Source organism: Meridianimarinicoccus marinus, from assembly GCF_040689105.1.
In the GTDB taxonomy this organism is placed as follows: Bacteria; Pseudomonadota; Alphaproteobacteria; order Rhodobacterales; family Rhodobacteraceae; genus Meridianimarinicoccus; species Meridianimarinicoccus marinus.
This window is the reverse complement of record NZ_JBFBVU010000020.1, coordinates 1-55,835: the sequence shown is the minus strand read 5'-3', so window position 1 is coordinate 55,835 and position 55,835 is coordinate 1. Positions and strand designations below refer to the sequence as shown.

Genomic DNA, 55,835 nt, shown 5'->3' with positions numbered 1-55,835 from the left:
ATCTCGCCCAAGTCGGTCACCATCGAGGCCCAGACCGACGACTGGATTTCCTATGATCTGCCACAAGAGCTTGTGGGCAAGATCTGGAAAGGCCGGTTTCGCGGGCAGAAGCAGCTGTGGTTCCTGATGCGGTTTCAGGGCGCCGATTCCGACATCTGCATCGACACCGAGCATCCCGAGTTCAGCGATTGGCAGTGGATGCAGCCGGGCGACATCATCGACAACATCGTACCGTTCAAGCGCGCCACCTATGTGCAGGTGTTCAACGCCTTCCGCAACGCGCTTTAGCCTGCAGGATCCAGCGTCAGGCGCAGGGTCTCGCCGTTGCGGTCGCACGACGGCAAGTTGACTGTCAGCGCCACTGCGGGGCTGTTTGCGCGATGCAGGCGCAGGGACAGTTCCTTGCCGCAAGTGGTTTCGGTCACCGGCAGGTCAAGGTGCACCGGTTGGCCCGTCACGGGCAGCACCCGCGCCCGAGGCAGACCGCCGGGAAAGCCCATCGGCTGCGCCGCCGCATCGCCGGAGGACAGGCGCACGGCGTCGACGGGTTGCGCCCAATCCAATGCAATGAACGCCACGGCGGAGTCGCTTACGGGCACGTCGGCGGAAAACACACGGTCGGCACTTGTGAGGGACAGCCGCGAGATCCCCGCAAGATGCGGCAGGGTCAGGTCAAGCTGGCCGTCGATGCCGGTTTCTTCCACGAAACGGATCGGCCCATAGGACAGGGCCACGGCGGCATAGGGATCGCAGGGCAGACGAAGCGCAAGCGCAATTTGGCCCGGCGCTCCTTCTGAAAGATCCAGCGTCCCGGCGCAGTCCTCCGCCTGTGCCGCCACGGGTCCGGCCAGCAGGGCCAGAAACAGCGTCAGGCCCCGAAGGGCCTGACGTGAATGGGTTTTCCGCCGATCAGGCAAGACGCCCGTGGCAATGCTTGAACTTCTTGCCCGAGCCGCAGGGACACGGTTCGTTGCGGCCCGGATTGCCCCAGGTTGACGGATCGTTTTCGTTAAACCCTGCCGCCGCTTCGCCGGCAGGCTCGGCTTCGTCCGTATCGGGCGTCGGTGCCGGGGCAACGCGGCCCTGTGCGGCGGCCTGCTGCTGCGCCAGTTGCGCCATCATCGCCTGACGTTCTTCTTCGGTCAGAGGACGGATCTGGGCCAGCTTCTGGGTGACTTCCTCGCGCAACCCGTTCAACAGCCCTTCGAACAACTGGAAGCTTTCGTTCTTGTACTCGTTCAGCGGGTCACGCTGTGCATAGCCCCGGAAACCGACAACCGACCGCAGATGCTCCAGCTTCAGCAGGTGGTCGCGCCACTTGCCGTCGATGGTCTGCAGCAGCAGCTGCTTTTCGATGTTGCGCATGTTCTCGGGGCCGAAATCCACCGCCTTCTTGGCCATGAATTCGTCCCCGGCCTTGTACAGCCGTTCGCGGATCTCATCGGCGTCGACGCCCTCTTCCTCGGTCCAGGCGATGACCGGAAGATCCTGCCCTAGCTTGTCCAGAACCTCGGCATAGAGTCCCTGTCCGTCCCACTGGTCAGCATAGGTCTTGGGCGGGATGTAGGTCTCGACCAGATCATCCACCAACTGGTGGCGCATGTCCTGCGTGATGTCGTTGACGTCGACGGCTTCCATGATCTCGCGGCGCTGGCCGAAAATGGCCTTCCGCTGATCGTTCATCACGTCGTCGAACTTCAGAAGCTGCTTGCGGATGTCAAAGTTGCGGCCCTCGACCTTCGCCTGCGCCCGTTCCAGAGACTTGTTCACCCACGGGTGCACGATCGCCTCGCCTTCCTCCATGCCCAGACGGCTGAGCATCTTGTCCAGACGCTCCGAGCCGAAGATCCGCATCAGGTCGTCTTCAAGGCTGAGATAGAAGGACGAGCGCCCTGGATCGCCCTGACGGCCCGACCGGCCGCGCAGTTGGTTGTCGATCCGGCGGCTTTCGTGGCGTTCGGTGGCCAGAACGTACAGGCCCCCGGCGTTCTTGACGTCCTCTTCATCGGCGGCATGGGCCGCTTCGATGCGGGCGCGGATCTCGTCGGGATGGGTGTCGGGGTCGGCGGCGATGGCCTCCAGCACCTTCATTTCGACGTTGCCGCCCAATTTGATGTCGGTGCCGCGACCGGCCATGTTGGTGGCGATGGTGACCGCGCCCAGCTTGCCGGCATCGCCCACGATCTGGGCCTCTTTCTCGTGTTGGCGTGCGTTCAGCACGTTGTGCGGGATCTTGGCCTTGGTCAGCAGCGACGACAGCTCTTCGGATTTCTCGATCGAGGTGGTGCCGACCAGAACCGGCTGGCCCTTTTCGTTGGCCTCGCGGATCGCCTTGACGATCGCCTCGTACTTTTCGCGCCCCGTGCGATAGACCTGATCGTCTTCGTCGATCCGGCTGATCGGACGGTTGGTGGGAATTTCGACCACGCCCAGCTTGTAGATTTCCATGAATTCGTCGGCTTCGGTGGCCGCGGTGCCGGTCATGCCGGCCAGCTTGTCGTACAGCCGGAAATAGTTCTGGAAGGTGACCGAGGCCAGCGTCACGTTCTCGGGCTGAATCGCGCAGCCTTCCTTGGCCTCGATGGCCTGATGCAGACCGTCCGACAGACGCCGCCCGGCCATCATCCGGCCAGTGAATTCGTCGATCAGAACGATCTGACTGTCGCGGACGATATAATCCTTGTCCTTGTGGAACAGCGTGTGCGCCTTCAGCGCCTGGTTCACATGGTGCACCAGCGTTGTGGATTCCGGATCGTACAGCGTCTGGTCGGGCGGCAGCAGCCCCAGCGAGGCCATGCGCTGTTCGAGGAAATCGTTGCCCTCTTCCGAGAAGGTGACGTTCTTGGTCTTTTCGTCCAGCGTGTAATGCGCGTCCGTAAGCTCGGGGATCAGCGCGTCCACGGCCTTGTACAGATCCGACCGGTCCTGCGCCGGACCCGAGATGATCAGCGGCGTCCGCGCCTCGTCGATCAGGATGCTGTCTACCTCGTCGACAATGGCGAAGTTGTGCTCGCGCTGGCTCATCTGTGCCAGCTCGGCCTTCATGTTGTCGCGCAGGTAGTCGAAGCCCAGCTCGTTGTTGGTGGCATAGGTCACATCGGCGGCATAGGCGGCCTGCTTTTCGGCCTCGGGCTGCTGCGGGTAAACGACACCGCAAGTCATGCCAAGCGCCTCATAGACCTTGCCCATCCATTCGGCGTCGCGTCGGGCCAGATAGTCGTTCACGGTGACGATATGCACGCCCTTACCGCTGAGCGCGTTCAGATAGGCCGGGAAGGTGGCGACAAGGGTCTTGCCCTCGCCGGTCTTCATCTCGGCGATATTGCCACGATGCAGGAAGATCCCGCCCACAAGCTGCACGTCGAAGGCGCGCAGGCCAAGGGCGCGATGCGCGGCCTCGCGGCAGTTGGCGAAGGCTTCGGGCAGCAGCTTGTCCAGATCCTCGCCGGCGCGCGCCCGTTCCTGCAACTCGACGGTCTTGGCCTTGATGCCCGCGTCGTCCAGCGCCTCGTATTCCGGCGCCAGATCGTTGATCTTGGTCACGATCGGACGCACCGATTTCACCAATCGGTCGTTGGGCGTGCCAAAGACTTTCTTCGCGAGTGTTCCAATGCCCAGCACCATGAGTTCTCCGCTTCCCTCGCCCGTCCCGATCCGGCAGACACCCGGGTTGCTCCCCTTGGCGCCACATCCTACAACGACGGTCGGGCGACCCGCCTTGCTGATCATCTGCGATGTAAGGGGCGGTATACCCAGTGTCAACGCGGCCCAAGCGGCCCGAACCTAAGGATGACCCATGCTGTTGAAAACCGCTCGCTGGCTTGCCCCCCTCGCCGTCGTCGCAAGCCTGCAAGGCGCCCATGCCCAGGACGCCGTGACCGCCGAAACGGTCCTGGCCACCGTGGATGGAAAAGACATCACCGCCGGGCACCTTTTACTGATGCGCGCGCAGCTGCCGCAGCAATACCAGAACCTGCCGCCCGAGGCCCTGTACGACGGGCTTCTGCAACAGGCGATCAGCCAGGTTCTGCTGGGTAACAAAGCCGGCGAACTGGGCCCGGTCGCCAAGCTGGCCCTTGAGAACGAGGAACGCGCCCTGCTGGCCAACAGCGCCATGCGCGAACTGGTCGCCGCCGCCGTGACCCCCGAGGCCATCCAGGCTGCCTATGACGAGACCTATCTCGGGCAGGACGCCGGCAATGAATACAGCGCCGCGCACATCCTTGTGGAATCCGAGGAAGAAGCCCGGGCCCTGATCGCACAGCTCAACGATGGCGCCGATTTCGCCGCGCTGGCCGCCGAGCATTCCACCGGACCCTCGGGCCCCAACGGCGGCGATCTGGGCTGGTTTGCCGAAGGCGCCATGGTCAAGCCGTTCGAAGACGCGGTGCTGGCGCTGGAAGCCGGGCAGGTCTCGGCTCCGGTAGAAACCCAGTTCGGCTGGCATGTGATCCGCCTGAACGGCGTGCGCGCCATCGAAGCGCCGACCCTTGAAGAAGTGCAGGGCGACATCGCCAACGAGATCCAGCGCACCGTCATCGACGCCGAGATCGAGGCCCTGCGCGAAGCCGCAACGGTGGACAGCAAGGCCGTGACCGACATCGACGCGGGCTTCCTGAACAATCCTGCCCTGCTGGACGAGTAACATGTCGCACCCGTCGTCTGAGGAGCAGCGCCTCCGCGCGGAAGTAACGCGCCTGCGGGCGCAGGTGGCCGCACTTGAGGCGGCCGCAAAGCCGGGGTTGCCAGCGGTCTCGCCGCTGGCGCCCAAGGGCGGGTTTCCAGACCTGCCCCCGGTTGCCGGGGTGCGACTGGCCGCAGCGGCCGCGGGCGTGCGCTACAAGGGGCGCGACGACGTGATGCTGGCCTATCTGGCGCCCGGCACCGCCATGGCCGGGGTGACCACGCGGTCGGCCACGCGGTCGGCCTGTGTGCTGGATTGCGAAGACAAGTTGCACCTGACCGGGCACGACGCAGAGGGTGCGGCCATTGTCGTGAACGCGGGCAACGCCAACGCTTTCACCGGCGACAACGGGCGCAAATCCGTGGCCGCCATCACCGAAGCCGTGGGCGCGACGCTGGGCGTGCCTGCGGAACGGGTGTTTTCCTCCTCGACCGGGGTAATCGGCGAACCGCTGCCCCACGATCGCATCACCGCCGCTTTGACGCAGATGAAAGACGGCCTGCAACCGCGCAACTTCCGCGCTGCCGCCGAGGCCATCCGCACCACCGACACCTTTGCCAAGGGCGCCGGGGTGACGCTGGATCTGGGCGGAGAGCAGGTCTCGATTGCCGGGATCGCCAAGGGCTCGGGCATGATCGCGCCCGACATGGCGACCATGCTGGTCTATATCTTCACCGATGCCCGCATTGCCCAGGCCGACCTGCAAATCCTGTTGCGGGATTTGACCGACCGCAGCTTCAACTGCATCACGGTGGACAGCGACACCTCGACCTCGGACACGCTTCTGCTGGCGGCCACGGGCCAACGCGGGCCGGTGCTGACACCCGGCACCGAAGCCCATGACAGCTTCCGCGAGGGGCTGCTGAAGGTCATGACCGACCTGGCGCAACAGGTCGTGCGCGACGGCGAAGGCGCCACCAAGTTCATCGAGATCCGCGTCACCGGGGCGGCCAGCGACAGCGAGGCCGCCATCGTCGGGCGCTCCATCGCCAATTCTCCGCTGGTCAAGACCGCGGTGGCGGGCGAGGACCCCAACTGGGGCCGCGTGGTCATGGCCGTGGGCAAGGCCGGGGTCACCGCTGACCGCGACCGCCTGTCGATCCGGTTCGGCGATGTTCTTGTGGCCGAGAAGGGCTGGGTCGCATCCAGCTATCGCGAGGCAGACGGCGCCGCCTACATGAAGAACCCGGAACTCGTGATCGGCGTCGATCTGGGGCTGGGCGACGGGCAGGCCACGGTCTGGACCTGCGACCTGACCCACGCCTACATCCAGATCAACGCGGACTACCGGTCGTGAAAACGGTTCTGGTTTCGGCGGTGGTTCTGGTGGATCCCGACGGCCGGGTGCTGCTGGCGCAGCGCCCGGAAGGCAAATCCATGGCCGGCCTGTGGGAATTTCCCGGCGGCAAGGTCGAAGCCGGCGAAACCCCCGAAGCAGCCCTGATCCGTGAGTTGCACGAAGAGCTGGGGATCGACACTTGGTCCAGCTGTCTTGCGCCCCTGACATTCGCGTCACACGGGTACGACAGCTTCCATTTGCTGATGCCGGTCTTCATCTGCAGGAAATGGGAAGGGGTGCCGCATTCGAAGGAAGGCCAGGCGCTGAAATGGGTGCGCCCGACGCAGTTGCGCGATTTCCCAATGCCCGCTGCGGATGTGCCCTTGATCCCGATCATTCGTGATTGGCTGTGAGGTCGGCAAGAACTCGCCAGAGCCCCCCTTGCGTTAACAATAGTTAACACCCCGTTTGCATTAACTTTGTTCACCAGTTGCTTGCAATTTGGGCTCACATTTCACATTTGTGATGCTTTTGTTAGTGATTTATGAATTTTTCTTAACTATATCTAGCATATCAGGCACTGCTTTGGGGATAAAACAATGCTGAAAACGATCATGATAGGAACGTGTGTTTCAGTTCAGGGTACGTTTGTTCAGGCACTTTCCAACGGCAAGATCGCAGTTCAGGTCGGGCAGAAAGTATTCGAAGGAACGCCAGTCAGGTCTCTAGCGGCTTAATCGTGTTTCCCAACTCCTGCCGCGGGATCTGACAAGACGTAGGCCGCGAACCGAAGGGTTCGCGGCCTTTCTTTACACCAAGTAAAAGGGCGGCCGAAGACACCCTTTTGCAATCTTGATCAGTCGAGCGTTCTTTCGACTTCTTCGCGTTCGAAGATCTCGATGACATCCTGCGCCCGCACATCTTCGTAATTCTCGAAGGCCATGCCGCATTCCTGACCTGATTGCACTTCGGCAACCTCGTCCTTGAAACGCTTGAGCGTCTTGAGCGTGCCTTCGTGAATGACCACGTTGTCGCGCAGCAGCCGGACACCGGCCGAGCGGCGTGCCACCCCTTCGGTGACCAGACAGCCCGCAACCTTGCCGACACCCGACACCTTGAACACTTCCTTGATTTCGGCGTAGCCGATGAAGCGTTCGCGGATCTCGGCCGACAGCAGGCCCGAGGCCGCCGCCTTCACATCGTCCACCAGGTCGTAGATCACCGAATAGTAGCGGATCTCGACGCCCTTCTGGTTTGCGGTGTTCCGCGCCGAGGCATTGGCCCGCACGTTGAAGCCGATCACCGGCGCACCGGAGGCTTCCGCCAGCCCGATGTCGCTTTCCGTGATGGCACCCACGCCCGAGTGCAGAACCCGCACGCGCACTTCGTCGTTGCCGATCTTTTCCATCGCCTGGACGATGGCCTCGGACGATCCCTGCACGTCAGCTTTCACCACGATCGGCAGCTCGACCACATCTTCGTCGGCCTTGGCCTTGGCGAGCATCTGCTCCAGCGTGGTGGCCGCACCCGCTGCGGCACGGCGATCTTTCGCCTGCTGTTCGCGGAACTCGGCGATTTCACGGGCCTGCGCCTCGGTGTCGACCACGTTCAGCACGTCCCCGGCTTCGGGGGTGCCGTTCAGGCCCAGAACCTCGACCGGAACCGACGGGCCGGCTTCTTCGACGCGGTCGCCCTTGTCGTTGATCAGCGCGCGGACCTTGCCATACTGTTCGCCCACGACGAAGATATCGCCCTGGCGCAGAGTGCCGTTCTGAACCAGAACGGTGGCCACCGGACCGCGACCCACGTCAAGCTGGGCTTCGATCACCGCACCGGAAGCGGCACGTTTCGGGTTGGCGTTCAGTTCCAGAACCTCGGCCTGCAGCGCGATGGCTTCCAGAAGCTGATCCAGACCCTTGCCAGTGATGGCCGAGACTTCCACGTCTTGCACATCGCCGGACAGACCTTCGACGATCACCTCGTGCTGCAGCAAATCGGTGCGCACCTTGTCGGGGTTCGCATCGTGCTTGTCGCACTTGTTGATCGCCACGATCATCGGCACCTTGGCCGCCTTGGCGTGGTTGATGGCTTCGACGGTCTGCGGCATCACCGCATCATCTGCCGCCACCACCAGCACCACGATGTCCGTCACCTGCGCGCCACGGGCCCGCATCGAGGTGAAGGCCGCGTGGCCGGGGGTGTCGAGGAAGGTCAGCAGATCGCCGCCATCGGTGCGCACCTGGTAGGCGCCGATATGCTGGGTGATGCCGCCGGCTTCGCCGGAGACCACCTTGGCGTTGCGGATCGCATCCAGCAGCGAGGTCTTGCCGTGATCGACGTGGCCCATCACGGTGATGACCGGCGGACGCGCTTCCAGATCTTCGGAACTGTCCTCGATCGAGTGGATCACGTCTTCCACGTCGGCATCCGACACGCGCTGCACGCGGTGACCGAATTCCTCGATGATGAGTTCGGCGGTATCGGCGTCAATCGACTGGTTCTGGGTGACCATCATGCCGTTCTGCATCAGCGCCTTGACCACATCGGCCACACGCTCGGCCATGCGGTTGGCCAGTTCCGAAACCACGATGGCTTCGGGCAGCTGCACGTCACGGATCACCTTTTCACGAGGCTCGTTGCCGCCCATGGCCTTCTGACGGGCGCGTTCCTGCTTGCGCTTCATCGACGCCAGCGAGCGGTGACGCCCGCCTTCGCCGTGCGACAACGCCTTGTTCAGGGTCAACTTGCCCGAGCGACGGCCATCGCCACCACGGTTCTTGCCACGGTCGCGGTCCTGGTCACGCTCCTGCTTGCGCGGGGTCGGAACACCGGATTTGGTCGGCGCGGGCCGTGCCGAGGCAGCATCGGGTTCCCCCGCAGGGTCCTGGCGTGCACCGCCGGCCGGTGCGGCCTTGGCCTTGGCCTCGGCCTGCTTGCGGGCAGCATCTTCCGCCGCCTTGCGCTTACGCTCTTCTTCCTCGGCCGCGACCTTCGCCGCGGCACGTTCTTCGCGTTCGCGTTCTTCTTGTTCCTTGGCCTCGATCTCGGCCCGGCGACGGGCCCGATCATCGGCGCGCTGTTTTTCTTCGTCGGCGCGCTTCTTGGCGTCTGCGCCTTCGCGGGCCTTAGCTGCCTGAAGCGCCTTCAGCCGGCGTTCCATCTCTGCATCAGAGATGCCGGCCGGGCGCCGCGAGGGGTCGCCACCAGCTGCGGAACCGGACTTGCCGGAACCGGGCTTCGGCACGACCACGCGTTTGCGCTTGGTCTCCACCACGACATTCTTGGTGCGGCCGTGGCTGAAGCTCTGCTTCACCTGCCCCGACCGGGGGCCGCCGCGCACGCCGAGTGTTTTCTTGCCGTCACTATCGCTCATGTGGTCGTCGTATCCTTCCAGGCGGGGCGGTCCCCGCCGTGTTTCCTGCGCATTCCCTGCAGTCGTGCGGCTTCCTCTACAACACGTGTCGTGAGTCCACCAGCGGCAAGCGCACCGTGTATTACACTTTCACGACCGAAGGCCAGCCCCAATTCGGCTGCAGTCAGCACCTCGATCAATCCGTTCGACCCCTCCGGGGGCCGCAGTTTGGCCTTTCCGCGGGGCGAACCATCGCTTGCCTGAAGCAACGCAATGGCCTGCCCTGAAACCAGAAAAGCCTTCGTCTTCTCGTAACCGGCCACCGCCAGCCCGGCCTTTCGGGCCAGCGACAGGGTGCCGACAACACGCTGTGTCAGCCCTGCCTCGACCTGTTCGACCAGATCCTGCGGCACGCTCACAGACTGCCGCGCGGCGCGGGCGAAGGCCTTTTTCTTGACGGCCTTACCCAGAACCTCGCGATCTGCCGTGACCCAGATGCCGCGTCCGGGCAGTTTGCCCGCCAGATCGGGATAGATCCGGTCTTCCGGACCCAGCACGAAACGGATCAGACCGTCCTTGCCGCCCCGTTCGCCGGTGACGATGCAGCGCCGCTCGGGCTCGTCGCGCGTTTTACCGCCTCCGCCACGGGACATGCCAGATCCTCCGTTGTCGCGGCTCAGGCCTGGTCTTCCTCGGCCTCGGCCGCTTCAAGCTCCTCGTCGGTCTCCTCCTCGGTGAGCAGATCGTCGGGATCCACCCAGCCCAGTTGAATCCGCGCGGTCATCACCAGGTTCTGCGCTTCTTCAAGGCTGACATCAAAGGCTTCCAGCAGGCCGTCGTCCTTGACCCGCTGTCCGTCGACCGTGGTCCAGCCGCCGGCCAATTCCCAGTCCGCACAGGTGGCGAAGTCTTCCAGCGTCTTGATGCCATCGGCGGCCAGAGCGGCCAGCATCTGCGGAGTCAGCCCGTCGAAATCGACCAGCGAATCCTCGACCCCAAGTTCGCGCGCCTTGGCCAGCGCGGCTTGCGCCTGCGCCTCAAGATAGTCACGCGCCCGGGCCTGAAGTTCCTGAGCGGTGGAATCATCCACCCCGTCGATCACCAGAAGTTCGTCGAGCTCGACATAGGCCACTTCTTCCAGCGTGGAAAAGCCTTCCGAGACCAGGAGCTGGGCGAAGAACTCGTCCACGTCCAGCGCCTCCATGTACAGCTTGGTGCGCACCGCGAATTCCTGCTGGCGCCGCTCGCTTTCCTGGCTTTCGGTCATGATGTCGATGTCCAGACCGGTCAGCTGGCTGGCCAGACGCACGTTCTGACCGCGCCGACCGATGGCAAGGCTCAGCTGCTCGTCCGGCACCACGACCTCGATCCGCTCGGCCTCGTCATCCAGAACCACCTTCGACACTTCGGCGGGCTGCAATGCGTTCACCAGGAAGGTCGGCTGATCCTCGTTCCACGGGATGATGTCGATCTTCTCGCCCTGAAGCTCGTTGACCACGGCCTGCACGCGGCTGCCGCGCATGCCGACGCAGGCGCCGACCGGGTCGATCGAGTTGTCATAGGAAATCACGGCGATCTTGGCGCGCGATCCGGGATCCCGGGCCACGGCCTTGATCTCGATGATGCCATCGTAGATTTCCGGCACTTCCATCTTGAACAGCTCGGCCATGAACTCCGGCGCGATGCGGCTGAGGAAGATCTGCGGGCCGCGCGGCTCGCGGCGCACATCCTTGATGAAGACGCGGATGCGGTCGTTCGGGCGATAGCTTTCGCGGCCGATCTTCTCGTTGCGGCGCAGCACGGCTTCGCCGCGGCCGATATCGACGATGATGTTGCCGTATTCCTCGCGCTTGACCAGACCATTGATGATGGTGCCGGCGCGATCCTTGAATTCTTCGTACTGGCGATCCCGCTCGGCTTCGCGCACCTTCTGCAGAATCACCTGCTTGGCGGATTGCGCGGCGATCCGGCCCAGTTCCACCGGCGGCACCTCTTCGACCAGTTCGTCGCCGACCTGAGGATCTTCCTTGTATTGTTTGGCCTGTTCGACGGTCAACTCGGCCTGATAATTCTCAAGCTCTTCGTCTTCCACAACCGTGCGCACACGGGTGAAGGTCGCCACGCCGGTCTTGCGGTCAATGGACACGCGAATGTCCATTTCCGCGCCGTAGCGCGATTTGGCGGCACGGGCGAGGGATTCCTCCATCGCCTCGACCACCAGACCGGGGTCGATCATCTTCTCACGGGCAACCGCCTCGGCGGTTTGCAGAAGCTCAAGCTGGTTGGCGCTGGTAATCGCCATGTCCTAGTCCTCCTTCTGGGGGGCGGTTTGCGGGGCGTCCGTCTCGTCGGTGTCGCCCATGTCTTCTGTCTGGATCTCGTCGAACTGGCTTTCGTCGATGGCGCCCGAGGCCTTGCGGGCGCGCAGCATCTCGGCGATCAACTCGTCGGTCAGCACCAGTTTCGCGTCGCTCAGCCAATCGAACTCAAGCCCGATGGTCACCGGTTCGCCCTGATCGGCGATCTCGACCAGAACCTCGCCATCCTCGACCCCGGCCAGAAGGCCCTTGAAGCGGCGGCGGCCGTCGATCAACTCGGTGGTTTCCAGCTTGGCCTCATAGCCCGCCCAGGCCTCGAAATCCTTCAGGCGGGTCAGCGGGCGGTCGATACCGGGGCTTGAGACCTCCAGCGTATAGGCTTCCTCAAGCGGATCCTCGACATCCAGCACCGCGGAAACGGCCGTGGAAATGCGGGCGCAATCGTCCACCTCGATCCCGCCGTCCGGCTTGTCAGCCATGATCTGCAGGGTGTTGGTCTTGCCCCCCATGAGGCGCACGCGCACGAGTTCATAGCCCATGTCCTCGATCACCGGGGTGATGATCGCGGCCATGCGCTGGTCGATGGCGGCCTTGGCGATGAGATCGGTCATCAAAGTCTGTCTGCCTGAGTTCGATAGAAACAAAAAAACGGGCGCGCGGCCCGTCGATCTTTCCCGGTGGAACATTGGGACAGGTCCCGACGCGCCGCTGTTGAGGGGCATATACGCAGCCAGGGACGACTTCGCAAGGGAAATCCCCCAGTACGATTGCAGCCCGCCGTGCTAGGCTGTTTCCATCAACGGATCGGAGGCGACCATGGCAACCATCACCGGCATCGGCGGCGTGTTTTTCCGCGCCCGCGACCCCCAGGCGCTGGCCGCTTGGTATGACACCCATTTCGGCATCAACCCGGTGCCGCAGGGGCCTGACGACACGGTCTGGATGCAGGCTGCCGGCCCCACGGTTTTCGCGCCCTTTCCCGAAGACACCGAGTATTTCGGGCGCATGGACCAGCAGTTCATGATGAATTTCCGGGTGCCGGATCTGGACGCGGCCATCGCCGATCTGCGCGCCGCGGGGATCGATGTCACGCTCTGGCCGCAAACCCCCGAGATGGAGGCGGTGGGCCGGTTTGCCCATCTGACCGACCCGGAAGACAACCGGATCGAGCTGTGGCAGCCTGCCGGCTGAGCCTCAGTCGCCGCTTTTCCAGCCCCTGTCCCGGTGTGAGCCGTCGCAATAGGGCTTGGCCCCGGACTGGCCGCACCGGCACAGCACATACTTGCGATCCGACATGCCGGCGCCCTGCGGCGGTTGCGGTGCCGTCACCCCCTGCACCCAGTAAGGGCCGTTGCGCTGCACCGTGATTTCGGCCCGATCGGCGAACAGATCCGGCCCCTTGTCCTGCCCCTCGGCCAGTTTCAGCGCCCCGGACGGGCAGGCGGCCACCACCGCCTCGACCTCGGCGCGGGTGCCGTTGTCGGGCTGCACCCAGGGCTTCTGGGAGGGGTTGAAGATGTTCTGGGCGATGCGCCCGCATTCGGCGGCATGGCTGCACAGGCGCGGATTGAAGGTGACGGTCACCTCCTGCCCGGCATAGGAAAACACCCGGTCCGGGCCTTCGGGCTTGCCGCCGCGATCCCGGAACCCGGCGTCCTTGTGCGAGCCGTCGCAGAACGGCTTGTTCTTGCTGTGGCCGCAGCGGCACAGGGCCATCACCGGCTTCACCGCGATCTCGGCCCCGTCCGGCCCGACCATTTTCGAGATGCCCCGCGCCATCAGCGGCCCGTTCTCGCGTTCCTCGATCTTCGGTCCGTCCTCGGCCATGGTGCGTGCCTCCCTAAAGCCCAAGGGCGCGGCGGTGGCGCGGCAGTCGGTTCATGATCTGCACCAAAGCAGCGCTGATCCCCGGCTCCGACAGCGCGTGACCCGCCTGCCCGATCATCTTCAACTCCGCCCGCGGCCAGGCCTGCGACAATTTCCAGGCCGAGGCCGGCGGACAGATCATGTCATAGCGCCCCTGCACGATGGTTCCAGGCGTGTCCGCCAGTAGCGGCATGCGGTCGAGGATATGGTTGGGGCCTTCCAGAAAGCCGCCATGCACGAAATAATGGTTTTCCAGCCGGGCAAAGGCACGGGCATATTCCGCCGGGCTTTCGCCGGTGATGCCGTTGCTCTGGATCGAGGCCAGCGCGTTCTCCCACGATGCCCAGGCCCGGGCAAACCGGGTCTCGACGATGCGGTCGCCGGAAAACAGCCGGCGGTGATAGGCGGCGATCAGGTCGTCGCGCTCGTCCTGTGGCACCAGTTGCACGAACCGCTGCCACAGGTCGGGCCAGAACAGCCCCGCGCCGCCGCCATAGAACCACTCCAGTTCCGGCTTGGTCATCAGGAACACGCCGCGCAGTACCAGATAGGCGGTGTGGCGGGCGTGCGACTGGGCATAGAGCAACGACAGCGTCGCCCCCCAACTGCCGCCGAAGACCACCCAGCGCGGGATCTCCAGCGTCTTGCGGATCACCTCCATGTCGGCCACCAGGTGCCAGGTGGTGTTGGCCTCGACACTGGCATGCGGGGTGGACCGCCCACAGCCGCGCTGGTCGAACAGCACGATGCGATACACTTCGGGGTCGAAATAGCGGCGCATTGCCGGGCTGCAGCCGCCGCCGGGACCGCCATGCACAACGACGACGGGCATCCCCTCGGGGTTGCCGCATTGCTCCACATAGAGGCTGTGGCCATCGCCCACATCCATCATCCGCTGGTCGAACGGGTCCACCGGCGGATAAAGAAATTGTGTCGCCTTCTTCTGACCTGCGAATTGCTCCATGACCGGACTATATAACGCGCCAGAGGCCCCGACCATATGGGCTGCGCAAGAAAAGGACCGTCCCCGTGACCGACCCCATCAGCACCGTCGACCCCGCCGAGATCGCCAAATTCGAAGCCATGGCCGCCGAATGGTGGGATCCGGACGGCAAGTTCAAACCGCTGCACATGCTCAACCCCTGCCGGCTGGACTACATCACCCGCCAGATCGCGGTGGAATTCGACCGCGACCTGTCCGACGCCGCGCCTTTCGCGGGGCTTCGGATCCTCGACATCGGCTGCGGCGGCGGGCTTCTGTCCGAGCCCATGGCGCGGCTCGGCGCCACCGTGGTCGGCGCCGACGCGGCCGAGCGCAACATCCCGGTGGCGCGCCTGCACGCACAGCAATCGGGGCTCGAGATCGACTATCGCCACTGCACCGCCGAATCGCTGGCCGCTGCGGGCGAGCAATTCGACGTGGTCCTGAACATGGAAGTGGTCGAACATGTGGCCAGCCCGCCGGACTACATGGCCGCCTGCGCCGCGCTGCTGAAACCCGGCGGTCTGATGGTCGCCTCGACCCTGAACCGCAATCCCAAAAGCTATGTGATGGGCATCATCGGTGCCGAATACGTCATGCGCTGGCTGCCGAAGGGCACCCACGACTGGAAGAAATTCCTCACCCCGGACGAGTTGTTCGACCTGATCCGCAACGCGGGCCTTGATCCGGTCGACCGCAAGGGCTTTGTCTTCAACCCGTTGGGATGGAGCTGGTCGATCTCGGACAAGGACCTGTCGGTCAACTACGTCACCGCCAGCCGCAAACCGGGCTGAACAAGGGCGGCCCAACTAAGCGCCGCCCATTCGCGCCTGAAACGCTCCCCGTCATTCGGGAAAACGCGCCGCTGGCGCCTTTTCGCCTCCGCCGCACCATTTCCGAGACGGCGCTCGCTTTTTCCTGTCACAAATACTCCCGCCGGAGGCTTGAAATCGCGGTCCCGTCAGGGACCGGAGAACGCCCGGTCATGGCGCAACGCCGGGACCTTTGCCCGCGCCGTGTCCACCTCAGCCAGGTCCAGATCGGCAAAGGTCAGCCCCGGAACGTCGCCGCCATCGCCCAGCACTCGGCCCCAGGGATCGATGGCCAGCGCATGGCCCCATGTTTCGCGCTGCACGCCCGCAACATGAGCGTGCCGCCCCACTTGTGCGGGGGCCAGCACATAGCTGCCGGTCTCGATGGCCCGCGCCCGCAGCAGGCTTTGCCAATGCGCCCGCCCGGTGGGCACAGCAAAGGCCGCGGGCACCGTCAGCACCTGCGCCCCGCCTTGCGCCAGCGCCCGGAACAGCGGCGAGAATCGCAGGTCATAGCAGATCGTCATGCCCACGGCGGCAAAAGGCGTCTGCGCCACCACCGCGCGATCCCCCGGCGCGAACCCATCGGATTCGCGGTAGGTCTCGGTCTCGGACAGCTGCACATCGAACATGTGGATCTTGTCATAGCGCGCGGCAATTGCCCCATCCGGCGCGATCAGGAAGCTGCGGTTGGCAAAGCGTCCGTCGGCGGCCTCGGGCCGTTTCAGCGCCAGCGAACCGATCAGCAGCCACACACCCGCATCCGCTGCCGTCTCGCGCAGCCCGGCCAGCACCGGATCCTCGGCCTCGGGGCGCAGCACCTCGGTCATGTGGCGGCGGCTGGCGGACATGCAGTTGGTGACCTCGGGGGTCAGCACGAAGCCCGCCCCCTCGGCCGCCGCCTGCCGCACGAAGCCGCGCGCCGTGGACAGGTTGTCCAGCGGCTGGTCGGAACTGGTCATCTGGACAAGGGCCGCGCGCATCGCCTCACCCCCTCAGCAGGCGATCGAGCTTGCCGGAGCTGTCCAGTGCATAGAGATCATCGCAGCCGCCCACATGGGTCTTGCCCACGAAAATCTGCGGCACCGTGTGGCGGCCATTGGCGCGCTGCATCATCTTCTGGCGCAGCCCAGGCGTGCGGGCGACGTCGTACTCGGTAAAACTCACGCCCTTGGCGGACAGCAGCCGCTTGGCGGCGTGACAGAAGCCGCAGGTGGGGCTGGTATAGATCTCGATCGTCTGCATGGTCGGGTCTCATCCTTTGTGGTGACCCTGATTTAGGCATCCCGGACCGCGCGCGCCAGTGCGATCACGCGAACATTGGCCGCACCCGCCTCCAGACAGACCCGCGCGCAGGCATCCAGCGTCGCGCCCGAGGTCATCACGTCATCCACCAGCAGCACCTCGGCGCCTGCGATCCGCGCCCGATGCCGGTCGGAAACGGCAAAAGCCCCGGTCATGGCGGCATATCTGTCGCCGACGCTCTTGCGATCCTGCGGCGCGGTGGCGCGCGGGCGGCGCAGCAGGTCGGGCAGCACCGGGCGTTCCAGCCGTGCGGCCAGGGCCGTGGCCAGCACCGCCGCCTGGTTGTAGCGCCGCCGGAACAACCGCCAGCGATGCGCCGGAACCGGCACGACCAGCGTGTCCGGGAGCAGAAGCGCCTGCGCCTTCACCGCCATCCAGCCCGCCAGCGCCGGCGCCAGATCCAGCCGGTCGCCATGTTTCAGCGCCAGCACCAGCCGCCGCGCGCCGTGGTCGTAGATCATCACGCTGCGGCCCTGCACCCAGGGCCGATCCAGCCCCCGGCAATCGTCGCAGGCGATTGAAAATCCCGGATCTTCCCCCGGCAGCGGCACCCCGCACAAGTCACAGCGCAGCCCGTGGCAGAACGGCGTGTCGCGCCAGCAGGGGCCGCACAACCCGCCTTCGGTCTGGACAAGCGCCCCGCAAAGCAGGCATTGCGGCGGGAAGACTGTCGCCAGCCCGGCCCGAACCACGGCGCGCAACCGCGCGCCGCCCTGCAAGGATCCCGAGGATGCCATCCGATCACCGCCCTCCGCTTACCGACCGTCCTGCCCTGCGCCGCCATCGCGCCCGCGCGCGGGCCCACAAGGCCCCGGCGCTGTTCCTGCACCAAGACGCGCTGGACGAGATTCAGGAGAGGCTCGCCGAGGTTAACAGGACGTTTACCCGGCCCGCGATCGTCACCGGCCAGCCCGATTTCTGGCGACGCGCCTTCCCCGACGCGAAGGTGGTCGAGGATACTGACACGCTGGATCTGGACCGCGGCGCCCATGACCTGGTGATCCACGCGCTGGCGCTGCACTGGGCCAATGATCCGGTGGGCCAGTTGATTCAGTCCCGCCGCGCCCTGTGCCCCGACGGGCTGTTCTTGGGCCTGACCTATGGCGGCCAGAGCCTGCAGGAGCTGCGTCAGTGCCTTGGCAGCGCCGAGGCGGAGCTGCGCGGCGGCCTGTCGCCCCGCGTGGCCCCCATGGGAGAGATCCGCGATCTGGGCGCGCTGCTGCAACGGGCAGGATTCGCGCTGCCGGTGGCCGACAGCTGGCGGCGCGACGTGCTCTATCCCTCGCCGCTGGGCCTGATGTGGGATCTTCGGGCCATGGGCGAAACCAACGCCCTGACCGGCCGTACGCGCAGCTTCACCCCCCGCGCGGTGATGCTGCGCGCGATCGAGCTTTACGCCCTGACCTTCGCCCGCCCCGACGGGCGCATCGCCGCCACCGCCGAAATCATTGCCCTGACCGGCTGGGCCCCCGCCGAAGACCAGCCCAAGCCCCTGCGCCCCGGCAGCGCCGCCGCGCGTCTGGCTGATGCGCTGAACACCGATGAAGTCAAATTGCCCGGCGACGGGTCGGATTGACGACCCCGGCGGTGCCTCTACCTGCCCATAGGCATCGCTTGAACACACGGGGACGCCACCTATGCTGGACGCAACAGCCACCGGGAAGCCAGAACACATGAAAGACCAGACCACCGACGGTTCCAATCCGCACCTGCCGGGCGATCATCCGCCGGTCCGCGCCCGCAAGCTGGGCGTCCTGCTGGCCAATCTGGGCACGCCCGATGGCACCGACTATTGGTCGATGCGCCGCTACCTGAACGAATTCCTCTCGGATCGCCGCGTCATTGATTACAGCCCGTGGTTCTGGCAGCCGCTGCTGCAACTGGTGATCCTGTCGAAACGGCCCCGCACCTCGGGCGAGGCCTACGAATCGATCTGGAACCACGAGGCCGGTGAAAGCCCGCTGATGACCATCACCAAGGCCCAGACCGCCAAAATCACCGACGCCCTGAAAGCCCGCTACGGCGACGCCGTGGAGGTCGATTTCTGCATGCGCTACGGCAATCCGTCCACGCCTTCAAAACTTCGTGAGATGGTGGCCAAGGGCTGCGACAAGATCCTGTTCTTCCCGCTGTACCCGCAATACGCGGGTGCCACGACAGCCACGGCCAACGACCAGTTCTTCCGCGCCCTGATGAAAGAGAAATGGCAGCCGGCGACGCGCACGGTGCCGCCCTATTTTGACGATCCGGCCTATATCGACGCGCTGGCCCAGTCGGTGGAACGCGCCTATGGGCAGATCGAGCAGCGCCCGGATGTGCTGGTGTGCTCCTACCACGGGCTGCCGCAGCGCTACCTGATGGAGGGCGATCCCTATCACTGCCAGTGCCAGAAAACGACGCGGCTGCTGAAGGAACGGCTGGGCTGGGACGATGACGCCATCACCACGACTTTCCAGTCGCGCTTCGGCCCCGAGGAATGGCTCAAGCCCTATACGGTGGAAGAGGTCGCGAGACTGGCGAAGACCGGCAAGAAGCGCATCGCGGTGATTGCCCCGGCGTTTTCGGCCGATTGCATCGAAACCCTTGAGGAAATCAACGAAGAGATCCGCGAAAGCTTTGAAGAGGCCGGCGGCGAATCCTTCACCTATGTTCCCTGCCTGAACGATGACGACGCCCATATCGACGCGCTGACCGGCGTGATCGCGCGCAATCTGCAAGGCTGGATCTGACCCGCGCGGCGCGTTTCCGCGCCCTGAAAATGTAAAGGGCGGCCCGTTGGGGCCGCCCTTTTGCATTCGTGTTCCTAAGGATTAGGAAGCAGCTGCGGCACCGATCAGGGCCAGCAGGACCACGGGGATAACCCATGCGCCGCCCGAACCCGACGTATCTTCTTCGATGATGACAGGCTCGACAACCGGCTCTTCCAGGCCGCCAGCGTAAGCTGCGGTGGATGCGGTAACTGCGAGTGCGGCGGCAAGTGCAAGTTTCTTCATGTTGACCTCCAGTAGTTGCCGCCCGCTGAAATGATTGAGGACTACGGACGACGGAAAACTGTACCTCGTGTGAATCCTATAGCCGTGGATTTCCGGCCAACGCAACAGAAGTTACGCACAATCAACGAGGTGATGCAATTCCGCCTCAGATAAGCAGAACCTGTGTTCCGACCTTCGCCAGCTCGAAAAGTTCGGCGATATCTTCGTTGTAAAGCCCGATGCAGCCGTTCGACGACTGCCGCCCGATCTTGCGCGTGTCATGGGTGCCGTGGATGCGATAATATTTCCAAGACAGGTACAGCGCATGGGTGCCAAGGGGGTTGTCGGGGCCCGGCGGCACGTAGTCGGGCCACTCCGGATTGCGCTTTTTCATCGATGGCGTCGGCGCCCAGCCGGGGCCTTCGACCTTCTGGGTCACGCTGGTGCGGCCGCGCCGCGTCAGTTCCTCGGACAGCGGCACCGACGTGGGATAGACCCGCACGATCGTCTCGTCATCGGACCAGTAGTGCAGGGTGCGCGACTTGGTATCGACCAGAATCGCGCCGTTTCTCAGGCTGTCGAAGTACGGCTGCCACGTGTGGGCGCGGAATCCGGACACGTTGCGCTTGACCGGGGCTTCCTCTTCGTCCAGCGGCAGGCCGCCGTCCTGGGCCCGCAGAATCGCCGGGGTGGCGACAAAGCCTGCTGTCATCATCAACAGCTGGCGCCGTTTCACGTCTCTATTGCTCGATTGTGACATTTGCTTCCAACTCTCAAGGGTTCTCTTGCGTCTTCTATAGTGTTGGGGCGAAACATCCTCAAATCAACTCGCCGTAAATCCGTCAGACTGTTTGTGTTGCTTCCGGATGCGCGGTAGGGATTCGGGACCTGACGGAGGATCAAGATGAAGCGCCGTGCCTTTCTGGTAATGCTGGCTTTGGCCGCCTGTGACACAGGCCCCAGCGTGAACAAGTCCGGGGTCTATGTGCTGCGCGCCGGCGACAAGGCCGAAGTTCAGTACCGGATGCTTGATTCGGTCAATGCGCTGCGCGCCGGCAAGGGGGCCCCGCCCCTGCGCCTGAATGCACAGCTGACCTCGGCCGCCGAGACCCATGCCAACGATATGTCGCGGCAGGGCCGGGCCTGGTCCTATGGATCCGATCGTTCGAACCCCTACAACCGGGTGGCGCGGTCGGGCTACAACGGTGCGCTGGTGGCCGAGATCTATTCCCAGTCCTACGAGACCGAGCTGGAAACCCTTGCCGCCTGGGTCGACGATGGCGCCTGGGGCGACGAGATCCTTGACCCCGCCGCCACCGACATGGGCTTTGGCTGGAAACAGGACAATTCCGGACTGATCTGGTGGTGCATCACGCTGGGCAGTGCCGGCGGCGGCGTGGCCCCAAGCGCCGGGTTCTGAACCGAAAATCGCGCCCCAAGGGGCGCGATATCCGGATCTTCTGGGGGTCAGGGCGACCCGCCCCACACGCGCCGCGTCACGGCGCGATGTAGATCGGCGTGCCGTCCTTCACCATCGCGTAGATCTCTTCGATCTCGCTGTCCTTCACTGCAATGCACCCGGCGGTCCAGTCGCCGCCGTTCGGCCCCTTGCTGTTGGCCCCATGGATGAAGATATCCCCGCCGGGATCCAGCCCGACCGATTTGGCCGCCTCGACATCGCGGCGGTTGGGATAGGAAATGCCCAACGACAGGTGATAGCTGCTGTTGGGATTGCGGCGGTTGATCAGGTAGAAGCCTTCCGGCGTCCGCCCGTCCCCGCGCATCTGCTTGTGGCCCTGCGGCGCGAACCCCAGCTTGATGTCGTAATCCGCCAGGATGTCCTTGCCGTTCAGCAGGTACAGCTTGCGATTCTCTTTCGAGATGAACAGCTGCGTCACCTCGGGCCCGTCATAGGATTTGAACTTAGAGGAACTGCACGCCGATGTGCTGAGCACACCGAAAAGCAGCAGTACGGTCAATAATATGCGCATGTGATAAGCCTGCTCGACTGTTGTTTTCTTACGCAGCACCAACATAGGGCGACGCGGGCCGCGAAGGAAGCCTCAACCGTCACGGCGGTGCATCTGGCCCAGATCGGCCTCGATCCGTTTCAGCCGTTCCAGCACCTCGTCGCGATAGGTTTCGGTCTGTTCGATTTCCTCGGCCGAGTGCGCCTCCTGCATCGAGTTCACGATCAGACCGACCAGAAGGTTCACCACGGCGAAGGTGGTGATCATGATGAACGGCACGAAGAACAGCCAGGCGTGGGGATAAACCTCCATCACCGGGCGCACGATGCCCATCGACCAGCTTTCCAGGGTCATGATCTGGAACAGCGAATAGGCCGACAGGCCGAGCGTGCCGAACCAGTCGGGAAAGGCCTGGGCGAACAGCTTGGTGGCCATGACGCTGGAAATATAGAAGATCATCCCCATCAGCAGAAACACCGAGCCCATCCCCGGCAGCGCGTTGACGAAGCCTTCCACCACCCTGCGCAGCGCCGGCGCCACCGAAATGACCCGCAACAATCGCAGGATTCGCAAGGCCCGCAGCACCGACAGCCCCTGCGCGGCGGGAATCAGGGCAACGCCCACGATGAGAAAGTCGAACAGGCTCCAGCCATCGCGGAAGAATCGCAGCCCGCGCGCATAGATCTTGGCGCCGATCTCGATCACGAAAATGGTCAGGCACAACCGGTCCAGTGTCACCACCAGACCGCCCGCATGGGCCATGATCGTGTCCGAGGTTTCCACCCCCAGAACGACGGCGTTGAACAGAATCACGCCGATGATGAAATTGCGCACGGCCGGGCGATCCAGCCATTGGCCCACGGTGTCCCGGGTCAAATCCACGTCAAAGCTCCAGTTCCAGTCCAGTGCAGGGGCAGCACGGCCTATATGGGCGCTGCCGGCTGGCCGCCAAGCCCCGACCTCAAATCAATCGCGTGAGAGTCGCGCCACCAGTTCCACATGCGGCGACCAGCGGAACTGGTCGACCACCTGTACCCAGTCCAGACCGAAGCCCGCCGCGATCAGGACCTCGGCATCGCGGGCAAAGCTGACCGGGTTGCAGGACACCGCCGCCACCACCGGCACGGTCGAGGCCGCCAGTTCCGCCACCTGCGCCTGCGCGCCTGCGCGCGGCGGATCGATGGCCACGGCATCGAATCGCTTCAGATCGGCGGCCATCAACGGACGGCGAAACAGGTCGCGCACCTCGCCCGACACCGCGTGCAGGTCTTGCCCGGCGCGCCAGCCCGCATCCAGCGCGGCGATCATCGCGCCGTCGCCCTCCACCGCATGCACTTGCGCCCGCCGCGCCAGGGGCAGGGCAAAGGTGCCACAGCCCGCAAACAGATCGGCAATCCGGCGCGCCGCGCCCACGGCTTGCGTCACCCCGGCGCGCAGGGCGGCCTCTCCCGCCACCGTGGCCTGCAGAAACGCGCCCGGTGGCAGGGTCACCGCGATCCCGTCAAAATCGACCTGCGGCGTTCTCAGGGTCACCACCGGCTCGCCGTTCCAGCTCAGCCGCGCCAGGCGCCCCGCATGGGCCAGCCCCACCATATCGGCGAACAGCGCCGGGTCCATGGGCTTGCCCCCGGTTGCGGCCACATCCAGCCCGCCTTCGGTTTCGGTGACGGTGAAGGCGATCTCGCCCTTGCGCGATCCGCCCGCCCGCGTCATCTCGATCAGGGTCTCGCTCACGGCCAGGATCGCGGGCGTCACCAGTTGGCATTCGGGCACCTCGATCACCGTATCGGACCGGCGCGCGTGAAATCCGACCAAAGCACCCTTCTTGGTCCGCCGTCCCGACAGCACCGCCCGGCGCCGCGACCGCGCGGGCGAGGTCACGATCGGCCGAAACTCAGCCGCGACCTTGCGCGCCGCCAGCGCCGCCCGCACCACGCCTTCTTTCCATTCGGCGACGAATCCATCCGCGCCATGCTGCAATCCGCAGCCGCCACAGGCCGGAAAATGCCGACACGGTGCCGCCACGCGCTCCGCCGACGGTGTCACGATGGCCGGCGCCTCCATGCGCCCGCCGGTCACCTCGCCCATGACCACCTCGCCCGGCAAGCTCAGGGGGACAAGGGTGCCATCTTCGGCGATCCCGTCGCCCAGATGCCCCAAACGGCTGATTGTCACTTCTGTCATGGCGCGTCTCTACCCCAGTGCGGCGATGCCGGAAACGGCCTTTTTCTTGGTAAAAGTACTCCCGCCGGAGGCAAGAATACTCTGCCGGCCCTTTCACTCCGCGGCGTCGGGAGGGCAGATGAACCCGCCCGACTGCCGCCGCCAATAGCGCGCATACAGGCCGTTCCTCGCCAACAGCACCTCATGCGGCCCGGTTTCCACGATCTGCCCGGCCTCCAGCACCACGATCCGGTCCATCTGCGCCAGCGTCGACAGCCGATGCGCGATGGCCAGAACGGTCTTGCCCTCCATGACCTGATCCAGCGCGTGCTGGATCGCCGCCTCGACCTCGCTGTCCAGCGCCGAGGTCGCCTCGTCCAGCACCAGGATCGGCGCATCCTTCAGGATGGCGCGGGCCAGGGCGATGCGCTGGCGCTGGCCGCCCGACAGTTTCACGCCGCGCTCGCCCAGATGGGCGTCATAGCCCCGCCGGCCATTGTGATCCTCCAGCCCGAGGATGAACTCATGCGCCTCGGCCCGGCGCGCCGCTGCGATCATTTCGCCCTCGCTGGCCGCGGGGCGGCCATAGAGGATGTTCTCGCGGGCCGAGCGGTTGAACAGCGCGGTTTCCTGCGTGACCATGGCGATCTGGCGGCGCAGGCTGGCCTGCGTCACCGCGCGTACGTCCTGCCCGCCGACCAGAACCCGGCCCTCCTCCACGTCGTGCAGGCGCAGCAGCAGGCTGACCAGCGTCGATTTTCCCGCTCCCGAGGCGCCGACGATCCCGACCTTTTCGCCCGGACGCAGGGCCAGATCGATGCCCGACACCCCTCCGCGCGCCCGACCATAGGCAAAGCTGACCCCGTCAAAGCGCAGATCGGCCGCCGAGGCAGGCAGATCGGGGGCTCCCGGCGCGTCGGTCAGCGTGTGCGGGGGCGACAGGGTGCGCATCCCGTCCTCGATCTCGCCCAGATTGGCGTAAATCCCCATCAGCGTGAAACTGACCCAGCCGGTCATCTGCGAAATGCGGATCGCGATGGTGCCCGCCGCCGCGATATCGCCGGGGGTGGCGCTGCCGCGCGACCAGAAGTACAGCACCCCGCCCACCAGCAGCACCGGCACCACCCCGGCAATGGCCATCAGCGACGAGCGGAACAACGTCGAGGCATAGCCGAAGGTCAGCGCCTTGGCCCGGTAGCCCGCAATTGCCGCCATCGCCTTGCCGTCTTCCAGCGGATCATTGGCGAACAGCTTCACTGTGCGCATGTTGGAAATCGTGTCCACCACCAGCCCCGAAGCCGCCGCCCGCGCCCCGGCCCGGCCCGCCGCCCGGCTGCGGATCTTCGGCAGCCACCACGAGATGAATTTCAGGTAGCCCGCGATCCACAGGGTCAGCAGCGCCGCAATCCGCCAGTCGATCGCGATCAGGACCACCGCCGCCGCCAGCAGCGAGGCCAGCGCAAACACCACCGTGTTCAGGCATTCCACGGTCACATCGGCCACGGCGCGGCTGCACTGCATCTCTTTCTGCGAGATCCGGCCAGCGAAATCATTGTCGAAAAAGGTCACCGCCTGCCCCAATGTCCATTTGTGCAGCCGGCTCAGCGCCAGGGTGCTGACATTGGGCGCGATCACCACCGTCTGCATCGCCGAGGAGATGCCTAGGATCAGCGGCCGCACCAGCAGAATCACCAGCGCCACGCCGACCAGCAGCGGCCAATGGGCGGCAAACAGCCCCTCTGCGCCATGATCCAGCGCGGTGTCGATGACCACGCCCAGAAGCACGGCGTTGAGAACCTCCAGCCCGCCCGCCAGCCCGGCGATGGCCGCCGCCAGGGCAAGATGCGGGGTGGTGCCGTGCAGGCACCAGCGCAGAAACGGCCACAGCTGACGCGGCGGCGGCCCCTCGGACGGGGCAAATGGATCGATCAGGGCGCCCAGCCGATGCAGCCCCATGCGCCGGGACAGGATGTCGATGGTCATCGTCATGACACAGCTTTCGCATCCGGGTCGGTTCCCAGAAACCCTCCCGATTGCCGCGCCCAGAACCCCGCGTACAACCCACCGCGCGCCAAAAGCGCCGCATGGCTGCCCTCTTCGGCAATGGTGCCGTCCTCCAGCACCAGAATGCGGTCCATCCGGGCGATGGTGGACAGGCGATGCGCAATGGCGATCACCGTCTTGCCCTCCATCATGCCGTACAGCGTGTCCTGAATGGCGGCCTCGACCTCGCTGTCGAGCGCGCTGGTGGCCTCGTCCAGCACGAGGATCGGTGCATCTTTCAGGATCACCCGGGCCAGCGCGATGCGCTGCCGCTGCCCGCCTGACAGTTTTACCCCGCGCTCGCCCACATGGGCCGCATAGCCGCGTCGGCCTTCCGGGTCCTGCAGACCAAGGATGAAGTCATGCGCCTCGGCCCGGCGTGCGGCGGCGATCATCTCGGCCTCGCTGGCGTCGGGACGGCCATACAGGATGTTGTCGCGCACCGAGCGGTGCAGCAGGCTGCTGTCCTGTTGCACCATGCCGATCTGCGCCCGCAGGCTGTCCTGTGTGACGCGGGCAATGTCCTGCCCGTCGATCTCGATGCGCCCGCCCTCGGGTTCGTAGAACCGCAGCAACAGCTTGACCAGCGTTGATTTCCCGGCGCCCGAGCGCCCCACCAGGCCGACCTTCTCGCCTGGTTTCAAGGTGAAGCTGACCTTGTTCAGCCCGCCGCTACCGCGTCCGTAGTGGTGGCTCAGGCTGTGCACCGCAATCTCGCCCGCGCGCAATTGAAGGGGCTGCGCGTCGGGGGCATCCAGCAGGGTGATCGGCTGGGCAATGGTATCCAACCCCTCGGCGACGATGCCCAGCGACCTGAAGAAGGTGCTGACCGCCCACATGATCCAGCCGGTCATCGCGTTCAGGCGCAGGGTCAGCGCCGTGGCTGCCGCCACCACACCGACGCTGGCGGTGCCCTGCATCCACAGCACGAAGGCCCAGCCGACCACCCCGACGATCAGCAGGCCGTTCAGCACCGTCAGCGCCACATCCATGATCGTGAACACCCGCATTTCGCGAATGAAGGTCCGCCGGGTTTCCTCGATGGCCTCCTTGGCATACTCCAACTCGCGGTCGTGATGGGCGAACAGCTTGACCGAATGGATATTGGCGTAGCTGTCCACCACCCGACCGGTGGTCATCGATCGCGCGTCTGAGGCCGCCTGCGACGCCGGGCCGACATGGATCACGGTCCAGCGCACCAGCGCCACATAGAACCCGAACCAGATCAGCAACGGCACCGCCAGCCGCAGGTCGGCCTCGGCCAGAAGCACCGCCGCCCCGATCAGATAGGCCAACGAGAAGGTCAGCGCGTCGAAGACCTGGAACACCGCCTCGCCCGCAGCCGGGGGGGCCTGCATGATGCGGTTGGCGATGCGGCCCGCGAAATCGTTCTCGAACCAGCCCACCGACTGGCGCAGCACCTGCCGATGCGCGCGCCAGCGAAAAAGCGTGCCATAGTTGGGCAGGATGCCGTTGTTCAGCAGCATCACGTCCAGCCCCTGCACCACCGGCCGCAGGAACACGATGAACAGGGCGATAGCGATCAATTCGAAGCGATGCGCCTGCCAGACCTCGCCCGGTGACCCGCCCGACAGCAGATCGACGATCCGACCCATGTAATAGATCAGCCCGACCTCGACCGCCGCCACAATGATGGACAGCACCGCCGCCACCACGAACACCCGCCGGAACGGTCGCGAGTAGTCGCGCAGAAACGGCCAGAGCCGACGCGGCGGGGCGTCGACCTCTGCATACTCCACATAGGGATCGACCAGATTTTCAAAGTACCGGAACACGGGGGGCAGGCCTGCCAATGGGAAAGACAATGCCTCAGATCTAGCCCGAAACCGGGTCTTGGGAAACCGGGGGCTGCGGGGGCATTGGCCGGAGACGTGCGAAAGGCCGCTCAGCCCGCCTCGGGCAATTGCAGCAGAGCGGATTTGTCCAGGGAGAATCCCGATGCAATCCAACGTGCCTCAAGCGCGGCCAGGGCCTCGCCCAGGGCCTTGCCCTGAAGCCGGGGCATCAGGTCGGCAGCGCTGATCGGGAAGCGGGCCGCAGCGCCCTGTGCCAGATCGGCCTCCAGCGTTGCGGGCAGGGGTTGTTCCAGGCTGGCGGCCAGCAGCAGGGCGATGTTGCGCGCGGCGTCGGGGCCATGACGATAGGCCAGTTCGGCCACCGGACGCGGATCGGCCAGCCTCTGTTGCAACAGGTCCAACCGGCGGACCTGAGTCCGGCTGAGCCGCAACCGGGCCGCCACATCCTGGCCCCCCAGCACCGCAAGGCGGCGCAGTGGATCGGCGGGCAAATCACCTTCCAGGTGGATCAGCACCGGCAGCGCGCGGGCCGTCGCGCCGGGCAGCACGCGGGACAGGATCCCCGCCTGTTCCATCGCCGCCACGGCGGGGCCGGGGTCGGGGGCAGCGAGAAGTTTCAGCATCTCCTGCCCCACCCGTTCCGCCGCCAGCCGGTCCAGCCCTTCGGCCCCGGCGGCGCAGGCGGCCAGAGCCTCGGCATCCATGCCACCCATTGGGTCGGCGTACCACGCATGAAACCGGAAGAACCGCAGGATACGCAGGTAGTCCTCGGCAATGCGCTGATCGGCGTCGCCGATGAAGCGCAGGCGTCTGACGCGCAGGTCGTCCAGCCCGCCCACGGGATCGATCACCTGACCATCAGGCGTGGCGTAGAGCGCGTTCATGGTGAAATCGCGCCGCGCCGCATCGTCTTCCAGCCGGTCCGAGAACCGCACCACCGCGTGACGGCCATCGGTTTCGATGTCATGGCGAAAGGTGGTGACCTCGAAGCCCTGCCCCGCGACGACCAGCGTGATGGTGCCGTGATCCTTGCCGGTCGGTACCGATTTCAACCCGGCGGCGGCAGCAGCAGCCTCGGTCTGTTCGGGTCGTGCATCGGTGGCCAGATCCAGATCACTGACCGGGCGGCCCAGCAGCGTATTGCGCACGCAGCCGCCGACAAAAAAGATCCTGTGTCCGGCCCCGGTCAGGGCCGCACAAACCGCGCGTGCCGCCGGGTCCACCAGCCAGTCCGCGTCAATCCGGGTCACGCGACCTGTGCCAGCCGATCCGCCAGCCCCCGCAGAATGCGCGCGGTGGCGCCCCAGACGTAATACGGCCCGTAGGGCACCGTGTAATAGTGACGGCGCGCGCCGCGCCAGCGGCGGCCCTCGACCCGGTAACGGGCAGGATCGGCCAGATGGTGCAGCGGCACGGTGAAGACTTCTTCCACCTCGCCCGGCTCGGGCCGGGGCGCGAAGGGCCGGGTGATCTGCGCTAGCACGGGTGTTATCCGGAAACTGGTGACGGTTTCGTGGCAGGGCAGACGGCCCAGGATGGACACATGGGAAGCGGGCAGGCCGATCTCTTCGCGCGCCTCGCGCAGGGCCGCAGCCTCGATCCCGCTGTCGGTGGCATCGACCTTGCCGCCGGGAAAGGCGATCTGGCCGGGATGATGCGCCAGATGCGAGGCCCGCTTGGTCAGATAGATCTGCGGCCCGGCGGCGGTGTCCAAAACGGCCACCAGCACCGCCGCATCGCGCAGCTTGCGGCCCGGCGGCAGCACCGTGTCCGGGTTCAGGTCGAAATCCGACGAGGCCCCGGTCTGCAGGGTCAGCGCCGCCCGAAGGCGGCGCCCGGTGTCACTGGCCGGCATGGCTGTCGCCATCCGGCGCGGCGGTGGCTTCGAATCCCACGGTCGCGGGGTCGAAGACGTAGTGCGCGCCGCAGAACTGGCAATCGGCGGTGACCGTGCCCTCCGGCGTGGTCATATGGCCGATGTCCTTGGCCGAATAGATCGACAGGCTTTGCCGCACCCGGTCGGCGCTGCAGGTACAGCCGAAGGCCACGGACTGGGCGTCGAAGACACGCGGCTGTTCCTCGTGGAAAAGGCGCACCAACAGTTCGGTGGGCTGCACCGACGGGCCGATCAGTTCCAGATCGTCCACCGTGTCCAGCAGCAGGTTGGCGCGCGACCAGTTCTCGCCGGCGTCGCCGTCCAGAAGATCCTCGGCCTGCATCAGCCCGGCATCGCCCGAGCCGCCTTCGCCCGGTGCCGGGGCCGCGCCCTTGGGCATCATCTGCAGCATCACGCCGCCCGCCCGCCAATGCGGCGTGCCGCCGGCTTCGGTCGATTCGCCGAAGGTCAGGGCAAAGCGGGTCGGCAATTGCTCGGACTGGGCGAAATAGGTCTCGGCGCAGCCCTTCAGCGAGGTGCCGGCAAGCGGCGTGATCCCCTGATAGGGCGTGGTGCCCTTGCCCTGATCGATCAGGATCGCGAAATAGCCCTTGCCGACCTGCGCGAAGGCGGTGTCATCGGTCAGCTTGTCGGCGTCATAGCTGGCATAGGCGCGGATCCGCGCCGGGGCGCCGTCCTCGGTCGGGGCGTAGTAATCGGTGGCGATCAGCCGCGCCGCGCCATTGCTGCGCACCTGCAGCGACAGCTTCCAGCGCAGCTTGATGGTCTGGCCGATCAGCGCGGTCAGCAGGGCCATCTCGGCCACAAGGGCCTCGATCTGCGGCGGGTAATCGTGCTGGGACAGGATGCCATCCAGCACCCCGTCAAGGCGCGCGACGCGGCCCCGCACATCGGTGCGGTCAAGTTGAAATGGCAGGACGGTATCGTCCCAGGCTATCTTCGATCCAATGGTCATGGGGTTTCCTTCGCCCGTTGAGGGGGGCATACCGCGTCCATATAAGCACGACAACCGAAGGTCCAAGGGATGCGCAGATACGGAGACCCGGTGGATGGCGCCCGCCGCCATGTGGCGCGGCCCGGCGTCTATGCCATTCTGGCGCGTGGCGACCAGGTTTTATTGACCCATCAGATGGCGCCGGTGCCCGAGTTCCAGCTTCCCGGCGGCGGCATCGACCCCGGTGAACAGCCCCTGTGCGCCCTGTATCGGGAAGTGTTCGAAGAAACCGGCTGGCACATCGGGCGGGCCAGGCGGTTTGATGCGCACCGGCGGTTCACCTTCATGCCCGAATACGACATCTGGGCCGAAAAGATCTGCCTGATCTACGTGGCCCGCCCGGCCCGTGCGGTGGCGCCGCCGCCCGAGGCCGGTCACAGCGCCGTCTGGCTGCCCATGGACATCGCTGCCGAACGGGTCGGCAGCCCCGGCGACCGCGCTGCCCTGCGCCGCTATGGTCGCAGGATCGGGCTTTAGCGTCCCGGTTCTGCTCCGCGAAATTCGAACATTGCCACCGACACGTCATCGGGAAACTCCGACACGCCCGAGAAGCTTTCCAGATCGGTCACCAACCCGTCCAGCAGTGCCGGTCCGGCCAGCGCCTTGCGTGCGGCCAGCATGTCCTGAAAGCCCGCGTCCTCCAACTGCCCGCCACTGCGGCCGGGGCATTCCGTGATCCCGTCCGAGGCCAGTAGCAGCCGGTCGCCGGGGCAAAGCTTGAGCCGCACCGGGGCATAGTCGGCCTCTTCGATCAGGCCGACCGGCAGACCGCCCTGGCCGTGCAGTTCCACCGCGCCGTCCACACGCTGCACCACCGGGTGCGGGTGGCCGGCCTGGCAGAAATCCACCATCCCGCTGTCGAGATCGACAATGGCATAGGCGATGGTGAAATAGAGATCCGTCGAGATCACCGTGGACATCAATTCGTTGAACCGCCGCACGACTTCATCCGGGGGAAGCACGCGGTAGAAATCCCCGGCGGTGTGCGACAGGGCGATGTTCTGGCGCGGGCTGGCGGTGTTCAGATGGCCGGCCAGCCGCGCGGTCATCAGGGCGGAGCTGATGCCATGCCCCGACACATCGATGGAATACAGTCCCACCTGGCTGGCGCTGGCGCGGAAGAACCCCACCAGATCGCCGCCCACATGGCCGCTGGAGCGCAGCAGCAACGACACCTGCCCGGTGCCGAAATCGCGAAACCGTTCGCGCACCAGCGCTTCCTGCAGTTTCTGGGCTTCCAGCAGATCTTCCTCGATCTTGCCATAAAGGCCCTGCAGCTCGGACAGGGTCTGACCGATCAGGCGATTCTTCTCGGACAATTCGTGCTGCATGGCGATGACCCGCATCCCGGCCTTCAGCCGCGCGCGCAATTCGTCGCCGTTTACCGGTTTGGTCAGGAAATCGTCGGCCCCGCGATCCAGTCCGTGGGCGATATCCGCCCGTTCGCTTTTCGAGGTCAGCAGGATAAAATAGGCGTAGCTCAGGTCCGGGTCGGATTTGACCCGGTGGCACAGTTCCGGCCCACACATGCCGGGCATCACCCAGTCGCTGAGGATCAGGCGGATTTCCTGGCTGCGGCAGACCTCAAGCGCGCGTTCGGCGCAATCGGCCTCAAGCACATCGAAGCCGAACCGCCGCAATTGCGCCGCCATCAGCATCCGTTGCGCCGGGCTGTCGTCCACGATCAGGATCCGCGGCCGCGCCCCGGCATCCGTACCTGCGCCCAGAAAGGGCGTTGTTTCATGTCTGGTCATCGGAACCCCCGAATGATCCTCCAGTGACAGCGCAGTGTTAACAAAATGTGAAACCGACAATTCTACGGGATTTATCAGTGGGTTGTTAAGGCGGCGGCGCTAGGCTCTAGGCCGGGTAAATGGTGTGGGAGTATGGCGCATGGATTGGGCGCGACTGGATGAGTTACGCGACGAAGTCGGCGCGGAGGCGCTGGACGAGATCGTCGAGATGTTCATGGCCGAAATCGAGGATCTGGCCACAAAGCTGCGCACGCAGCCGGATATGGCCACGCTGGGCGCAGATCTTCATTTCCTGCGCGGCGCTGCGCTGAACCTCGGGTTCACCCCGCTGGCCGAGGCTTGTCAGACGGGCGAATTGCTGGCCCGGCAGGGAAAAGCCGATCAGGTTGATCTGGTGGGCATCCTGGCCCGCCATGACCAATGCCTGCAGGCCCTGGCCGACCACCAGTCAGCGGCCTGAGGCCTAGATCAGGAATTCGGCTAGCGTCGTGTTGCGGGTGATGTCCTGATAGACGAAGCCATGCGCGTCGAGCCGGGCAAACAGATCGTCGAAATTGCCCGCGTCGGGGGTTTCGATGCCAATCAGGACCGACCCGAAGTTGCGCGCCGATTTCTTCAGGTATTCGAACCGGGCAATATCATCGTCCGGCCCCAGCAGGTTCAGGAAGTCTTTCAGCGCGCCGGGCCGCTGCGGCAGGCGCAGGATGAAATACTTCTTGATGCCCGAGAATTTCAGGGCCCGTTCCTTTACCTCCGGCAGACGTTCGAAATCGAAATTGCCACCCGAGGTGACGCAGACCACGGTCTTGCCGCGGATCTCGCTCGCGATGTCGGCCAGGCTGTCCACCGCCAAGGCGCCCGCCGGTTCCAGCACGACGCCTTCGACGTTCAGCATCTCGACCAGCGTGGTGCAGATGCGATCCTCGGGCGCGGTCAGCACATTTTCCGGCGGTATCGATTTCAACACCTCGAAGGTCAGCGCGCCGATCTGGGCCACCGCCGCGCCATCGACGAAATTGTCCACCTTGGCCAGCTTCACCGGCGCCCCGGCGGCCAATGCCGCGCTCAGGCTGGCCCCGCCCTGCGGCTCCACCAGACGCAGATCCACCGCCGGCGCCACCTCGGACAAATACCGCCGTGCGCCCGAGGCCAGGCCGCCGCCGCCCACCGGCAACACCATCAGATCGGGCGATTTCCCCAACTGGTCCAGGATCTCGACCGAGACCGAGGCCTGCCCCTCGATCACATCGGCATCGTCGAACGGTGCCAGGAAATGACCGCCGATCTCGCGGCAATAGGCCTTCGCCGAGGCCAGCGTGTCGTCGAAATAGTCGCCCGTCAGCCGCACCTTGATGGCGTCGCCGCCGAAGGCGCGGGTTTTCTGGATCTTCTGTTGCGGGGTTGTCACCGGCATGAAGATCGTACCCTGCACGCCGAAATGCTTGCAGGTGAAGGCCACGCCCTGCGCATGGTTGCCGGCGCTGGCGCAAACGAACTGATCCTGCTCAGGCGTCGCGGCACGTACCTTGCGCATGGCATTGAACGCGCCGCGGATCTTGTAGGAGCGTACCGGCGACAGGTCTTCGCGCTTCAGCCAGATATCCGCATCGTAGCGGTCCGACAGAAAGTCGTTGCGCAACAGAGGCGTGGGTGGAAACAGGGCCCGCATGCGGGCGGTGGCGGCCAGGGCGGCATCGGCGAAAGAGGTCATGGGCGCATCTGCCGCCAAGCACGCGGGCTTGGCAAGGGAATTGTCCCGCACCGGTGCAATGCGCGCCCGGTCACGCCCGACAGGACAGGGTGTTCAGCTTCTCAACCAGCGCGGCGCCGGTGTCGGGTTCCAGAAAACGGCTCCACCCCAGACGGGCCTGATAGCCGTCTTCGCCGCGGTTGATGTATTCCCACAGCAGGCTCTGGTCCGCGTCCAGGGCAAACAGGCGCCCGGCGTTCTGTTCCTCGATCATGATCTCGCCCGAGGCCCGGATATGCTGCAGCCCCTCGGTCGCGCTGCGCAACTCCATCTCCGCCAGCGTGTCGTCCCACGGCGAGGTGACCTTCCGGGTCTCGAAGTCATAGACCAGCACCTTGGAATGATCGGGAATCCACGGGATCGGATGCGCCAGGTAGGTGTTGTTGTTGAACACCGCGATCCGGTGATCGTCCAGCACATCGACGTCATGCTGGTGGCTCCAGGGGCCGGATTTGGACCAGACGATGCGATCCTCGGACGGGCGGTACAGCGCGATCATCGACGGGTTGCGCAGGCTCAGGAACAGGTCGCCCTTCTTCCAGTAGGCGCCATCGGCCTTCACGGGCTGAATGTCGTTGAGGTGGATGGGGTTGGCCAGATACTCGTCCCGGCCGAAAACGAACTGGTGCAGGCCCTGCTTGAGCAGAATGTCGGCCACCGAGCGCACCATCAGAACCTCCCCCTCGGGGCTGACGTGGGTGATGGCATCGTCCAGGAACTCCTCCTTGTTGACACGGTCGATTGTCGGCGGATCCAGCACCGACGCCACCCAGAGCGAGCCGTCGGTGTCCACTTCGGTGGAATGGTGGAACAGGTAGTCGTCGTTGATCCAGACGATGCGGTTGCAGGCATCGACACGGGACAGCGGTGTGCGCGACTTGATGACGATATCCCCGTTGGGCAGGATCGCCGGATGGCGCGGCAGGAAACGGCTCTGGTTCTTGTCGCGGGCCAGATCGACGCCGCCGCTTTCGAAATCCGTGGCCTGCCGGTTGATCTCGTCGATGGGGGGCAGCCAGGCGTGGCGCTGTTCCTGGGCGTTCAGGTCCCACAGTTCGATGACGCTGCGCCCCCGGTCCGGATCGTAGCGGCTGAACAGCAGGTACCCGGCCTGGGGACGGTTGCCCGGCGCGTAGGTGAAGGCGAACCCGGTCCGGCCATCGAATCGCTGGTTCGAGATTTTCAGATAGCGTTCGGCCGAACTCAGACGGTTGAGAAACTTCGGAATGTTGGAAACGGCGAAGATCGCATCGCCCACGGCCCCGGCCTTGCGTCCGCCCTGTGCCGTATGCACCGCGATGTTGGAAAAGGCGATCATGGCGATCAGCCCGAACACGACCAGCAGCCCAACGGCCCAAACAGGCACGCTGCGCGTTACGAATCGTTCAAAGCGGCTCATGCGGACCCCCGAAGGAGACGGAAGAATTTGCTGTTGCGGCATTGTCCTGTGACATGTCACTTTAGATTAACGCAACGATTGCCATTCGCATAGAATTCCATGAATGCCACACACCCGTCAGCAAAATTGCGCCGAATTCTTCTTGGGTCGGAAACACGTCCAGACGCGGGTCGGCACGACCCCGTCGCTGGGCGGAAGTTACTCGTGGCCCGGCAAGGGGCGCTTTCGGAGACGTCGACATGAACGCCAAATTCACCGGTCTGACCTGGGATCACCCCCGCGGCTATGAAGCCCTGGCCGAGGCTGCGCGGAAGGTGAACGCGGAGCATCCCGGCGCGCCCCTGCTGCATTGGAACAAGCAGCCGCTGGAAGGGTTCGAAAGCGCGCCGATCGCGCAACTGGCCTCCGAGAATGACCTTGTGGTGATGGATCACCCCCATATCGGCGAGGCCGTGGCCGAAGATTGCCTTGTGCCCATCGAAGATCTGTTCCCCGAAACAACCATCGCCGCCTGGGGCCGCCAAAGCATCGGCCCCTCGATGCGGTCCTACCTGTGGCAGGGCAAGCATTGGGCGCTGCCGCTGGATGTGGCGATGCAGACGATGATGCGGCGCGCCGATATGGTCGCCACCCCGCCCGATAGTTGGGAAGCGGTGCTGGACATGGCGCACAAGGTGCCGGTGGCGCAATCGCTGGCCGGGCCGCATGCCATCCTGACCCTGATGTCGATCTGTGGCGGCGCGGGGGTTGCGCCGCGCGGGGACGAGATCTGGCCGGAGGCGCCGGCGCTGCGCGGGCTGGAAATCATGCACCGACTTTATCGCCTGCGCCCGCCGGGCAGCGAAACGCTCAACCCGATCCAGATGTCCGAAGTCATGGCACGCGGGGACGAGATTGCGCTGGTGCCGCTGATCTTCAACTACATCACCTATGCCCGCGCCGGCGATGGCCGATACCCGCTGGCCTTTTCCGACAGTTTGCGGACGGCCTCCGGGCTGGGCGGCATGATCGGCGGCACCGGCATCGCCTTTACCAAACGCTGCCAGCCCGATCCCGAGCTTCTGGCGCATGTGCGCTGGCTGATGGATCCGCCCACCCAGACCCGGTTCCTGCCCGCGCACGGCGGCCAGCCTTCCGCCCGCGTGGCATGGCAGGATGACGCGGTGAACCGCGACTGGGGGAAATTCTACCGCGATACCGCCGCCACCGCCGAACACGCACTGCTGCGGCCAAGGTTCGACGGCTATGTGGACTTCCAGACACGCGGCGGCGCGCGGGTCCGTCAGGCATTGGAAACCGGCGAGGCGGAACACCAGACCCTCGCCGCCCTGCGCAGCCTGTGGCAAGAAATCCGATCCCGGTCGCGCGGCGATCTGGATGACACGCGGCCGCAGGCAAACGGGTGATGAGCCGCCGTGCGCGCGCCTGTTCCGGAGTCCCGCTGCCTATCGCTTGACCATTCGGCGGCACCTGGCGGCGCGCCCGGCGGTGGCTTCATGTGTCGGACTCTTGCACCGGTTCAGCCAGCGCCAGCCGATAGATCCGGCGCGCGGTTGCGCAGAAGATATCCTCCAACTCCGCCCGAGTACGCCCGCCCAGCACCCGCGCCAGACTGGCAAATTGCTGGTCCACCGGGCAGTTGACCCCTTCCACCGGCATGTTCGAGCCATAGAGCACCCGCGCGGACCCGAGACTGGTCAGCAGGTGATCAACGAACGGACGCAGAACCTGCGGGTCCCACGCCTTGTCCACGGTCCACAAGCCGGACAGCTTGACGGACACATTGGGACAGTCCGTCAGCCCGGCGATGCCTGCCGCCCAGGCGTCGGTATTGCCCGGCTGCGACGGCTCCAGTGTCGCGAAATGGTTGACGACGATCTGCAAGCGCGGATGGGCGGCGGCGAACTCCGTCAGTTCGGCCAGCTGTTCGGGCGCAACGACCATCTCAAGGCACAGGTCGTGCTCGGCCATATGCGCCGCCGCATCGCGAAACCCGGCATCCAACAGCACATGGGGGCGGTCGGCCACGCGCCAGCGCCCGGCCTTGTCCCATGCCACCGGCGTCCGCAACCCGCGCAGGGCAGCAAACGCCCGGTGCCGGTCGACGGACTGCCGCGCGTCGGGGGCGGACAGATCGATCTGTCCGACAATGGCCGTGGGCCAACCGGTGCGATCCGTCAGGTCTTGCAGCCAGCGGGTTTCCTCGACGGGATCCGCGCCGCAATTGGCCTGCACATGCACGCTGCCCGCCAGCGGCAGACCGGCGAAATCGGCAAGGTATTGCGGGGGCAGGTAGTCGCCCGCGATGCCCGCCTTGTCCCCGAACCGTGCCGCAGGCGCCGAGGCATCCAGCCAGCGATAGGGAAAGCGCCCGATCTGCCAAAAGTGGTGATGCCCGTCGATCAGCGCGATGCCGCGCAAGAGGTCCGAGACCCCTTGCGCAATGCTTGCTGCTTCAGCCCCAGTCACGGAGGTGCCGCTCAATAGGTGGCTCGCCCGCCGGACAGGTCGAACACCGCGCCGGTGGTAAAGCTGTTCTCTGGCGAGCACAGCCAGACGATCATTGCGGCCGCCTCGTTCAGTTCCAGGAACCGGCCACGCGGGATTTTCGACAGCATGTAGTCGATGTGTTCCTGCTTCATCTGGTCGAAGATGCGCGTGCGCGCCGCCGCCGGGGTGACACAGTTGACCGCGATGTCCAGATTGGCAAGCTCCTTGCCCAGCGATTTGGTCAGTCCGATGACCCCGGCTTTCGACGCGGAATAGGCCGAGGCATTGGGGTTGCCCTCTTTCCCGGCGACCGAGGCGATGTTGACGATTCGGCCATAGCCTTCGGCCACCATGGCCGGCACCACGGCGCGATTGACGTGGAACGCGCCGACAAGGTTGATCTCGCAGATCTTGCGGAACTCCTCGACCGGATAGTCGGCCAGGGGCGCGTTGGACCCGGCCACCCCGGCCGAATTCACCAGGATGGCAATCGGGCCGCCCTGCGCCTGCGTGGCCGCCATGGCCTGCTGGACGCTGTCCCAGTCCGAGATATCGACGGCACAGGCAAAGGCGCCGCCGCCGATTTCCTGCGCGGTCTTTTCCGCCAGGTCGGCGTCATTGTCCCAGATGGCGATGCGCGCGCCCGTGGCGGCAAGTTTCTCGGCGACGGCGCGGCCAATGCCCTGCGCGCCGCCGGTTACGATGGCAATCTGTTGCATGTCTGATGTTACTCCGTAGGGGCCGCCGGGGCGGTGTTGATGGATTGTCGGGAACCGCCGGAATGGGCCGATCCCAGAAGGGCGTGCAGAACTTCGACCGCGCGGGCGCCGACATCGCCGGGGCTTTCGTTTCGCCCTTTGCCCAAGGCGATATCGGCCAGCCGGTTGGCAGGGCCTTCGCAGCTGTAGGTCCAGGCACCGGGCGGTACCGCCGCAGTTTCGGTGACCCCGTCGGGCAGTTTCAGGGTCAGCCGCTGGGTTTCGATGTCCAGCAGGACCGAGCCTGTGCTGCCGTAGATCCGCAGATCAACCTCGAATCCATGGCCCTGGGGCACCCCGCAACTGCCCGAAAACACCCCGGTTGCACCGTTGGCAAAGCGCACGGTTGCCGCGTCGTGCAGATCGATGGTGGTCGGCGCATCATAGGTGATGGCCTGGATCTCGGCAGCGCGCAGATCGGTCAGCCAGAACAGGATGCCCAGCGCGTGCGACAGCTGACCATAGGCATAGCCGCCGCCCTGATCGGGGGACTCCCAGGTCGACCGGTCCGGCTGGATCGCCACATGCTGCCAGCGGCCCAGCGCCCCGCCCGAGAAGATCGACCGCGTGAACGACGCCATGTGACAGACCACATGTTCGATCTCGCCGATCTTGCCGACCATCTCGCGCATCTGGTCCAGGCCGGGTTTGTAGTTCCAGCCATAGGCGACCAGCAGTTCGCGGTCGGCGCGGCGCGCGGTTTCGACCAGATCCCAGGCCTCGGCGGGATCCAGACACATGGGCTTTTCGACAAGGACATGACAGCCCTTTTCCAGAAACGCCTTGGCCTGCGCGTAGTGCAGGTTGTGCGGCGAGGCGATCACGGCAATGTCGATGTCGCGGTCCAGAATCTCGCGCCAGTCTTCGGTGGCAAAAGCAAACCCGAATTCGTCTCGGATCAGGTCCAGTTCTTCCCGGCCCAGGCGGCAGACGCTGTCGAGGACCACCTCGGGCCGGGCGGCCAGAACCGGGATATGCATGCGATAGGCGAAATGCCCGGCGCCGATGATGGCAGCCTTCACCATGAGCGGCCTCCTGCGGACCGGAAACCCTGGGCCTGGTTCGAATTCTTCATGTGCTGCTCCTGATCTGTAACTGAAAACCGACGTCCTTGACGGTGCGATCGACCGGGGCGCCCTGCAGCCGCTGCAACGTCTGCGCCGCAGCGGCCTCGCCGATCTCGCGGCCGCGAATCTGCACCGTCGTCATGGGCACCGGCAGCAGGGCGGACAGGCTGAGATCCCCGAACCCGGCAATCGCCACGTCCTCGGGCACCCGGACACCGTTCGACAGGCACCACAGCATGGCGCCCTGCGCGGGAAGTTCCGCAAGGAAGAACACCGCGTCCGGCTTGCGGTCGCGGGCCAGCAGGCTGCGAATCAACGGGCCACCGCTTTCGATGGTGGCGGGGTTGTCGAATTCGACGATGGACTCAGGACCCACCTCGCGGCCCGCGGCCGTCATGGCATCAATGAATCCCTGCGTCCGGTCGGCCGCCTGGTCGTTGTTGACCGAACTGCCGCCCACCATCACGATGTCCCGGTAGCCCTTGTCGATAAGATAGCGGGTCATCTCCGCCGCCGCCGCGTGGTTGTTGAACCCCACGGCACTGTCGATCACGTTCTCGCGGGTATTCCATGCCTCGACCACTGGCCCGTCGTACCGGTCCAGCAGCCGCCGCGCGGCATCGGTATGGGAAAAACCTGTCAGGATGATCGCATCCGCCTGACGCGCGATGAAGGTGCGAATCGCCTCCTCCTCTTTCTCGGGCTGCCAGTTGCTGACCGCCAGCAGAACCCGCTGGCCCTGCGGCTCCAGAGCCTTGGACACGCCTTCCGCGAAATCGGCGAACAGCGAGCTTGCAAGGATCGGCACCACGACCCCGATCATGTCCGAGCGTTGCGAGACCAGAGAGCGCGCAGCAAGGTTGGGAATATAGCCCAATTCGTCGATGGTTTTCTGGATCTTGGCGCGGGTATCCGCGTGCACCGTCTCGGGCTGGCGCAGGGCGCGCGACACGGTGATCAGCGACAAACCAGACGCCTTGGACACGTCTTTCAACGTCACCTTCCTGCGAGTCTCTCCAGCCATCCGCGTTACCCCTTCACCCGTTCAGACACCCCTGAGGATGCTTCGGCCGCCCTTCCACCGAGGAAACGAAAACGGCCGTTTTTGTAATTGACACACGAATATCATTGCCATTAGGGTCCGTCAATATCGAATGATACTCGTATATCATCGAGATTCGGAGGCGACAGTCCTGTCGCTTCATCACCTGGGAGGATCTATCATGATCAATGCAATCAACCGTCGCCGCTTCCTTGGCACGACGGCCGTTGCCGGGGCCGTGACCCTTGCAACCGTCGGCGGCGCCTATGCGCAGTCGGGCGAACTTTCGGTCTGGAAATTCGGCGGCACGCCGAACGAGGTTGAACAGTGGGCCGGCCGGAACGACGCGTTTTCCGAAGCCAACCCCGACGTCGAGCTGAACTACTCCTACTTCAACGGCCAGATCCGTCGTCAGAAGATCCTTGCGGGCTTCCAGACCCGCCGCCTGGCGGATGTCATCGTGGCCTTCGGTCAGGACATTCCCGAATTCGTCGGCTTCGGCATGGTGCAGCCGCTGGACGACATCGCCGGTGACAAGATCGACGGCTGGAAAGAGCGCATTGTGCCCGAGGTGCTGGAATCCGGCATGGAAGACGGCAAGCTCTACGGCCTGCCGACCTATGTGGACATGGCAAGCTTCCTGGCCGTCAACCTGGACGCGCTGGAAGAAGCTGGTTTCGACCGCCCGCCCGCAACCTGGGACGAGTTGCGCGAATACGCCAAGGCGATGACCAAACCCGGACGCCCCGGTATTGCCTTCCCGGCAACCACCGCGCCCGTGGACATCAACATCTTCGAAGGCATCGCCTATGCCAACGGCGGCCGGATCTTCGACGATGAAACCGGCAAGGTCACCCTGAACGATCCCGGCATCGTGGATGCTCTGCAACTTTATGTCGACCTGATCGCCGATGGCTCGACCCCGGCGGCGACTTCGCTGACCGAGACCTTCTTCCGCGACACCGCGCAACTGTTCGGACAGGGCCGCTCGGCCATGTGGATCGGCCTGTCGTGGCTGAACACCCCCTGGGGCGTGAACGAAGATGTGCGCTGGACCGGCGTCCCCTTCCCCCGCCCGGATGAGGCCACCGGCTCCTTCCCGCCGGTGAACGCGATCATGGACCCGACCGCGATCCTGATGGTCTCCTCGCGCTCGGAAAACCCGGAGGCGGCCATTGAGTACCTCGATTTCTGGTCGCAGAACGAGCAGCTGGAAATCTGGGGCGGCCAGCCCGAGATCGCCCGCATCCCCGCCGGTGTCGCCGCCTGGGACAATGCCGAGCTTGAGGCCGTCTGGCCGAACTGGGTGAAAGCCTACAACGAAGGCACGCTCTTCGAAGGGGCCGCCCCGATGCCGCGGTTCATCGGCGTTTCCGCCATCGAATCGGCCCTTGGCACCGCCATCCAGGAAGCCGTGCTTGGCCAGAAGACGCCGCAAGAGGCGTTGGACGACGCGACCAAGGCCGCCCAGACCCAGATCGACCTGATCCGCGGATAATCTCTCGGCCGACAGAAGAAAGGGCCCGAAGACAATGCAGAATGATCGCCTCCTGGCGTATTTCATGATTTTGCCCGTGGTGATTGCCGTTCTGGCGTTCGTCATCGGGCCCACCTACAACGTGGCCACGCTCAGCCTGACAAAGATCGTCATGGGGCAGGAGCGCGGCTTTGGAACCTTCAGCAACTTCACGTCGCTGACCGCCGATCCGGTGTTCTGGCTGGTGATGAAGAACACCGCCATCTGGATCCTGGGTGGCACCTGCCTGTGCGTGCTGGTCGGCTTGGGTGTCGGCACCTTCCTTGCCGTGGACAGCAAGCTGACCGGCGCCCTGCGGGCGCTGATCCTGCTGCCCTGGGTGCTGCCGGACGTGGTCACCGCCATGGCCTGGAAATGGATGCTGCACGGTCAGGTCGGCATCATTGGCCAGACCCTGGAATCCACGGGGATGACTGAAGGCACGATATCCTTCCTGGGCGATCCCAACCTGGTCATGTGGGCGCTGGTCGTGGTGCTGATCTGGCGCAAGATGCCGCTGGTGGCGCTGATCCTGTGCGCCGCGATCCGCTCGGTTCCCGACGATCAGATCGAAGCCGCGCGCATGGATGGTGCCAGCCCGTTGGAGCGATTCCGCTTCGTCATCATCCCCAACATCGCGTTTTCGCTGACCGCCGTGACCGTCATCTCGATGATCTGGATCACCGCTGAATTCGCGCTGCCGTGGATCATGACCGGTGGTGGCCCGGCCAACGCCAGCCAGATCATGTCGACCTACATCTACCAACAGAGCTTCGAATTCTTCAACTGGGGCGTGGCCTCGGCCATGTCGGTCATCAACCTGGTGATGCTGGCCTCGATCGTCGCGCTGTATCTCTACATCAACCGCCGCTCGTGGGCCTCGGAGGGTTCGGAATGAACGAGTCTCCCCGCACATTCTACTGGATCGCGCTCAGTCTTGTGGGCGTCGTGATCGCCATCTACATCCTGTTCCCGATCTTCTGGCTGTTCCTGGCCTCGTTCAAGACGCAGGCCGAACTGGCGCAGCTTCCGATCTCCTTCTGGCCGCAAACCCCGACATTGGAGGCGTACACGGCGCTGTTCTCGCCGACGCACCAGAAGGGACAGCTGCTGGACTGGCCGCGCCTGATCGGCAACAGCTTCTTCGTCGCGATCACCTCGACGGTTCTTGTGGTCTTCTTCGGAACGCTGGCCGGCTATGCCTTTGCCAGGCTGAAGTTTCCGGGCCGCGACCTGATCCTGGGCGGGCTGCTCATCAGCCGTATGTTCCAGGGCGCCGCCCTGCTGCTGCCGACCTACCGGCTGATGAACATGATCGGTCTGCAGGACAGCCTGATCGGTCTGGTGCTGCTCTATTCCGCCTTCGGCCTGCCCTTCGCGACCTGGATCATCGCCTCCAGCCTACGGGAAATTCCGCGCGAACTGGAAGAAAGCGCCATGATGGACGGGGCGACCCGCATTCAAAGTATGGTCATGGTGGTGCTTCCGTTGGCGACCCCGGCGCTGATCACCGCCGCCATGTGGCACTTCGTGGGGGCGTGGTCCGAGTTCGCCTTTGCCTCGATCCTGCTGGAGTCCAACGACAACAAGACCGTCACCATCGGTCTGGCCAGCTTTGTCGAGCTGTTCACGCTTGAGTTCCAGTACGTCGGCGCGGCCGCAGCCATCGTGGCCCTTCCCATCATGCTCGTGTTCTTCTTCGGTCAGCGCTACTTCACGCGCGGACTGCTGGCCGGGGCCGTGAAAGGATGAAGATCCGGTCCATCACTGCCCGGGCCGTGGATTGCGGCTTCCAGAAGCAGACCCTGCAAACCACAAGGATCGCGTCGCCCATGTCGCGCTTCCCCCGGTTTGCCGAGTCTCGCGCAAGCTGGATGTGGCCCACCAAGAAAGTCTTTGTCCGGGTCGAGGGCGAAGACGGCCACATCGGCTGGGGCTGCACCAATGGCGGCGAGGTTGTCGAGATGATCGTCAACGCCCATCTGGCGCGGCTGCTGACCGGCGAGGATCTGGGCGATGTGGCGCTGCTGCAAGACCAGATGACAGCCTCGCTTTTGCCCAACGATCGCTCGGGCTTTGCCATGATGGCGGTGGCCGGTGTCGACATTGCCCTGTGGGATCTTCAGGCCAAGGCCAGCGGCCAGCCGCTGGTGGATCTTCTGGGCGGCAGCGCCCAGGACACCCTGCCAGTCTATATGACCACGCCGCGGCCCGAAGCCTTCACCGACGGGCCGTGGCACGGGCTGAAGGCGGCAGCACCTTACGGACCCGAGGCCGGGCAAGAGGGGCTGGAGGCCAATATCGCCCTGATGCGCCGCTTTGCCGAGGCCGCTGGCCCGGATGTGCCGATCATGATCGACGCCTTCCTGGCGTGGGATGCGGATTATACCCTGCGGTTTGCCGAAGCCGCCGCCGATCTGCCGCTGGCCTGGATCGAAGATCCGATCCCGCCGCAGAACATCGAAGACCTGCGACGGGTTCGGGACGAACTGGATCCCGACATCGCTCTGGCGCTTGGCAACTTCGCCTACTCGCGGGCCGATTGCGCCGACCTGTTGCGCAGCGGCGTGGTCGGGGTGTTGCAGCCGGATGTGGCCTGGGCGGGCGGCATCACCGAAACTCTGGCTGTTCTCGACATGGCCGCCGGTACCGATGTGCCGGTGATCCTGCACAACACCTGCGAACAGCCCTGGTCGCTGGCGATGGCCGCGGCCTGCCAGACCGGGGCGCAGGTGGAATGCGTTGACCGTGGCGAGACCTCGCCGCTGTACAGCCTGATGGGGCCGCGCCCCGATCTTGCGGGCGGCCATGTGGCCGTCCCCCGTGACCCGGAGGGCAACCGCCCTCCCCAGTTTGTGCTGCCTGCGTTCGACGCGGGTGCTGAAATTTCCAAGGGAGGATGATCCGATGGGATCAGTAGCGCTCAGAAACATCCGTAAATCCTATGGCGCGGTCGAAGTCCTGCACGGCATCGACCTCGACATCTCGGACGGCGAATTCACCGTGCTGGTCGGCCCTTCGGGCTGCGGCAAGTCCACGCTTCTGCGCTCCATCGCCGGGCTGGAAACCATCTCGGGCGGCGAGATCGTGCTGGACGGTACCGTCATCAACCGGCTGCAGCCCAAGGAACGCAACATCGCGATGGTGTTCCAGAACTACGCGCTGTACCCGCATATGGACGTGGCCAAGAACATGGCGTTCTCGCTGCGGCTGGCCAAGGAATCCAAGGAAGAGATCGCCCGCAAGGTCAACGCCGCCGCCGAGATTCTGGACCTCGTACCGCTGCTGGAACGCTTCCCGCGCCAGTTGTCGGGCGGCCAGCGTCAGCGCGTGGCCATGGGCCGCGCCATCGTTCGGGATCCGGAAGTGTTCCTGTTCGACGAACCGCTGTCGAACCTCGACGCCAAGCTGCGGGTGCAGATGCGCGCCGAGATCAAGGAACTGCACCAGCGCCTGAAGACCACGACGATCTATGTCACCCACGACCAGATCGAAGCCATGACCATGGCCGACAAGATCGTCGTCATGCGCGGCGGCCATGTGGAACAGATCGGCTCGCCGCTGGAGCTGTACGACAACCCGGCGAATGTCTTCGTGGCCGGGTTCATCGGCTCGCCCGCCATGAATTTCCTGCCCGCGAAAGCCTCGGCTGACGGGCTGCGCACCGCCTCCGGGGTGATCCTGGGGGCGCCCGGCACCCAGCTGAAGAACGGCCATGACATCATCGCGGGTTTCCGCCCCGAGGATCTGCGCCTGGCCGACACCGGCATTCCCGCCAAGATCGTTGTGATCGAGCCGACCGGCGCGGAAACCGAAATGGTGCTGCGCACGCCGGATGGCACCGTCACCCTGACCACCCGCGACCGTATTCCCCATGCGCCGGGCGACCAGGTGCATCTGTCCATCGTTCCCGGCAAGATGCATTGCTTCGACGCGGCCACCGAAGTGGCGCTTGGTCAGGTCGGCACCGCGTCATGAAGATCAGCGACGTCAAGGTCACGCGGTTCCGCACCCACGCGGACCGCTGGGACATCGGCCATGCCCGGCTGAAACCCGGCGCCGAGGTGATCCAGACCGTGACCACCATCGAGACCGACGCGGGGCTGGTGGGGCATTTCTTCGGCGGCGGCAAGCATGGCGATCAGGACGGCATGACACCGGACGAACAGCGCCTGATCGAGGGCCAGGTCCGCGACATGATCCTCGGGGCCGACCCGTTCGACCGCGAGCTGATCTGGAAATGGATGTGGGTGCGCAACATTCCCGAGGTGGCGCAAAGCGTCATTGACTGCGCGCTGTGGGATCTGGCGGGCAACCACGCCGGCCTGCCGGTCTACAAGCTGATGGGCGGGGCACGCGACAAGGTGCCCGCCTATGCCTCGACCTATCCCAACATCGGTCCGCCGCAGGTCTATGCCGAACACGCGCTGGCCTGCAAGGCCGAGGGCTACAAGGCCTACAAGATCCATCCGCATTATTTCTGGAACCCGGACACCGGCAAACCCACCAACGGCCGCCCCTCGAACATCCGCGCCGATATCGAGACCATCAACCTTGTGCGCGAGGCGGTCGGGCCGGACATGGTGTTGATGTACGATGTCTGGGGCACCTACCACACGCTGGAAGAGACCATCAAAGTCGGCCGCGAGTTGGAGAAGCTCGACTTCTACTGGTTCGAACACCCGATGCCCGAATACCGGGTCGAAAGCTATCGCCGGCTGTGCCGCGAACTGTCGATCCCGATCCTCGCCCCCGAAATCGCTGCGGGCGGCGTCTTCACTCGCGCCGAATGGATCCTTCAGGGCGCCTCGGACATGAGCCGGATGGACATTCGCCGGGGCGGCATCACCGGCTGCCGCAAGACCGCCGTGGTCTGCGAGGCCTTCGGTCAGCGCTGCGAGATTCACATGGCGGGCTGGGGCAACCTGCAGGTCATGGGCGCGACTTCGGAAGACACCAGCGAATGGTACGAGAAAGGGCTGCTGGCCCCCGGCGTCGACTATGACGCCCCGCACCCCTATTTGCGCCGCAACTGCGATCCGATGGATGCCGAAGGCTATGTGGCGATGCCGACCGGTCCCGGCCTTGGCTACGATGTGGTCTGGGACTATATCGACGACAACCGGGTGACGTCATGAGCCTGCATCGACGCGCTTGGACCATGCGCCTGAAGGACGGCGCGGAAGCGGCCTATGACAAGGCCCATGCTGCCGTCTGGCCCGAGCTTCTGGACCAGATGACCGCAAGCGGCATCCGACAGTTCCACCTGTTCCGCACCGGCACCACGATCTTCGCCTTTCAGGAACGGGACCGCCCGTTCCCGGCGCCCGGTGCGCCCGCCAGCGAAACCACCACCCGCTGGTGGCAGGAGATGTCCCACCTGATGGTGACCGATGCCGACGGCCGCCCGGCGCATTACCCCCTGAAGCCTGTATTTTCCCTGACCATGACGGAGAGCGCCGAATGACTGGCCTGACCGGAATCGTGCCGATCCTGCTGACCCCTTTCACCGCCAACGGCACCATCGACTATGGCAGCTTGCGGCTGGAGGTCGATGCCATGCTGGAGGCCGGTGTCCACGGCATCGGCATCGCCATCGGCAGCGAGATCTTCAAGCTGACCCTGCAGGAACGGCGCGCCATGCTGAGCGCGGTGGCCGATCAGGTCGAGGGCCAGATGCCGGTCATCATGAACGTCTCGGCCCCCGGCACCCATGTGGCGGTGCAATTGGCCACCGAGGCCGCCGAGGCCGGTGCCACGCGCCTGATGATCTGGCCGCCGGATTTCTTCCCCAGCGGCCCGGACGCGGTGATCGAACATCTGGACCAGATCGCGTCGGCCACCGGCCTGCCCATCGTCCTTCAGGATGTGCCGCAGGCACCGATTCCGCCGGCGCTGGCCCTGCGCATCGCCGATGCGGTGCCGCTGGTCGACACCATCAAGGTCGAAACCCAGCCCACCGTCGCGCAGGTGCAGGCCATGACGACCGCCGTCGGCGACAAGCTGGCGATCCTTGGGGGCGCGGGCGGCGGCACGCTGGTCGAGGAATTCCGCCGGGGCGCGCGGGGCACCATGCCCTTTGCCAGCCAGGCGCGCGAGTTCATGCAGGTCTGGAACGCCCTGTGCGCCGGAAACTTCGACACTGCCGCCACGCTGGTCGAAGCCGAGATCCTGCCGGTCAGCCGCCTGGGGTTCCAGTCCGGCGACCTGTTCTACCACATTCACAAGGCGCTGCTGGTCCAGCGCCGCATCTTCAAATCCGCCTATGTGCGCCCCCCCACCAGCCAGCCCGACGCCATCACGGCGAAGGAACTGGACCACATGGTACAGCGGGTCGCCGCCAACACTCAGAAACACAAGGAACTGACATGAAACTCATGCGCGTCGGCCCCAGGGGCCAGGAACGTCCCGCAGTACTGCATTCCGACGGCTCGATCCGCGACCTGTCGGGCGAGATCGACGACGTCGCGGGCGCGGCCCTTCTGCCCGAAACCCTGGACCGCCTGCGCGGTCTGTCGTTGGACAGCCTGCCGGTGATCGACGGGGGCAGCCGCATCGGCGCCTGCGTCGGCCATGTGGGCAAATTCATCTGCATCGGCCTGAACTATGCCGATCACGCCGCCGAAAGCGGCATGGAAGTGCCGAAAGAACCGGTGATCTTCATGAAGGCCACTTCGGCGATCATCGGTCCCAACGACACCGTCGTCCTGCCGCGCGGCGCCGAGAAGGGCGATTGGGAGGTTGAACTGGGTGTCGTCATCGGCAAGGAAGCCAGGGATGTGTCCGAAGCGGACGCGCTGGATCATGTGGCGGGCTACTGCATCGTCAACGACTTGTCTGAACGCGCGTTCCAGCTGGAACATGGCGGCCAGTGGGTCAAAGGCAAATCCGCCGACACCTTCGGCCCCATCGGCCCCTGGATGGTGACGCGGGACGAGATCGCCGATCCGGCGCAATTGTCCATGTGGCTGGAGCTGAACGGCGAACGGGTGCAGGACGGCTCGACCCGCACGATGGTTTTCGGCGTGGCCCATGTGGTGTCCTACCTGTCGCGCTACATGTCGCTGCAACCGGGCGACATCATTTCAACCGGCACCCCGCCGGGCGTGGGCTTCGGCATGACCCCGCCGCGCTACCTGAAGGACGGCGACGAGATGCGTCTGAGCATCGAAGGCCTGGGCGAGCAACACCAGCGCGTCACCGCAAGCTGATCCGCATGATGAGGCGTGAGGACAACGCCTCATCCCGACCACCGCGCGGCGCCCTCCCCGTCGCGCGGTGGCGTCCGTTTCCGCAGGGATCACCGCGCCACAGCGCGGTCTCAGGTTGACTTCGACCTATGACAGCGTGATCCCGGCACAGGCCGCCGTGTTGCCGATATGGGCCCGCATGGCGCGCTCGGCCCGCGCGCCGTCGCCCGCCTGCAAGGCCGACAGGATCTCGCGATGCTCCTGCATGGATTGCACCATGCGATCGCCGGCGGTGTTCGGAATCGGCTGACGCTGGCTTTCGGTCAACAGATCCTGAACCGAATAGTAAAGGCGGCGCAGCATCCGGTTCGGACTGGCCTCGGCAATCGCCCGGTGAAACCCCAGGTCGGCCTCCACATGCGCCACCAGATCGCCCTGCCGCCAGGCCCGTTCGAACTCTGCCGCCGCCTGCACCAACCGCTCCAACCGGGCCGCATCCATGTTTTGTGCCGCCGTCCGGCACAATTCGGATTCGATCAATACCCGCGACTGGAACACGTCGCGAATGGAATAGTCATCGTCATACCGCCAGACGGTCTGCGGCTCGGCCTCCGCATCGCGGTCGATGACATAGGTGCCCCGCGCCGGCAGCGTTCTGACCAGTCCCAGTGTTTCCAATGTCAGCAGAGCCTCGCGCAGGGACGGGCGCGAGACCTTCAGCGTTTCGGACAACACGCGCTGCGACGGGATCTTCTCGCCCTTTTTCAGCTCGCCGGTCCGAATCATTTCCTGCAGGCGTCGCGCAATCGTCTGCGTCACCGGTGCCTTTTCCATCATTTTCGCTGCTCGTCCTCCCGTTGCGACCCACGATAGCGGCGTCGTCCGGAAATGGACATGTCACCTGTTGCATCGCCAACCCAATCATGATTGCATACTGGTCAGACCGGTTTGTCCGGTCAATCCAGAAACGAACCAGGACAGGGAAACCTCATGACTGCATCGCCTCTCAAACTCGCCGCCCTCGGACTTGCCCTTTTCGGCAGCACGACCCTTGCCGCCTCCGCACAGGACAAGCTGACCGTCGGCGCGAACATCGGCAACGTGCCGTGGGAATTTCAGGACGAATCCGGCGATTTCGTCGGCTTCGAGATCGATCTGGTGAACGAGGTCGCCGCACGTCTGGGCGCCGAAGTCGAGATCGTGAACATCCCGTTCAACGGCCTGTTCTCGGCGGTACAGTCCGGCCGCATCGACATTGCCACCTCGTCGATCACCATCACCGACGAACGGCTCGAATCGGTTTCCTTTGCTCAGCCCTACTATGACAGCGACCAGTCGCTGACCGTCGCTACCGGCGGTCCTGCTTCGCTGGACGAGATGAAGGACAAGGCGGTTGGCGTCGACACCGGATCGACCGGCGACATGTGGGCCACGGGCAATGCCGATCAGGTCGGGTTTTCGGACATCCGCCGCTATGAAGGTCTGTCCCCGGCGATGCTCGACCTCGCCGCTGGCCGCATCGACGGTTACATCTCGGACATTCCGGCGCTGCTCTACTACGTGAAGGACAAGCCGAACCTTGAAGTGGTCCAGCGCATCGAGACCGGCGAGAAGTATTCGATGATGTTCGCCAAGGATTCCGAACTGGCGACCACGGTCAACGACATCCTCACCACCCTGAAGGAAGAGGGCGTTCTGGCCGGCCTGCACGAAAAGTGGTTCGGCGCGGTTCCCGAGGACACCACCTCGACCGTGAAGGTCCTGCCGATGCCGACGCTCAACTGAGCCGACAACGACCGGCCGGAGCCTCCCGCTCCGGCCCTTTCCGGCATCTGTGCCTGAAGGAACCCCATGAATATCTTCGACACTTTTCTGAACGTGGATGTGTTTCTGCGCACCTGGCCGCTGTTGATGAAGGGCCTTTGGGTCACGGCGCAACTGGGCGCGGCCAGCATCGTGGCCGGGCTGGTCCTGGGTCTGATCCTGGCGATGCTGCGGCTGTACGCGGTTGCCCCGGTCCGCTTCGTGACAAAGGTCTACATCGACGTCTTCCGGTCAATCCCGCTGCTGGTGCTGCTGATCATCGTCTATTACGCGCTGCCCTTCGTGGGCGTGCGCCTGTCGCCCTTCGCCTCGGCCATGAGCGCGCTGACGCTGGTCTCGGGTGCCTATACGGCCGAGATCTTCCGCGCCGGGATCGAGGCTATCCCGAAAGGCCAGTTCGAAGCCTCGGCCGCCCTGGGCCTGAACCACCGCCAGACCATGGTCGACGTGATCCTGCCGCAGGCCGTCAAGATCGTCATCCCGCCGCTGACCAACAATTCGATCAACGTGGTCAAGGACACCGCGCTGGCCTCGGTGGTGGCGATGCCCGATCTGCTGAAACAGGCCACACAGGCACAGGCGCTGGCCGCCAATCCGACGCCGCTGATCAGCGCCGCCGTCATCTACATTGCCTTTCTCTGGCCGCTGGTCGCGCTGGTGTCGCGCATGGAACGCCGGTTCGCCGCAAGGAGCCGCTGAATGTCCGGATTTGTCAGCATCAGAAATCTTCGCAAGTCCTATGGCACCTTCGAGGCGCTCAAGGGCATCGATCTTGAAATCGAAAAGGGCGAAGTCGTTTGCGTGGTCGGCCCCTCCGGGTCGGGCAAGTCGACGCTCATCCGCTGCATAAACCGGCTGGAAAGCTTCTCGGACGACAGCGAAATCCGGGTCGATGACATCCCCGTGCGACCGGGCCGCGCGCTGGCCAAGGTGCGCGCCGAGGTCGGCATGGTGTTCCAGTCGTTCAACCTGTTCCCGCATCTGACCGTGCGTGAAAACGTCATGCTCGCCCCCCGCCGGGTGCGCGGTACTTCGCGCGCCGATGCCGCGGCTCAGGCCGACCGCCTTCTGGCCCGTGTGGGCATCGCCGAACAGGCCGACAAATATGCCGCCCATCTGTCGGGTGGCCAGCAACAGCGCGTCGCCATCGCCCGCGCCCTGGCGATGGAGCCGCAGGTCATGCTGTTCGACGAGCCGACTTCGGCGCTGGACCCCGAAATGGTGGGCGAGGTTCTGGACGTGATGCGCAGCCTGGCGGGCACCGGCGTCACCATGGTCGTCGTCACCCACGAGATGGGCTTTGCCAGCCAGGTCGCCGACCGCGTGATCTTCATGGATGCCGGCGAGATCATCGAGACCGGCCCGCCCAGCCAGGTACTGAGCAACCCGCGCGAACCCCGTACCCGGAACTTCCTCAGCGCCGTGCTGAACCACTGACAAGGATACCCGAAATGACCGACACGCAACGACCGCTCGACATGGAGTTCGTGCACAGCCAGTTTCCGGGCCTGCGCGACGACTGGGTGTTCTTCGACAACGCCGGCGGGTCGCAAACGGTGCAGGGTGCGGTGGACCGGATCACCGAGTTCCTGTTCGAACGCAACGTGCAGATCGGCGGCAGCTACGCGGTCTCGCAGGCCGCGGCCGAGGCGCTGATGAAAGGTCGCGAGGCGGGTCAAACGCTGGTCAACGCCGCCCGCCCCGAAGAGATCGTCTTCGGCCCCTCGACCACAGCGCTTCTGCAAACGCTGGCCGCCGCCATGCGCAGCCAGTTCCAGCCCGGCGACGAGATCATCGTCACCATGGCCGACCACGAAAGCAACATCGGCCCCTGGGACCGGCTGCGCGAATTCGGCGTTGTGGTGAAGTTCTGGCCGCTGGACCGCGACAACTATCGCCTTCGGCTGGAGGATCTGGAACCGCTGATGACCGACCGCACCCGGCTGGTCTGCGTCACCCATGTATCCAACATCCTGGGCAAGGTGAACCCGGTGGCCGAGATCGCCGATTTCGTCCATGCCCGTGGCGCGAAGATCTGCGTCGATGCGGTGGCCTATGCCCCGCACCGGCTGATCGATGTGCGCGCCTGGGACGTGGATTACTATGTCTTCAGCCTCTACAAGGCCTATGGCCCGCACATGGCGCTGATGTACGGCAAATACGACCTGCTGCGCGAGCTTGACGGGCTGTACCACTATTTCTACGGCAAGGACAAAGTCCCCGGAAAGCTGGAGCCGGGAAATCCGAACTACGAACTGGCCTACAGCACCTACGGGATCGTCGACTACCTTGCCGCGCTTGGCGCCCGCCACGGCGGCACCGGCGACCGCCGCAGCAGGATCAAGGCCGCCTATGCCGCCATCACCCGGCAGGAAGACCTGCTGACCGAGCGCCTGCTCGGCTGGCTCAACGCCCGCAACGACGTCCATGTGATCGGCGAGACGGCCAACGAGGACAGCACCCGTGTGCCCACCATATCCTTCAAGTTTGCGGGCGCGGATTCCGGCGCCGTGGCGCGCGCGATGGATGACTACGGCATCGCCATTCGCTTTGGCGATTTCCACTCGCGTCGGCTGGTCGAGGATCTGGGCGAGGACGGCAACAACGGCGTGCTGCGGGTGTCCATGGTGCATTACAACACCGTGGAGCAGGTGGACCGGTTGACCGCGGCCCTGTCCGAAATCGTCGCCGGAGTCGCCGCATGAGTGCCTCCTGCGACCTGGCCATTCGCGGCGGCACCATCGTGACCGCCGCAGACCGCTTCCGCGCCGACATCGGCGTGCGCGACGGGCGGATCGTGGAAATCTCGGAACGCGTCGAAGGCGCGGCCGAGGAGGTCGACGCCACCGGGCTGCTGGTGCTGCCTGGCGGGATCGACGCGCATGTGCATCTGGCCCAGCCGACATCGGACGGCACGGTGATGGCCGACGATTTCGAAACCGGCACCCGGTCGGCGGCGGCGGGCGGCAACACCACGGTTCTGCCCTTCGCGATGCAGATCAAGGGCACCTCGCTGCGCGACTGCGTCACCGCCTATCACCGGAAGGCCGAGGGCAAATGCTATACCGACGTGTCCTTCCACCTGATTGTGTCCGATCCGACGCCGCAGGTGCTGGGACAGGAACTGCCTGCGCTGGTGCGCGATGGCTATACCTCGTTCAAGGTCTTCATGACCTATGACGACCTGGTGCTCAGCGATGCCGAACTGCTGGAGGTTTTCGACGTGGCCCGGCGCGAGAAGGCACTGGTGATGGTGCACGCTGAAGGGCATGACGCCATCAAGTACATGACCCGCAAGCTGGAAGAGGACGGCCGCACCGCCCCCTACTATCATGCCGAAGCCCACGCCGAGATTGCCGAGCGCGAAGCCACGCACCGCGCCATCAGCCACGCGCAACTGACCGATGTGCCCATCGTGATCGTGCATGTCTCGGGCCGCGATCCGATGGAGCAGATCCAATGGGCCCGCAAGCGCGGCCTGAAGGTGCATGCGGAAACCTGCCCCCAGTATATCGCCCTGACCAAGGACGACCTGAAAGGTCTGAACATGGATTTCGAGGGCGCGAAATACGTGTGTTCCCCGCCCCCGCGCGACACCGACAGCCAGGCGGCGATCTGGGAAGGACTGCGCGACGGCACCTTCGAGCTGTTCTCTTCGGACCATTGCCCGTTCTACTTCCAGGGCGCGGAGGGTACCGGAAAGGACAACCCGCGGGCGCGGACCTCGTTCAAATGGGTGCCGAACGGCATTCCCGGCGTCGAAACCCGGCTGCCGATCCTGTTCTCCGAAGGAGTCTCGAAAGGCCGGATCAGCGTCGAACGCTTCGTCGCCCTGACCGCGACCAATCCCGCCCGCCTGTATGGTCTATATCCCCGCAAGGGGGCCATCGCCATCGGTGCGGATGCCGATATTACCCTGTGGGATCCCGACCGCCGTGACACCATCCGGCAGGAAAAGCTGAACCACGGCTCGGACTACACGCCCTACGAGGGCATGGAGATCACCGGCTGGCCGGTCCGCACCATCCTGCGCGGCCGCACCGTGGCACGCGATGGACAGGTCGAAGCCGAGGCAACCGGCCAATACCAGTCGCGGGGGGTCAGCGAGGCTGTGGCCTGAACCGCCATCCGGTCACCGGTCCGGGACGGCATGAGCTGTGGCTTTGCCCACTCGTGCCCTCCGGGTACCGGGCCGGCAACCGTTGGCAAACATTCGCGATGGGGCAGCACCCCCGATGCCATCGGTCAGTTGTCCAGCCTTGTCGCGGGATCATCGGCCATCTGCACCGGGCGCCGGCCGTCGGGCGACGGGCGTCGGAATATCCCGCCATCATCGCCTGCGCGATCTCGTCTGTGGCGCCGCAAGAAAGCCGCCGGGTCGGATGCGAGGTTTGGCGAGATTGCGACCCCATCGAGGACCTGCTCAACCGTTTTGGCATCCCCAAGCCGTGCCGCAGCCACCGCCACAAGGAAATTTCCGAAACCGGGGCCCTTCGCGGCCGAGCGCGCACCGAGTTTCGGCGATTGAACTTGACCCGCGCCTTGTGGCGCGAAGCGCCCGGGCGGTCGGCTCTTCAAATGGCGAGTCCGT

At 65.0% G+C, this 55,835-nt stretch carries 55 protein-coding genes (1 of these 55 running past the window's edge); 26 read left to right on the top strand and 29 right to left on the bottom strand.

Annotation, left to right across the window (positions count from 1 at the left end):
* On the top strand, window positions 1-288 hold the 3' portion of the coding sequence (locus AB0T83_RS14575) for an RNA pyrophosphohydrolase (RefSeq protein ID WP_366193939.1). Its footprint begins 192 nt before the window's first position; only the last 288 of its 480 coding nucleotides appear in the window; its start codon lies beyond the left edge, outside the window; it ends in the stop codon at window positions 286-288.
* Here AB0T83_RS14575 and AB0T83_RS14570 read toward each other — a convergent pair.
* Entirely contained in the window at window positions 285-917 is a 633-nt protein-coding gene (locus tag AB0T83_RS14570) for a hypothetical protein (protein WP_366193938.1), read from the bottom strand. The genes AB0T83_RS14575 and AB0T83_RS14570 overlap by 4 nt on opposite strands.
* Window positions 910-3,621, bottom strand: a complete 2,712-nt coding sequence (gene secA, locus AB0T83_RS14565) for a preprotein translocase subunit SecA (RefSeq protein ID WP_366193962.1) — start codon at window positions 3,619-3,621, stop codon at window positions 910-912. The genes AB0T83_RS14570 and secA overlap by 8 nt, the downstream gene beginning before the upstream one ends.
* A 175-nt stretch (window positions 3,622-3,796) precedes the next feature.
* On the opposite strand from secA, the gene AB0T83_RS14560 reads away from it, so the two are divergent.
* Genes AB0T83_RS14560 through AB0T83_RS14550 form a run of 3 tightly spaced genes read left to right on the top strand, consistent with a single transcriptional unit; the run spans window position 3,797 to window position 6,376 of the window.
* On the top strand, window positions 3,797-4,645 hold the full coding sequence (locus AB0T83_RS14560; RefSeq protein WP_366193936.1) for a peptidylprolyl isomerase: 849 nt from the start codon (window positions 3,797-3,799) through the stop codon (window positions 4,643-4,645).
* Between the two features lies 1 nt (window position 4,646).
* Window positions 4,647-5,981 carry a bifunctional glutamate N-acetyltransferase/amino-acid acetyltransferase ArgJ gene (argJ, locus tag AB0T83_RS14555; protein WP_366193934.1) on the top strand — a complete coding sequence of 445 codons (1,335 nt, stop codon included), beginning with the start codon at window positions 4,647-4,649 and terminating at the stop codon, window positions 5,979-5,981.
* The gene (locus AB0T83_RS14550) at window positions 5,978-6,376 is read left to right on the top strand and encodes a (deoxy)nucleoside triphosphate pyrophosphohydrolase (RefSeq protein ID WP_366193932.1); all 399 of its coding nucleotides are present in this window, start codon (window positions 5,978-5,980) and stop codon (window positions 6,374-6,376) included. The genes argJ and AB0T83_RS14550 overlap by 4 nt, the downstream gene beginning before the upstream one ends.
* 443 nt (window positions 6,377-6,819) lie before the next feature.
* On the opposite strand, the gene infB is transcribed toward AB0T83_RS14550, so the two are convergent.
* From infB to rimP, 4 genes are read right to left on the bottom strand one after another with little or no spacing between them, the layout of a single operon-like run.
* Window positions 6,820-9,336: a translation initiation factor IF-2 gene (infB, locus tag AB0T83_RS14545; protein WP_366193930.1), complete on the bottom strand. Its 2,517-nt coding sequence runs from the start codon at window positions 9,334-9,336 to the stop codon at window positions 6,820-6,822.
* The gene (locus AB0T83_RS14540; protein WP_366193928.1) at window positions 9,333-9,968 is read right to left on the bottom strand and encodes an RNA-binding protein; all 636 of its coding nucleotides are present in this window, start codon (window positions 9,966-9,968) and stop codon (window positions 9,333-9,335) included. The genes infB and AB0T83_RS14540 overlap by 4 nt, the downstream gene beginning before the upstream one ends.
* A gap of 23 nt (window positions 9,969-9,991) precedes the next feature.
* Window positions 9,992-11,617: a transcription termination factor NusA gene (gene nusA, locus AB0T83_RS14535; RefSeq protein WP_366193926.1), complete on the bottom strand. Its 1,626-nt coding sequence runs from the start codon at window positions 11,615-11,617 to the stop codon at window positions 9,992-9,994.
* 3 nt (window positions 11,618-11,620) lie between these two features.
* On the bottom strand, window positions 11,621-12,244 hold the full coding sequence (gene rimP, locus AB0T83_RS14530) for a ribosome maturation factor RimP (RefSeq protein WP_366193924.1): 624 nt from the start codon (window positions 12,242-12,244) through the stop codon (window positions 11,621-11,623).
* 205 nt (window positions 12,245-12,449) lie between these two features.
* Between rimP and AB0T83_RS14525 the strand changes: the two genes are divergently transcribed.
* The gene (locus AB0T83_RS14525; protein ID WP_366193922.1) at window positions 12,450-12,824 is read left to right on the top strand and encodes a VOC family protein; all 375 of its coding nucleotides are present in this window, start codon (window positions 12,450-12,452) and stop codon (window positions 12,822-12,824) included.
* 3 nt (window positions 12,825-12,827) lie between these two features.
* Here the strand turns inward: AB0T83_RS14525 and AB0T83_RS14520 are convergent, their stop codons facing one another.
* Together AB0T83_RS14520 and pip are read right to left on the bottom strand one after the other, a co-directional pair.
* A complete protein-coding gene (locus AB0T83_RS14520) occupies window positions 12,828-13,460 on the bottom strand; it encodes a CDGSH iron-sulfur domain-containing protein (protein WP_366193920.1) in 633 nt (210 codons plus the stop codon).
* Window positions 13,461-13,473: 13 nt separating this feature from the next.
* A complete protein-coding gene (gene pip, locus AB0T83_RS14515) occupies window positions 13,474-14,463 on the bottom strand; it encodes a prolyl aminopeptidase (RefSeq protein ID WP_366193918.1) in 990 nt (329 codons plus the stop codon).
* Between the two features lie 65 nt (window positions 14,464-14,528).
* Here pip and ubiG point away from each other — a divergent pair, with 65 nt between their 5' ends.
* Window positions 14,529-15,275, top strand: coding sequence for a bifunctional 2-polyprenyl-6-hydroxyphenol methylase/3-demethylubiquinol 3-O-methyltransferase UbiG (gene ubiG / locus AB0T83_RS14510; RefSeq protein WP_366193917.1), 747 nt, complete (start codon window positions 14,529-14,531; stop codon window positions 15,273-15,275).
* Between the two features lie 167 nt (window positions 15,276-15,442).
* Here the strand turns inward: ubiG and AB0T83_RS14505 are convergent, their stop codons facing one another.
* From AB0T83_RS14505 to AB0T83_RS14495, 3 genes are read right to left on the bottom strand one after another with little or no spacing between them, the layout of a single operon-like run.
* Window positions 15,443-16,276 carry a carbon-nitrogen hydrolase family protein gene (locus AB0T83_RS14505; RefSeq protein WP_366193915.1) on the bottom strand — a complete coding sequence of 278 codons (834 nt, stop codon included), beginning with the start codon at window positions 16,274-16,276 and terminating at the stop codon, window positions 15,443-15,445.
* A gap of 4 nt (window positions 16,277-16,280) precedes the next feature.
* On the bottom strand, window positions 16,281-16,538 hold the full coding sequence (gene grxC, locus AB0T83_RS14500) for a glutaredoxin 3 (protein WP_366193914.1): 258 nt from the start codon (window positions 16,536-16,538) through the stop codon (window positions 16,281-16,283).
* Window positions 16,539-16,570: 32 nt separating this feature from the next.
* Complete coding sequence (locus AB0T83_RS14495) at window positions 16,571-17,335, bottom strand: ComF family protein (RefSeq protein ID WP_366193912.1); 765 nt, start codon at window positions 17,333-17,335, stop codon at window positions 16,571-16,573.
* Here AB0T83_RS14495 and AB0T83_RS14490 point away from each other — a divergent pair.
* The gene (locus AB0T83_RS14490; protein WP_366193910.1) at window positions 17,329-18,174 is read left to right on the top strand and encodes a methyltransferase domain-containing protein; all 846 of its coding nucleotides are present in this window, start codon (window positions 17,329-17,331) and stop codon (window positions 18,172-18,174) included. The two genes, AB0T83_RS14495 and AB0T83_RS14490, sit on opposite strands and share 7 nt — an antisense overlap.
* Window positions 18,175-18,271: 97 nt before the next feature.
* A complete protein-coding gene (hemH, locus tag AB0T83_RS14485) occupies window positions 18,272-19,327 on the top strand; it encodes a ferrochelatase (protein WP_366193908.1) in 1,056 nt (351 codons plus the stop codon).
* 81 nt (window positions 19,328-19,408) lie between these two features.
* Here the strand turns inward: hemH and AB0T83_RS14480 are convergent, their stop codons facing one another.
* Window positions 19,409-19,591: a hypothetical protein gene (locus AB0T83_RS14480; protein ID WP_366193906.1), complete on the bottom strand. Its 183-nt coding sequence runs from the start codon at window positions 19,589-19,591 to the stop codon at window positions 19,409-19,411.
* Window positions 19,592-19,736: 145 nt separating this feature from the next.
* A complete protein-coding gene (locus AB0T83_RS14475; protein WP_366193904.1) occupies window positions 19,737-20,282 on the bottom strand; it encodes a L,D-transpeptidase in 546 nt (181 codons plus the stop codon).
* A 192-nt stretch (window positions 20,283-20,474) separates the two neighbouring features.
* Between AB0T83_RS14475 and AB0T83_RS14470 the strand changes: the two genes are divergently transcribed.
* Window positions 20,475-20,990, top strand: a complete 516-nt coding sequence (locus AB0T83_RS14470; RefSeq protein WP_366193902.1) for a CAP domain-containing protein — start codon at window positions 20,475-20,477, stop codon at window positions 20,988-20,990.
* Between the two features lie 76 nt (window positions 20,991-21,066).
* Here the strand turns inward: AB0T83_RS14470 and AB0T83_RS14465 are convergent, their stop codons facing one another.
* From AB0T83_RS14465 to hslO, 8 genes are all read right to left on the bottom strand, one after another.
* Window positions 21,067-21,561, bottom strand: coding sequence for a L,D-transpeptidase family protein (locus AB0T83_RS14465; RefSeq protein WP_366193901.1), 495 nt, complete (start codon window positions 21,559-21,561; stop codon window positions 21,067-21,069).
* Window positions 21,562-21,633: 72 nt separating this feature from the next.
* Window positions 21,634-22,416, bottom strand: a complete 783-nt coding sequence (locus AB0T83_RS14460) for an ion transporter (protein WP_435891180.1) — start codon at window positions 22,414-22,416, stop codon at window positions 21,634-21,636.
* A 90-nt stretch (window positions 22,417-22,506) separates the two neighbouring features.
* Window positions 22,507-23,724, bottom strand: a complete 1,218-nt coding sequence (locus tag AB0T83_RS14455; RefSeq protein ID WP_366193897.1) for a class I SAM-dependent RNA methyltransferase — start codon at window positions 23,722-23,724, stop codon at window positions 22,507-22,509.
* 93 nt (window positions 23,725-23,817) lie between these two features.
* Entirely contained in the window at window positions 23,818-25,659 is a 1,842-nt protein-coding gene (locus AB0T83_RS14450; RefSeq protein WP_366193961.1) for an ABC transporter ATP-binding protein, read from the bottom strand.
* A 29-nt stretch (window positions 25,660-25,688) separates the two neighbouring features.
* On the bottom strand, window positions 25,689-27,542 hold the full coding sequence (locus AB0T83_RS14445; protein WP_366193895.1) for an ABC transporter ATP-binding protein: 1,854 nt from the start codon (window positions 27,540-27,542) through the stop codon (window positions 25,689-25,691).
* A gap of 110 nt (window positions 27,543-27,652) precedes the next feature.
* A complete protein-coding gene (locus AB0T83_RS14440; RefSeq protein ID WP_366193893.1) occupies window positions 27,653-28,813 on the bottom strand; it encodes a CCA tRNA nucleotidyltransferase in 1,161 nt (386 codons plus the stop codon).
* Window positions 28,810-29,418, bottom strand: coding sequence for a CoA pyrophosphatase (locus AB0T83_RS14435; RefSeq protein WP_366193891.1), 609 nt, complete (start codon window positions 29,416-29,418; stop codon window positions 28,810-28,812). The genes AB0T83_RS14440 and AB0T83_RS14435 overlap by 4 nt, the downstream gene beginning before the upstream one ends.
* Window positions 29,405-30,415, bottom strand: coding sequence for an Hsp33 family molecular chaperone HslO (hslO, locus tag AB0T83_RS14430; protein WP_366193889.1), 1,011 nt, complete (start codon window positions 30,413-30,415; stop codon window positions 29,405-29,407). Before hslO ends, AB0T83_RS14435 begins: the two co-directional genes overlap by 14 nt.
* 69 nt (window positions 30,416-30,484) lie before the next feature.
* Between hslO and AB0T83_RS14425 the strand changes: the two genes are divergently transcribed.
* On the top strand, window positions 30,485-30,931 hold the full coding sequence (locus AB0T83_RS14425) for an NUDIX domain-containing protein (protein WP_366193888.1): 447 nt from the start codon (window positions 30,485-30,487) through the stop codon (window positions 30,929-30,931).
* Here the strand turns inward: AB0T83_RS14425 and AB0T83_RS14420 are convergent.
* Entirely contained in the window at window positions 30,928-32,208 is a 1,281-nt protein-coding gene (locus AB0T83_RS14420) for a PP2C family protein-serine/threonine phosphatase (RefSeq protein WP_366193886.1), read from the bottom strand. The two genes, AB0T83_RS14425 and AB0T83_RS14420, sit on opposite strands and share 4 nt — an antisense overlap.
* A gap of 139 nt (window positions 32,209-32,347) precedes the next feature.
* Between AB0T83_RS14420 and AB0T83_RS14415 the strand changes: the two genes are divergently transcribed.
* A complete protein-coding gene (locus AB0T83_RS14415) occupies window positions 32,348-32,668 on the top strand; it encodes an Hpt domain-containing protein (protein ID WP_366193885.1) in 321 nt (106 codons plus the stop codon).
* Between the two features lie 3 nt (window positions 32,669-32,671).
* On the opposite strand, the gene ilvA is transcribed toward AB0T83_RS14415, so the two are convergent.
* Window positions 32,672-33,919: a threonine ammonia-lyase IlvA gene (gene ilvA, locus AB0T83_RS14410; RefSeq protein WP_366193883.1), complete on the bottom strand. Its 1,248-nt coding sequence runs from the start codon at window positions 33,917-33,919 to the stop codon at window positions 32,672-32,674.
* 70 nt (window positions 33,920-33,989) lie between these two features.
* Entirely contained in the window at window positions 33,990-35,357 is a 1,368-nt protein-coding gene (locus AB0T83_RS14405) for an arylsulfotransferase family protein (RefSeq protein WP_366193882.1), read from the bottom strand.
* A gap of 239 nt (window positions 35,358-35,596) precedes the next feature.
* On the opposite strand from AB0T83_RS14405, the gene AB0T83_RS14400 reads away from it, so the two are divergent.
* Window positions 35,597-36,763: an extracellular solute-binding protein gene (locus AB0T83_RS14400; protein WP_366193880.1), complete on the top strand. Its 1,167-nt coding sequence runs from the start codon at window positions 35,597-35,599 to the stop codon at window positions 36,761-36,763.
* An 88-nt stretch (window positions 36,764-36,851) separates the two neighbouring features.
* On the opposite strand, the gene AB0T83_RS14395 is transcribed toward AB0T83_RS14400, so the two are convergent.
* From AB0T83_RS14395 to AB0T83_RS14380, 4 genes are read right to left on the bottom strand one after another with little or no spacing between them, the layout of a single operon-like run.
* Complete coding sequence (locus AB0T83_RS14395; RefSeq protein ID WP_366193878.1) at window positions 36,852-37,826, bottom strand: amidohydrolase family protein; 975 nt, start codon at window positions 37,824-37,826, stop codon at window positions 36,852-36,854.
* Between the two features lie 11 nt (window positions 37,827-37,837).
* Window positions 37,838-38,566, bottom strand: a complete 729-nt coding sequence (locus tag AB0T83_RS14390) for an SDR family NAD(P)-dependent oxidoreductase (protein WP_366193876.1) — start codon at window positions 38,564-38,566, stop codon at window positions 37,838-37,840.
* 8 nt (window positions 38,567-38,574) lie between these two features.
* Window positions 38,575-39,630 (bottom strand): Gfo/Idh/MocA family protein, encoded by a 1,056-nt coding sequence (locus tag AB0T83_RS14385; RefSeq protein WP_366193874.1) that lies wholly within the window; start codon window positions 39,628-39,630, stop codon window positions 38,575-38,577.
* 46 nt (window positions 39,631-39,676) lie between these two features.
* Window positions 39,677-40,696 (bottom strand): LacI family DNA-binding transcriptional regulator, encoded by a 1,020-nt coding sequence (locus tag AB0T83_RS14380; protein WP_366193872.1) that lies wholly within the window; start codon window positions 40,694-40,696, stop codon window positions 39,677-39,679.
* 199 nt (window positions 40,697-40,895) lie between these two features.
* Here AB0T83_RS14380 and AB0T83_RS14375 point away from each other — a divergent pair, with 199 nt between their 5' ends.
* The 9 genes from AB0T83_RS14375 to AB0T83_RS14335 are packed head-to-tail and all read left to right on the top strand — an operon-like array spanning window position 40,896 to window position 49,441.
* Window positions 40,896-42,212, top strand: coding sequence for an ABC transporter substrate-binding protein (locus AB0T83_RS14375; RefSeq protein ID WP_366193870.1), 1,317 nt, complete (start codon window positions 40,896-40,898; stop codon window positions 42,210-42,212).
* 34 nt (window positions 42,213-42,246) lie between these two features.
* Window positions 42,247-43,128, top strand: a complete 882-nt coding sequence (locus AB0T83_RS14370) for a carbohydrate ABC transporter permease (protein WP_366193868.1) — start codon at window positions 42,247-42,249, stop codon at window positions 43,126-43,128.
* The gene (locus AB0T83_RS14365; RefSeq protein WP_366193867.1) at window positions 43,125-43,982 is read left to right on the top strand and encodes a carbohydrate ABC transporter permease; all 858 of its coding nucleotides are present in this window, start codon (window positions 43,125-43,127) and stop codon (window positions 43,980-43,982) included. The genes AB0T83_RS14370 and AB0T83_RS14365 overlap by 4 nt, the downstream gene beginning before the upstream one ends.
* Window positions 43,979-45,133 (top strand): mandelate racemase/muconate lactonizing enzyme family protein, encoded by a 1,155-nt coding sequence (locus AB0T83_RS14360; protein ID WP_366193866.1) that lies wholly within the window; start codon window positions 43,979-43,981, stop codon window positions 45,131-45,133. Before AB0T83_RS14365 ends, AB0T83_RS14360 begins: the two co-directional genes overlap by 4 nt.
* A gap of 4 nt (window positions 45,134-45,137) precedes the next feature.
* On the top strand, window positions 45,138-46,208 hold the full coding sequence (locus AB0T83_RS14355; RefSeq protein WP_366193865.1) for an ABC transporter ATP-binding protein: 1,071 nt from the start codon (window positions 45,138-45,140) through the stop codon (window positions 46,206-46,208).
* Window positions 46,205-47,368 carry an enolase C-terminal domain-like protein gene (locus AB0T83_RS14350; protein WP_366193864.1) on the top strand — a complete coding sequence of 388 codons (1,164 nt, stop codon included), beginning with the start codon at window positions 46,205-46,207 and terminating at the stop codon, window positions 47,366-47,368. The genes AB0T83_RS14355 and AB0T83_RS14350 overlap by 4 nt, the downstream gene beginning before the upstream one ends.
* Window positions 47,365-47,697, top strand: coding sequence for an L-rhamnose mutarotase (locus AB0T83_RS14345; protein ID WP_366193863.1), 333 nt, complete (start codon window positions 47,365-47,367; stop codon window positions 47,695-47,697). Before AB0T83_RS14350 ends, AB0T83_RS14345 begins: the two co-directional genes overlap by 4 nt.
* A complete protein-coding gene (locus AB0T83_RS14340) occupies window positions 47,694-48,602 on the top strand; it encodes a dihydrodipicolinate synthase family protein (RefSeq protein WP_366193862.1) in 909 nt (302 codons plus the stop codon). The genes AB0T83_RS14345 and AB0T83_RS14340 overlap by 4 nt, the downstream gene beginning before the upstream one ends.
* Window positions 48,599-49,441: a fumarylacetoacetate hydrolase family protein gene (locus AB0T83_RS14335; protein ID WP_366193861.1), complete on the top strand. Its 843-nt coding sequence runs from the start codon at window positions 48,599-48,601 to the stop codon at window positions 49,439-49,441. The genes AB0T83_RS14340 and AB0T83_RS14335 overlap by 4 nt, the downstream gene beginning before the upstream one ends.
* Window positions 49,442-49,567: 126 nt before the next feature.
* Here AB0T83_RS14335 and AB0T83_RS14330 read toward each other — a convergent pair whose 3' ends face one another.
* Complete coding sequence (locus AB0T83_RS14330; protein ID WP_366193860.1) at window positions 49,568-50,239, bottom strand: FadR/GntR family transcriptional regulator; 672 nt, start codon at window positions 50,237-50,239, stop codon at window positions 49,568-49,570.
* Window positions 50,240-50,410: 171 nt separating this feature from the next.
* On the opposite strand from AB0T83_RS14330, the gene AB0T83_RS14325 reads away from it, so the two are divergent.
* From AB0T83_RS14325 to hydA, 5 genes are all read left to right on the top strand, one after another.
* Window positions 50,411-51,205, top strand: a complete 795-nt coding sequence (locus AB0T83_RS14325) for a transporter substrate-binding domain-containing protein (protein ID WP_366193859.1) — start codon at window positions 50,411-50,413, stop codon at window positions 51,203-51,205.
* Window positions 51,206-51,271: 66 nt separating this feature from the next.
* Window positions 51,272-51,943 carry an amino acid ABC transporter permease gene (locus tag AB0T83_RS14320; protein WP_366193858.1) on the top strand — a complete coding sequence of 224 codons (672 nt, stop codon included), beginning with the start codon at window positions 51,272-51,274 and terminating at the stop codon, window positions 51,941-51,943.
* Window positions 51,944-52,681 carry an amino acid ABC transporter ATP-binding protein gene (locus AB0T83_RS14315; protein WP_366193857.1) on the top strand — a complete coding sequence of 246 codons (738 nt, stop codon included), beginning with the start codon at window positions 51,944-51,946 and terminating at the stop codon, window positions 52,679-52,681.
* Between the two features lie 14 nt (window positions 52,682-52,695).
* Window positions 52,696-53,949, top strand: a complete 1,254-nt coding sequence (locus AB0T83_RS14310) for a cysteine desulfurase-like protein (protein ID WP_366193856.1) — start codon at window positions 52,696-52,698, stop codon at window positions 53,947-53,949.
* A complete protein-coding gene (gene hydA, locus AB0T83_RS14305; RefSeq protein ID WP_366193855.1) occupies window positions 53,946-55,364 on the top strand; it encodes a dihydropyrimidinase in 1,419 nt (472 codons plus the stop codon). The genes AB0T83_RS14310 and hydA overlap by 4 nt, the downstream gene beginning before the upstream one ends.
* The last annotated feature ends 471 nt before the right edge of the window (window positions 55,365-55,835 follow it).

Coding starts and splice junctions, on each gene's coding strand:
- AB0T83_RS14340 (WP_366193862.1), top strand. CDS start 47,694: ATGACTGGCCTGACCGGAATCGTGCCGATCCTGCTGACCCCTTTCACC.
- grxC (WP_366193914.1), bottom strand. CDS start 16,538: ATGCAGACGATCGAGATCTATACCAGCCCCACCTGCGGCTTCTGTCAC.
- AB0T83_RS14435 (WP_366193891.1), bottom strand. CDS start 29,418: ATGCCGGCCAGTGACACCGGGCGCCGCCTTCGGGCGGCGCTGACCCTG.
- AB0T83_RS14465 (WP_366193901.1), bottom strand. CDS start 21,561: ATGCGCATATTATTGACCGTACTGCTGCTTTTCGGTGTGCTCAGCACA.
- AB0T83_RS14400 (WP_366193880.1), top strand. CDS start 35,597: ATGAACGCCAAATTCACCGGTCTGACCTGGGATCACCCCCGCGGCTAT.
- argJ (WP_366193934.1), top strand. CDS start 4,647: ATGTCGCACCCGTCGTCTGAGGAGCAGCGCCTCCGCGCGGAAGTAACG.
- AB0T83_RS14385 (WP_366193874.1), bottom strand. CDS start 39,630: ATGGTGAAGGCTGCCATCATCGGCGCCGGGCATTTCGCCTATCGCATG.
- AB0T83_RS14540 (WP_366193928.1), bottom strand. CDS start 9,968: ATGTCCCGTGGCGGAGGCGGTAAAACGCGCGACGAGCCCGAGCGGCGC.
- AB0T83_RS14415 (WP_366193885.1), top strand. CDS start 32,348: ATGGATTGGGCGCGACTGGATGAGTTACGCGACGAAGTCGGCGCGGAG.
- AB0T83_RS14470 (WP_366193902.1), top strand. CDS start 20,475: ATGAAGCGCCGTGCCTTTCTGGTAATGCTGGCTTTGGCCGCCTGTGAC.
- AB0T83_RS14520 (WP_366193920.1), bottom strand. CDS start 13,460: ATGGCCGAGGACGGACCGAAGATCGAGGAACGCGAGAACGGGCCGCTG.
- AB0T83_RS14450 (WP_366193961.1), bottom strand. CDS start 25,659: ATGGGGCTGCATCGGCTGGGCGCCCTGATCGATCCATTTGCCCCGTCC.
- AB0T83_RS14375 (WP_366193870.1), top strand. CDS start 40,896: ATGATCAATGCAATCAACCGTCGCCGCTTCCTTGGCACGACGGCCGTT.
- AB0T83_RS14315 (WP_366193857.1), top strand. CDS start 51,944: ATGTCCGGATTTGTCAGCATCAGAAATCTTCGCAAGTCCTATGGCACC.
- AB0T83_RS14335 (WP_366193861.1), top strand. CDS start 48,599: ATGAAACTCATGCGCGTCGGCCCCAGGGGCCAGGAACGTCCCGCAGTA.
- hslO (WP_366193889.1), bottom strand. CDS start 30,415: ATGACCATTGGATCGAAGATAGCCTGGGACGATACCGTCCTGCCATTT.
- AB0T83_RS14345 (WP_366193863.1), top strand. CDS start 47,365: ATGAGCCTGCATCGACGCGCTTGGACCATGCGCCTGAAGGACGGCGCG.
- AB0T83_RS14405 (WP_366193882.1), bottom strand. CDS start 35,357: ATGAGCCGCTTTGAACGATTCGTAACGCGCAGCGTGCCTGTTTGGGCC.
- AB0T83_RS14525 (WP_366193922.1), top strand. CDS start 12,450: ATGGCAACCATCACCGGCATCGGCGGCGTGTTTTTCCGCGCCCGCGAC.
- AB0T83_RS14505 (WP_366193915.1), bottom strand. CDS start 16,276: ATGCGCGCGGCCCTTGTCCAGATGACCAGTTCCGACCAGCCGCTGGAC.
- AB0T83_RS14355 (WP_366193865.1), top strand. CDS start 45,138: ATGGGATCAGTAGCGCTCAGAAACATCCGTAAATCCTATGGCGCGGTC.
- AB0T83_RS14455 (WP_366193897.1), bottom strand. CDS start 23,724: ATGACAGAAGTGACAATCAGCCGTTTGGGGCATCTGGGCGACGGGATC.
- AB0T83_RS14360 (WP_366193866.1), top strand. CDS start 43,979: ATGAAGATCCGGTCCATCACTGCCCGGGCCGTGGATTGCGGCTTCCAG.
- AB0T83_RS14320 (WP_366193858.1), top strand. CDS start 51,272: ATGAATATCTTCGACACTTTTCTGAACGTGGATGTGTTTCTGCGCACC.
- rimP (WP_366193924.1), bottom strand. CDS start 12,244: ATGACCGATCTCATCGCCAAGGCCGCCATCGACCAGCGCATGGCCGCG.
- AB0T83_RS14390 (WP_366193876.1), bottom strand. CDS start 38,566: ATGCAACAGATTGCCATCGTAACCGGCGGCGCGCAGGGCATTGGCCGC.
- AB0T83_RS14490 (WP_366193910.1), top strand. CDS start 17,329: ATGCCATCCGATCACCGCCCTCCGCTTACCGACCGTCCTGCCCTGCGC.
- AB0T83_RS14325 (WP_366193859.1), top strand. CDS start 50,411: ATGACTGCATCGCCTCTCAAACTCGCCGCCCTCGGACTTGCCCTTTTC.
- hemH (WP_366193908.1), top strand. CDS start 18,272: ATGAAAGACCAGACCACCGACGGTTCCAATCCGCACCTGCCGGGCGAT.
- hydA (WP_366193855.1), top strand. CDS start 53,946: ATGAGTGCCTCCTGCGACCTGGCCATTCGCGGCGGCACCATCGTGACC.
- nusA (WP_366193926.1), bottom strand. CDS start 11,617: ATGGCGATTACCAGCGCCAACCAGCTTGAGCTTCTGCAAACCGCCGAG.
- pip (WP_366193918.1), bottom strand. CDS start 14,463: ATGGAGCAATTCGCAGGTCAGAAGAAGGCGACACAATTTCTTTATCCG.
- ilvA (WP_366193883.1), bottom strand. CDS start 33,919: ATGACCTCTTTCGCCGATGCCGCCCTGGCCGCCACCGCCCGCATGCGG.
- AB0T83_RS14310 (WP_366193856.1), top strand. CDS start 52,696: ATGACCGACACGCAACGACCGCTCGACATGGAGTTCGTGCACAGCCAG.
- AB0T83_RS14480 (WP_366193906.1), bottom strand. CDS start 19,591: ATGAAGAAACTTGCACTTGCCGCCGCACTCGCAGTTACCGCATCCACC.
- AB0T83_RS14425 (WP_366193888.1), top strand. CDS start 30,485: ATGCGCAGATACGGAGACCCGGTGGATGGCGCCCGCCGCCATGTGGCG.
- AB0T83_RS14420 (WP_366193886.1), bottom strand. CDS start 32,208: ATGACCAGACATGAAACAACGCCCTTTCTGGGCGCAGGTACGGATGCC.
- AB0T83_RS14370 (WP_366193868.1), top strand. CDS start 42,247: ATGCAGAATGATCGCCTCCTGGCGTATTTCATGATTTTGCCCGTGGTG.
- AB0T83_RS14380 (WP_366193872.1), bottom strand. CDS start 40,696: ATGGCTGGAGAGACTCGCAGGAAGGTGACGTTGAAAGACGTGTCCAAG.
- AB0T83_RS14475 (WP_366193904.1), bottom strand. CDS start 20,282: ATGACAGCAGGCTTTGTCGCCACCCCGGCGATTCTGCGGGCCCAGGAC.
- AB0T83_RS14365 (WP_366193867.1), top strand. CDS start 43,125: ATGAACGAGTCTCCCCGCACATTCTACTGGATCGCGCTCAGTCTTGTG.
- AB0T83_RS14350 (WP_366193864.1), top strand. CDS start 46,205: ATGAAGATCAGCGACGTCAAGGTCACGCGGTTCCGCACCCACGCGGAC.
- infB (WP_366193930.1), bottom strand. CDS start 9,336: ATGAGCGATAGTGACGGCAAGAAAACACTCGGCGTGCGCGGCGGCCCC.
- AB0T83_RS14495 (WP_366193912.1), bottom strand. CDS start 17,335: ATGGCATCCTCGGGATCCTTGCAGGGCGGCGCGCGGTTGCGCGCCGTG.
- AB0T83_RS14560 (WP_366193936.1), top strand. CDS start 3,797: ATGCTGTTGAAAACCGCTCGCTGGCTTGCCCCCCTCGCCGTCGTCGCA.